Source organism: Paenibacillus sp. V4I9 (genome assembly GCF_030817295.1).
Classification (GTDB): domain Bacteria; phylum Bacillota; class Bacilli; order Paenibacillales; family NBRC-103111; genus Paenibacillus_E.
The window spans coordinates 1-57,671 of record NZ_JAUSZE010000001.1 but is presented as its reverse complement, the minus strand read 5'-3'; the positions used below and the strand labels follow the sequence as shown (position 1 = coordinate 57,671).

The window sequence follows — 57,671 nt, the reverse complement described above, 5'->3', positions numbered from 1 at the left end:
TTCGCAAGCAGCTTCTCGCACATTGCTTTTACGCGCGCTTCCGCTTCTGCTTTATCCGTTGTATCCAGTTCTAACTCCAAGTATTTCCCGATTCGCACCTTGCCAACTTCGTCAAAACCCATGGAATGAAGCGCTCCTTGCACCGCAGTTCCTTGAACATCCAGTACGTTCTGCTTGATCGTTACATAGACCGTTGCTTTCATTTCTAATCTCTCCTTAGAGTTAATTTAATCCACCAAACGGTGTAAAATTTCTTTATAACGGTTCGAAGTTTCTTCCACAACGGAAGCTGGAAGCTCATCCGGCTCACTATTTTTATCCCAACCCGATCCCGCTAAATAAGTGCGAACGGGCTCTTTGTCCATCGAATCAATCTCGATATCCAGGGCGTATTTATCTTCGGACCAGTAACGCGAGGAATCCGGCGTGAAAATTTCATCAATAATAATAAGTTCACCCGCATAAAAGCCGAATTCAAACTTCGTATCTGCTAAAATAATGCCCTTTTGCTCACAAATCGCATGAGCCAATGTGTAAAGCATAATGCTTCGCTCTTGCAGCTCATAAGTCAGCTTCTCGCCGACTAATTCAATCATTTGTTCCACGGAAATGTCTTCGTCATGACCGACATCATTTTTAGCCGCAGGTGTGAAAATAGGATCTTGCAAGCGCTCGTTTTTGCGCAGGCCTTCAGGCAGCTTACGACCGTTAATCTCGCCTGTTTTCTCGTACTGTCTCCAACCGTTGCCTGTGATATACCCGCGAACTACGCATTCAATGGAGATGCGCTCCGCTTTTTTCGCTACAATAATACGTTCCTTTAGAAGCTCTCTATCTTCCGCACTCGGAATAATCGCGTGGAGCTTTTCTACGTCCGTATGCACAATGTGATTGCTCATATAACCGCTCGTCACGCCGAACCAGTATTTACTTAGCGCGTTCAGAACGTACCCCTTATCAGGAATACCAGGCTTCAACATGTAATCAAAAGCCGAAATCCGATCCGTCACCACGATAAGAAAATGTTCGCCTAGATCATAAAGTTCACGTACTTTACCCTTATGAACCAGGGGAGCGTTAATCATTTCAGTGGCTGAATCCACGATAATGCTTGCCACGAACCACACATCCTTTCCTGCTAAAAATGTTGTTTTCTATTTCAAACCTAAGCGGTTAAAGATCGTATCAACATGTTTCAAATGCCAGCTTGGATCGAAGCAATCTGCAATTTCTTCTGGGCTTAATACTTCTGTAATCACGGAAGCATTCTCCACGATTTCGCGGAACGAACGCTGCTCTTCCCATGCCTGCATCGCTCTAGGCTGGACTGTATCGTAAGCTTGCTCACGAGCAAAGCCTTTATCGATCAGCTTCGTCATCACGCGGCCAGAGAAAGGAACGTCATAGGTGCTGCGCATGTTGCGTTTCATATTTTCAGGGAACACAGTCAAGTTCTTGATGATATTGCCTAGACGGTTCAGCATGTAGTTCAGCAATTGCGTCGCATCCGGCAGGATAATACGCTCTACGGAGGAGTGCGAGATGTCGCGCTCATGCCAAAGCGTTACGTTCTCATAAGCGGAAACCATGTGCCCGCGAATCACACGGGACAGACCGGAAATGCTCTCGCAACCAATCGGGTTACGCTTATGCGGCATTGCGGAGGAACCTTTTTGACCTTTAGCAAACGGCTCTTCAACCTCGCGGAACTCACTCTTCTGAAGGGCGCGAATTTCAGTCGCGAATTTATCAAGGGATGTTGCAACCAGCGCCAACGTCGCCATGTATTCAGCGTGACGATCACGCTGTAAGGTTTGTGTGGAGATCGGAGCCGCTTTCGTGCCCAGCTTGCCGCACACATACTCTTCAACAAAAGGATCGATGTTTGCGTAAGTACCTACTGCACCTGAGATTTTACCGAATTGTACGCCATCAGCGGCAAAGCGGAAACGCTCCAGGTTACGCTTCATTTCCTCGTACCAAAGCGCCATTTTCAAACCAAATGTCGTCGGCTCTGCATGCACACCATGCGTTCTGCCCATCATGGCTGTATCTTTATGTTCGATCGCTTTATTGCGAAGGATTTCAATGAAATTCTGAATGTCTTTGTCCAAAATCTCGTTTGCTTGTCTCAGCAAGTAACCAAGTGCCGTATCGACAACGTCTGTCGAAGTCAAACCGTAGTGAACCCATTTGCGCTCAGGTCCCAGCGTTTCGGATACTGCTCTAGTGAAGGCGATCACGTCATGACGCGTCTCCTGCTCGATTTCATAAATGCGGTCAATGTTGAAGCTTGCGTTCTCGCGCAGTACTTTCACATCTTCCTTAGGAATAACTCCGAGCTCTGACCATGCCTCGCAAGAAAGAATCTCGACTTCAAGCCAAGCTTGGAATTTATTTCCCTCTGTCCAAATGCGTGCCATCTCTGGGCGTGTATAACGTTCAATCATCTCAGCCGCTCCTCCAATAAGTTCATTTACTTACTTTCCCCAAATGCTTGTCTGTTCTATCCAAGTCAGTGCTTTCGCTACATCGCTTGTAAGAAGATTGATGTGTCCCATCTTGCGTTTTTCTTTCGCTTCTTTCTTGCCATATAGATGAACCTTTGCGGAAACGCCTAATTCACTGTGTTCCAGGAAATCGGGTCGGTCGATCAGCTCTTGCAGCGGTTTGATATGCTCACCAAGCAAATTGACCATTACAACAGGTGATAGCAGCTCAGTAGAACCTAGCGGCAGATTGCAAATCGCCCGAACATGCTGCTCGAACTGTGAAGTCCGGCAGGCTTCCATCGTATAATGACCTGAATTATGCGGGCGTGGCGCAAGTTCATTAACATATAGCTGGCCATCCTTCGTCAGGAATAACTCCACTGCGATCAAACCAATCACACCAAGCGATTCTGCGATGCGTACAGCAAGCTCTTCAGCTTCCTTTTGCACCTCTACAGGAATTCGCGCTGGGACGATCGATTGATGCAGGATGTTATGTACATGTATATTTTCAGCAGCGGGAAAAGCCTTTACCTCGCCGCGTGGACTTCTTGCCGCAATCACGGATAATTCTTTGTCAAAATGAATGAATTGTTCGAGAACCAGCTCTGTTTTGGCACGGCTGAGCGTTTCGTAAGCTTCCTCCACCTCGTCCAGCGAGCGAAGAACCCGTTGCCCTTTGCCATCGTAGCCGCCAGTTGCTGTTTTGAGCACGCACGGCGTCCCGAAGCGTTCAGCCGCTTCACGCAAATCAGCTGTGCTGGTGATTTCAGCATATGGAGCCACAGGTACACCCGCTGCTTCAATCGCTCTCTTTTCACGCAGACGATGCTGGGTCGTGTATAAAAGCTCACTTCCTTGAGGAACATAGGATTCATTCATTAATATGCTAGTCACATGTGCATCGACATTCTCGAATTCATAGGTGATGACGTCCGACCGGGCTGCGAGCTTTCTTGCCGCTTCAACATCGTCAAAGTCCGCCTGAATTTGCTCATCTGCAACTTGACCGCAAGGCGCGTCATCCGCGGGGTCGAGCGTCACGAAGCGATACCCCATGTTGCGTCCGGCCAAGGCCAGCATTCGGCCTAGCTGCCCACCGCCCAAGATGCCGATGGTGCCGCCTGGCTTGATGACCTTGCCGCTTGAGTTTGAAGCTTCGCTCATAACAGGTCACTGCTTTCAATTACGGTCTGTGCGATTCGCTCGCGGCGTGCTCTGACCTTCGCTTGCAGTTCTGGCTCGAATGCGCCGAGAATTTGCGCTGCCAAGAGGCCTGCATTCGTTGCACCTGCATGTCCGATTGCCACCGTTGCGACGGGAATGCCGCCTGGCATTTGTACGATCGAAAGCAAGGAATCAAGTCCGTTCAGCGTGGATGTTTTGACTGGAACACCAATAACCGGAAGCTCCGTTTTGGCTGCTACCATCCCTGGTAGGTGCGCCGCTCCTCCTGCTCCGGCAATAATTACTTGAATGCCGCGGCCTGCCGCCGAAGCTGCATATTCGAACATAAGGTCCGGCGTTCTATGCGCAGAAACCACCTTTTTCTCATAAGGCACTCCCAGCTCTTCCAACATGTCGCATGCGTGCTTCATCGTTTCCCAATCCGACTGGCTTCCCATAATGACACCTACACGTACAGTCATCATAAACCTACTCTCATATTGTAATTTTAAAAATCAACTTTGATAACGAAGATTATGCGATGATGTATCTCGACATCGAATCTTGAACGAAACCTGGGAAGTCCGGTACTCACGTAGCCAGTACCACAGCGAATGCTTCCGAAGCCAGTTTTCCTACGGAAAACTCTTAGCTCCGTTCCTCCTTCTCCACCTTTCGTCCAACCTTCTCGGTTCTGAAAGCTAACTTTTAAAACTTTCATTTTAAATAATTACTATCCTATCATGCCCTTAAACCCAAAAAACGCCCAGAGCTAGAATACATGATTCTATCCGCTGGACAGCAAAAGAACCGAATGCAAAAAGACCATCGTCTTCCTATGGTTTCCCTCATTCGCTTCCTCGTAGTCCAAAAATTCATGGTTTTTGGGTAGAAACTTTCAGGCCTTATCCCTGATTTTATACGAGTTGATTCGACATTTTCAATTAGTGCGGCTTCATTTCCCGCTTCCCTAGTTTACTACCAACTAACGTGCGATGTCAATTTCAAAAAACGAACAATTTTCGGACAATTCTTTTGAATAGTTCGCTTTTTGGCGCATTTTCTATCTTTTAAACGGTTTGCGACCTCAGATGAGATTCTCATCTTCCCTGAGACCCGATATGTCTGTCCTACAGCTGTTCTTTAGTGGCTTGCCTAACCCTAATATTTTTCGACAATTCCTTTATATATGATATAGCTGCATAAAATAAACATTATCCGTCGATTCATTCATCCAATCTTTCTCTAGAATCCATATTAGCGGTTGAATGGTGTTGTAAAAAGTGCAACAATTGGGTCCTATACAGGCCAATTCGCAACAAATGGACTCGAAATGTTGTACAAACTACAACTTCAAGTTGCAAAATAGCCTTTTGGCGTGTGAATTGTTGCAGTAAATACAACATTGATAACCACTATAGCCCATCTGCCCTCACGAAAGCTGAATGATACCGGGAACATATAGTCATTTCTGCATGAAAAAAAGGGCATTCCACTGAATGGAATAGCCCTCTATGCCCCATTATTTTTTAAGCAGCTTTATCAGCCATCCTCAAAAATTCACTCTACAAAGCTGGTACTTCTTGTGCAGAAGAAGATTGAAGAGACTCATCTTGATCTTTAACTTCAGGATTTGGATTAAACTGATTTTCACTCTTCGCAATGACAATGGTTGCTACGCTATTACCAATAATATTCGTAATTGCTCTCGCTTCCGACATGAATCGGTCCACCCCAATAAGAAGCGCCATGCCTTCAATGGGAATGACATTGTTCGGGATTGCGGCTATGGTAGCCGCCAGTGTGACGAAGCCTGATCCGGTAATGCCAGCAGCACCTTTCGAAGTTAGCATCAGTACGCCCATGAAGGTCAGTACCTGAATCCAGCTTAGTTCTACACCATAGGCTTGTGCAATGAATAACCCTGCCATAGATAGGTAGATTGATGTACCGTCAAGGTTGAACGAATAACCAGTGGGAACGACGAGACCTACGACCGGCTTCGATGCGCCGAACTTCTCCAGCTTTTCCATAACACGCGGCAATGCGGATTCGGATGATGATGTTCCTAATACAAGCAGCAGCTCTTCTTTAATGAATCGTAAGAGCTTAATTAAGCTAAACCCATACATTCTACAAATGGATCCGAGCACAATAAAGATGAACAGTGCCATGGTTATATAGACGGACCCCATCATTTTACCGAGAGAAAACAATGAATGAACGCCGAATTTACCGATCGTATAAGACATTGCACCAAAAGCAGCAATTGGAGAGAATTTCATGATGATTCCTACAATGCGGAAGAAAATTTCATTCATTTTCTCCAGGAAATTCGTAACGGGTTTCGCGCTGTCCCCAAGACCAGCCATCGCCAAGCCAAACAAGATAGAGAAGAATAGAACCGGCAGCATATCACCTTTGGCAAAGGCAGCCATCACGTTATCCGGAACGATACTTGTAAGGAAATCGACAAAGCCGTGACTGCTTGCTGCCGCGTCTTTCGTATACTTCGCAACATCTGCGGCCTTCACACCAGCCGTGCTCATTCCTGCGCCAGGGCGAATGATGTACATGACAGCTACCCCGATAACCATTGCAAACGTAGTAATAATTTCAAAGTACAGAAGCGCCTTGCCGCCGATTCGACCTACTTTTTTCATATCCCCCATACCAGAGATCCCGATTACAATCGTAAAGAACACAATTGGAGCAATAACCATCTTGATCATTTTCACGAACACATCGGAAAGTACTTTTAAGCTTTCCCCTTGGTGAGGGAAAAACTGACCGACCGCAATCCCGAGCACAATCGCTAACAGTACCTGCAGTGTTAAGTTTTTTCTTAGTTTCATCATCATCATATATCCTCCTTCTTCTCTACCTAATCTAGGCTTGGACTTTCTCTTTGCGTCTTCTCGCGACCCCATCTTCATAAGCCGCTTCTATAACCGCATCTCTCACTCGTTCCGCGACTGATTGATTAAATACACTTGGAATAATGTAAGACTCATTCAACTCATCCTCTTGAACAACCGATGCAATCGCCTTGGCTGCGGCAAGCTTCATATTCTCTGTCACTCTGGTAGCCCTGCAATCCAGCAGTCCACGGAACAAGCCCGGGAAGCAAAGGACATTGTTGATTTGGTTCGGGTAGTCCGAACGCCCTGTAGCCATAACCCGCACATAAGGCTCTGCCTCTTCGGGGAGAATTTCCGGTGTTGGGTTTGCCATCGCAAAGACAATAGGATCTTTCGCCATTTTGGCAACGTCTTCCCTTTTAAGTACACCAGGTCCCGATACACCGATAAATATATCTGCTCCTCCAATAACTTCTGACAGCGATCCTTGAAACTGCTTCGGATTCGTATGTTCCGCATACCACTGCCAAAAAGGATTATCGTAAACCCCTTCACGCGTGATGGCACCCTGTCGATCGACACCGATAATGTTTCGAACACCTGCAGCCATCAGCATTTTCGTGCAAGCCGTTCCTGCCGCGCCAATGCCGCAAAGCACGACTTTACAATCCTCAAGCTTCTTGCCTACGAGTTTAACGGCATTAAGTAACCCCGCCAAAAGCACCACAGCTGTACCATGCTGATCATCATGAAATACGGGAATATCCAATTCCTCGATTAGCCGCTGTTCAATCTCAAAGCATCTAGGTGCAGATATATCCTCTAGATTGATTCCACCAAAAGTTGGGGATAGCGCTTTCACAATATTTACAATTTCATCTGTATCCTGTGTAGCCAGACATATTGGGAATGCATCGACGCCTGCCAGCTGCTTAAACAACATCGCCTTTCCTTCCATGACAGGCATTGCCGCTTCAGGTCCAATATTACCTAGACCAAGTACGGCAGTTCCATCGGATATGACCGCAACCGTGTTGCGTTTGATGGTGAGCGTATGGGCAAGCGACGGCTTTTCGTGGATCGCCATGCACACCTTGGCAACACCCGGTGTATACACCCTGGAGAGGTCATCTCGATTCTTAATGGGATACTTGGGACTCATTTCAATTTTCCCGCCCAAATGAAGCAGAAACGTTTGATCCGAAACATGAACGATTTTCACTCCCGCTAATGTGCGGATGGCCGCGGCAATCAGTTCAGTATGCTTGTTATCGTATACATTGATCGTGATATCCCGAACCGTGATGTTTTTGTCCGTTCTAACGACGTCAATGGCTATAATATCTCCACCTGCATCACTAATGGCCGTGGCCACACTGCCGAACGACGCGGTATCCTTATCCAATTCTAGTCTTAAAATAATACTTGTATTAACTCCCGACGGGATTGACACGTTCTTCACCTCAAGCGATATCAGACTTTGTTTTCATCTATTTCTGTTTTCATGATATCGCTTTCAAAAGAAGGCGTGAAGAATTTGACCATATTGGTACTTATGGTCTTTTTGGTCTTCACTTTATTTATGATCTTTTGTTCTCTTTCATCCACACATACCTATTGATCGGACGCCCAATCCCGCCATACTCTAGGTCTAACTTCACCTGCTTATTCTTCTCGAGAAAATCCAGATACCTGCGTGCCGTAACCCTTGCCAATCCTACGCCTTCAGCTACTTCTTCCGCGGATAAAGATTTGTGCTGCTGCATCAGAAATAGCATAACTTGTTTCATCGTCAGTGCTTGCAGACCTTTGGGCAAATCCATTTGCACACTGAACTCAGGTGATTCAGGAATCGGTTCTCCCCCGTTGTTACCGTGTAATAATTGATCCAGTTCAACTTGTGATAATGTCGATTCTTTACCTAATCTTCTCTTCATCATCCGATAATTTTCCAGTGCCTCTTGCACCCGTTCAAACTTAAAAGGCTTCATGATATAGTCCACTGCGCCATGATGAAGCATCCGCTGGATCGTTGGAATATCGTTAGCGGCTGTAATCACAATGGCATCCGTATTTAGCTGTTCATTACGAATCTGCTGCAGCACATCTGTTCCGTTTTGACCTGGCATATAAATATCAAGAATCACGAGGTCAGGCTTCAAATGACGAATTTTCTCGATACCCTCTATGCCATTGGAAGATGTCCCTACAATTTCAAAGCCGGGAACCCTCTCAACAAATTGCCTGTTCACTTCAAGAACCATCGGATCGTCCTCAATCAGTACAACTCTATGCATGAGTATCATCCTTTCCTATAAGCATGGGGAAAGTGAGAATAAAGCTAGTCCCTACGCCAACCGTGGACTCGACTTCTAGATGAGCCCCGCATTTATTCACAATATTATGAATTAAATACAAACCAATGCCTCTGCTTTCGCCTACATTCGTGGAGAAGCCTCGCTCAAACATGCGTTGTTTGGTTTCCTCACTCATACCCTTCCCATTATCCTCGACCAAAATCGATAATACTTCATCGTCCTGCTCGATACTGATAAAGACCTCTTTTTTGCCATCCTTCTCCTTCAGAGCATCAAACGCATTCTCAATCAGATTCCCCAAGATGACCACCATGTCATGCTGATCTAAATTTTTCCGGAAATCGCACCAACCTGCTTGCCCGGTCCAAACGAACGTCGACGCCCAACTCTCTGCCGCGGCTAATTTTCCCCAAGATTAAACCGGCCGCGCTCTCATTCGCTATCTTGCTCGAGACAAAACTGCTGAGCTCGGATTGCGCTTCCATCGTTTCGAACAAATAGTCCAGCGCCTTCTGCTTATGATCAAGCTGGATCAAACCGCCGATCGTATGCAGCTTGTTCATATATTCATGATTCTGCACTCGAAGTGCGTCAACAAAAGCTCTTACACCGGTCAACTCTTCAGCGATTTTCGTTACCTCTGAGCGATCTTGAAAAATAGCTACGGCGCCAACCGTATGATGCCCTACTTTAATAGGAACCCGATTACTCAAAATATGAGCAGGACCAACATGCAGCTCTTGGTTATAAATAGCATGATTCAGCTGCAAAATTTCCGGAAGTCTCGTATCCGGAAGCACTTCCCGAATATGGCGTCCCAGTACTTCTCCTTCGATTTGCAGCATTTTTTTGGCTTTATCGTTAAAAACCGTGATGTATTCCTGGCTGTCTATGGCAATAACGCCTTCATGCATCGCATTGAAGGTAGCCGTCCGCTCAACGAGAAGCTGTGCGATCTCAGCAGGCTCTAAACGAAACATTTGCTCCTTAATATGCCTGGAGAGCATCCACGAACCCCATATCCCAAACACCAACGATAAGAAAACCGTCGCATAAATTTGTCCCCGCATATCGAGAATGATCCCGGATAGTCCCGGCACCAGCTTCCCCACTAATACGACACCAATTTGTTCGTGCTCCTCATTCATGACAGGAACGAAGGCTCTAAGCACCGCCCCTTGTTCTCCTTTTGCCCTGGAAAGATACGTATGCTCCGCAAATGCCGCATGCTCATCCTCCCCCTGCGAATGCTCCCCGATCCGGGAGGATGAAGGATGAGACCACCGAATACCGTTCATATCCAAGACAACAATATAATCAACGTCATTAATAATTCGTAGACGTTCAGTGATCGGATTAATTTCCTGTCTTTTGCTCTGTTCGGTTAACCCGCTGATGATAGAAGGCAATTGGGTAACCGTGCGCGCAGTTACAAGCAGTCTCTGTCCAAGCTCTTGTTCCTGTAAATGAATCACACGGCCTATTAAAATGATACCGCCGATACATATCGCAAATAATACGATACCAAACGACAGGATCGTAATTTTCCAATTCATGCGAAGACCCTTGATCTTCAAAGCCGATCACTCACTTTCTAGCTTGCCGTTTATTTCTAAGATCCCCCTACATTATGTTACACTGAATTTACGATATAAAACAGCTGGGGGTCCGTATGAAAACGTTTTTCGGTATCATGATGTTTATTGTAATCGGTCTCCTGACAGCGGTGGGATTCGGTTTTTCCTGGCAATTGGGTAACGGTCCGCTTGTCAATGATGATGAACAGATCGGACTCAACCAACAAACGATCATTCGATTCAGTTTTGTCGTGGCGGAGAATACACCAAAAGGATTAGCGGCTCAGAAATTCGCCCAATTAGTCAAAGCAAAGACCAACGACACCATTAAAGTAGAATTATTCCCCAATGGTACTCTATACAATGAAACCGATGAAGTCGGAGCTTTACAGACGGGCAGCATTCAAATGATCGCGCCAAGTTTCTCTAATATATCCGAAGTTGTTCCCGAATGGATGGCCATGGATCTTCCTTTCGTTTTCCAAAACGACGAAGATGTAGCCAAAGCTTTCCAAGGCAAGATCGGAAACATTTTGCTGCGCAAATTAGAACCAAAGGGCATTGTTGGTCTCGGTTTTTGGGCCAATGGTTTTCAGCAAATGACGTCAAATCGCGGCGTTCTTGCTCATCCCGAAGATTTTCGAGATTTGAAATTTCGGATTCTTCCAAGCAAGATCATCGAATCCCAATTTCGGCATCTGAATGCGAAGACGGTCCCCATTCCTTTTAATCAAGTATACCGCAGTATGGAATCCGGTCAGGTAGACGGTGGAGAGAACACGATTTCGAACATTTACTCTAAAAAGCTGTATCAGGTCCAAAAATATTTGACCATCAGCAATCATGCCTATCTTGGTTATGGCGTGCTAGTGAATAAGGTATTTTGGGAGAAATTATCCGCCGATCAGCAAAAGACGATTAATGAAGCCATGCAAGAAGCGACGGTTTGGGCTAATCAAAATGCGATCGAGATCAACCGTAAACAATGGAACGAGTTACAGAGAATTGGGCAGATGAACGTTCACCTTCTAACCAATGAGGAACGGGATGAATGGCAGCAGGTGCTTGAGCCAGTCTATGAAGAAGCTCAATCCTATCTTAGTAAAGAGCTCATGGATGCCGTGAACGAGCTTAGACAGGAATACTGAATATTACGAACCAGATCGGACATAATACCTTTCGACGGTGAAACAGCGAGGTGTAGTGTCAAAGATAATTCAATGATAAAACACCAGGGAAGTTGTTTTTGAATCGATATTGAAGCGAGGGGATGTGCCGTGGGCTCATTAATGTAGTCAAGTACTGCAATAATGTGATGAGGTAATGACCGAGCCAAGTAAGGTTCAAGGCAAAAGTACCATCAATCTATTCTCCGTCGAAGAGGACTCCGAAAGGGGTCCTTTTTTTAGTTTTGATGTAAACGTCAAAAACCCTTACCTTAGGAAAAATCAGTGATTTCGTGGCTTTAACGGGGACAATTTCATATCCGGATGCTATCCTTGATTATCGCGCTGCTGTTCTTCGATACGCTAGGCGTGCTCGGGAGAAATGTCATCTTTATTGGGCTTATAGAAGAAGCGGCGAAGGTATTGGCCATTTTGTTTTGCCTGCGTAATCGAAAATATCATTTTATCCTAAACGGGTTGTTAGTTGGAGCGGCTGTCGGCTCTGGGTTTGCCGCATTTGAGTAGGCCGGAAACGCACTGAATATCGGCATGCAGGGTATGACTTCTATGTTTGCAGCGTGTTTAAGAAGCGTTACTTGGTCGAACGCGACACTCAGATGAATCCCCCTGGGTTCCACATTACATAAATGTATAACGCAGCGAAGCACAAAAAGGGCACGACCGGGAAACGGGTTGTGTCCTTTTTGCTGTTTGAGCCGACGAAGGGAGTTCATGGGAGAGTAAGAAGCAAATCCATTTAACCGTCGTTGATATATACGATTTTTCGAACATAATTGGCGGGATTCATGCAAAAAGACAAATTATATACGATTTTTCACATAGATTTTTCACTTTAGCCAGCCCAGGGAATTTTCTATATGATTTTTCATATATAATTCCAAGCATCGAAACAGAAACAGTGCTCAAACCAAATCCGGACTTTGGATAGAGCCCACATATTCATAGTAGTTGACTCGCTGGGACACTCCTCTGGCCATCGCCCGAAATTTCCCTTTATCGACCAGTATGCGGCAGTACTTGATGACAGTCATAATATGCAGTTCCAACTCCCTTGCAGCCTCGGATGGGCGAATGGCACGATTATGGCGAATGGCCGCTCGCATCAAGTCTCGTTCGATTTTTGAATAGCGTTTCTCCACCATTCTTTTGGTTCCACTCTCAGCAGACAGATAAGGGAACAAGATGTTCCGCAATGTGGAGAGAATGAACGAGGGGTTCTCTTTTAACTCATCCAAAGAGATGTAGAAGACCGTACAGTCTTGAGCTTGAAGAAACAGTCCCCGGTTCAAATCCATCCGATACTTGGTTCGATCCGTGCCGTGTGAGCCAAAGTCCATGATCTCAAATACAATACGTATAGCACCAACAATCCACATGAAATCGACAAAGTAGGATCTCCCTCGCCAGTCCTTCACTTCATATTCAGGATGCAATCCATGGAAATGTCCGACAAGCTGCCACCAGATTTGCTTAACGAACAATCGATTTCCGAACCCATGGCCGCGTTTCAGAGCATCCAGACGTTCCCCTCTTCTTCGCCTAAGATGATCACCTATCCATTTATCGTGTTCGATCTCAAAACCCATTCCCTGATCACCCGCCTCTTCATATTCGTTTTAAAAAACACAAAACCCCGACTCCTTTCCGATTTAGAAAGGAAGCGGGGCATTCTTTGCCACTCGGTTAATGCGTGATATCCATAGTGTGCCACAATATTCTCAGAGAGCGCAACAGGAAAATGAATAACTACAAAATCCGGCTGAACGATCCGAAATCGGAAGGATTACGGCCGGCCATCCGGTTCAGCTTTAGGTAACTGTACGCGTATTTATAATAATGGCCGTGTCTGCTGTCCGCGAATGCCTGCTCCCAGAATGGCTGTTCCAACGGACTGCTCATGGTTGTTGTAAATGGTGGATCATATTCCGTCGGATTTTTTTCCAGCCCGTTTGCGTAGACCAGAATGTCCATTCTTGTGAATAAGGAAGTCTCCGACTGATCAAGCCCATGATCGTGAAATACTTGCTTCAGCTCTAAGATGGAGTGGCCATGAGTAAGGAGGTGTCCGAGCTGCATATCGCCTTTTTCCATTTGGTACGGCCTCTGAAAGTTATGAAAAAGATCAACAACAACAGCGGGAGTCAGTGGAACCCTTGTTGTCGTTACGGGGATGCCTTCAGGATCAATGACGATGTCGTTTCCGTTTATCGTTACATAACCCGGACCGGACGCCGCAAATCCCTCCAGCAATTTTGTCATGGCATTGTACAATTCGACCGTTGCCGGAACTTCGGAGCAAGAGAGCGTAGCCAGCATGTAATACACATAGATCACATCATGACCCAATGCATGACAAGATTGATCTTTTTTGACGAGCAAGCTCAAAATACCATTACGAAAGCCTGCGTATTCCTTGTGGGCCCGATATTGCTTATCGTTTGGGTGTTCCTCTACCGTTTTTTCGAGATTTTTGCGAATCGTGGCTTCCAGCGTTCCCGGTACCAGGTTTTCTTCCAAAACTCCAATCAAGGCTAAAACCGCGCACGCCCAATGGCCTTCCCAAATGTTCGTCTGCGACGACTCAATCATTTTTTGGCATGCCCATTTCTTGTGAAAATCGATGCCCAGAGCGGATCCCCTCCTTTTACCGTCAGCAGTCAAAGTGCAAAAAATCCTTTTATTTCTTATCATAGCATTAGGTAAATTAATCGCACGGGTTTATTATCGGTTCTATAGATAGTGCATCGTTATCTCACTTCTGACTAGAAATCTTACATTAATACCCGTCTGTCCAATTCCCTTAGATATGTAGTAAGTCCCAAATCGATTTTTATGGAGACCCTTATAAATCCCCATCCTAGGTAACTTACCCGCGTTTTTGATTCTAAAGAAAAATGGTACATTAAATTGTTTACCATGTAGATGCCCAGCCATTAAATAATCATATTGTTTATTTAAATGTAAGACTACGTTAGGATCGTGGGTAATAACGACTTTAGTTTTACTCTGATCAACATTTTGAAACGATCTTTCTATATTACTCTTACCTGAATCAAAATCATCAATTCCAATTAACTCAAATTGCTCTAAATGTACCGATTCATTAATTAATAAATGCAAACCGTATTTTCTTAGTAGATTGATTAAATCCTGTACATTTTCTTGCTGATAATCATGGTTTCCGAGAACACAATAAATGGGTACGTTACTTATAACCAAAGCTCTTAGATACTTTTCTAGTTTAGAGAGACTTGTTCGACGTTTGGTAAAATCACCTGTAACAAAAATATAATTTGGTTTCTCAAGATTAATAATCATTGTAATTTTAGATGGACTTATCCTTAATCGTTCTACATGCATATCACTAATTTGTAGGATTTTCAATTTTAAATCCAGAGGGTATTTAATTCGCTCAACTTTTAACCATTGTGTAGGTAAGATAAAATTTATATAAAATAAGAGTATTAGAATCAATATGGATAAATAAATCAATTTACTTCACCATCCTCCTCTTAGAAATTCATTTTGTAGAAGTTAACATATATTCTAGATATTTCGGATTATTCCTTTCAGTGAAAAAAATCTTAATTATTAAAAAAGGCGCTGCAGTGGCGCGAAGAAGCAAACTCTTCCCAACCTGCAGCGCCTTACTATGTTTTTTACGAGCAAATTGCCGCCTCATATCGCAAGGAGGCACCGATAACAGCCAATTCATTAACCAACCCTAGCTGCTTAAAGACATGCAAGCTGCTGTTAACCGTCATCGCATTGATATGAGGATACCTAACGCTCAACGCTTCACATATGTCTTTGACCGTCGTGAAACTCCCCTGCGCATAAAGAAATTCCAATAATGCATGCCGTTGTGGCGTTAATGTAATATTCTTGGCTCTCATCTTCTGCAGTGCTAAATTCAAATCATGTTGTACCATCATGGAAACCTCCTCTACGAATGACTTGAATTTTTACGAAGACCCTTAGCGATTTAAGTGTTGTAAATAACCTGAAATATCTACGTTCAAACCTGCCGCCAGACTTTCCCCCAGCTTCGCATCCGCTCTATAAAAATTACAGATCGCCATCAGTTTCGATTTCTCGTGAACAGACGAGAGGTCGCCTACCAGATTCGAAATAAAGTTCGCTTGCTCCTGCTCGCTGAAGCTGCGGAATGTGTCTCCGGCTTGTGCGAAATCATTGGTTTTATCGATTTTTTGTCTACCAACAGTTCCATTGATGAGTGCACTGCTGTCGCGAAATTCAGGCGCTTCTTTCGGTGCATCGGCATGACGAGTCGGCTCATAATTCACACTGCCAGGCTGCTGCTTCATTTGCATAGCGCCATCGCGCTGGTTATTTTGCACGGTTGCATAAGGGCAGTTCACCGGGATTTGCAGGTAGTTGGCGCCAAGACGGTGTCTTTGTGTATCTGGGTAGGAGAAAAGCCGGCCTTGCAGCAGCTTATCTTCCGAGGGCTCAATCCCTGACACCAACACACTTGGCGCAAAAGCTGCTTGCTCCACATCAGCAAAAAAGTTCTGAGCGTTGCGGTTTAACGTCATTGTCCCTACTTTTTGCAACGGAACAAGGTCTTCTGGCCACACTTTTGTTGGATCCAGTGGATCAAAATCGTATGCATCCAAATCCTCAGGCGGCAGCAGCTGCACGTGCAGGTCCCATTTCGGGAATTCGCCGCGATCGATGTGGTCGTACAAATCTCTTGTTGCATGACTGAAATCCTCGCCCTGAATGGCTGAAGCTTCGGCTTTGCTCAAATTACGAACGCCTTGGTGCGGTTTCCAGTGATATTTCACATACACATAATTCCCTACGGAATTGATCCATTTAAACGCATGAACACCGAAACCATTCATTTCACGGTAATTCGCTGGTGTGCCGTAGTCCGAGAATACCCAAGTCAGCATATGCGTCGACTCCGGTGTCAGTGACATGAAATCCCAATAGCGGTCAGGCGTCTGAACATTCGTGTCAGGCGCCGGCTTCAAGGAGTGAACCATATCAGGGAATTTCATCGCGTCGCGGATAAAGAAAACAGGAAGATTATTGCCGACTAGATCGTAATTGCCTTCTTCTGTATAAAATTTAACTGCGAATCCGCGCGGATCACGCGCTGTTTCAGGTGACCCTTGCCCATGGATAACCGTGGAAAAGCGTACGAATACCGGCGTTTCTCTGCCAGCTTCGCTTAGGAAGCCTGCTTTCGTGTAACGTTTCATCGAATTTTCAACGATAAAAGTTCCAAAAGCTCCCGCTCCACGCGCATGAACCACACGCTCCGGAATACGCTCCCGATCGAAATGCGCAATCTTCTCTAATAAATGGTAATCCTCCAATAGTGTCGGACCATTCTGGCCTGCTGTCCGTGAGTTCTGGTTATCGCCTACAGGCGCACCCTGGTTGGTTGTTAAGTGGTTATGGGACATCTGCATTCTCCTTCGCAGGTATAATTGTATTATTTAGAATAATTATTATATAATATCTATTTTATTTTAATTGAGAAGAGTTGTCAATAACCCTTTCTACGCTTGTTAAACCTGAATTGGCTGCAATTTCTAGCACATTTTCACAAAATAGCGGCCCGTCGTTCCTCATGACTTCATATTCCTCCAACTCCATTCGAGAAGTTGAAAAAAGGCCATCAAGTCCCACCGCACTTGCGCAGGAACTTAACAGCCTTCAAAATTATTTAAGCCAAGGTACCACTTGTCCACTCTACTCCCCATCTGTATATACATGAATGCTCACGTTTGCCCCACCTAGTCCGCATCCAGAAAATCCTCGTACGTCATTTCCTTAAACCTTTCTTTCCAAGGAGAGATAGCTTGCAAATTCTCATAAATCTCTTCCGCCTTTTGAATGCAAACAGTTTGGACAATTCGGGCATATTCCATACATCCGGAATCATGAATCATTTGCAAAAAATCCTCTTTCTCTTTCAAAAGGAATTCTACGGTAATTTCACCCTCATAATATGCTTTCAATTGACTGAATGCCGTATCTTCAATGGATAGTAAATACAACACAGGAAGCGTTCGTTTCTTTCCAATCAAATCGTTTTTCACATCAAACCGAATAAGATCTCTCATATCATTTTGAATTTGATGAATAAGGCCAATACAGTCAGCTAATTGATGAATCTGTTCAATGGTTTCCTCCGTGCATTCTAAAGAGGAATAACCCATGAAACAGGCAAGCCGGTATAAGGAACCTGATTTCTCTTGCGTCATCATCAGATAGTCATCTACAGTTGATATCATATTGGTTACATCTTTTTGTTGGCCATTAATCGATCTCGAAATGATTTTGCTTACCTCGACTAGCATCTTATCTTTGACCTGCAAGTGCCCCAATTCACCTAACAATCCCATGAACAGCGCCATAACAGCATTCAACGTAATGGCTTGTGGACATTGCATCCATGGCTTACTCCCTTGATCTTGATCCTGCAAATCATCCATAATATCCAAAGTGAGAATGACCAGTTCCGTCACCGCAGCAAGTCGATGAATGTGAGGCGAATCTCCTCCTAACATCTTGTGCGTACAAATCGTGATCTTAGACCATGTACAGTTTTCCTTTTCTTTGTCATCTATAAAAGATTTAAGCAGAGTATTTAAATCTTCTACATAAATATAGTCATCAATAACACGATGCATATGCTGCTGGATGTCCTGCATCATTTCCTCCTTTAAGCCTTCGTGTAATATTTGCTTTTAATAAACTTTTCTAGTGCTTCCGTTCTCGATTTGGCGCCCCATTTGTCGTAAATCTTGCGTAAATAATTATCGACAGTTCGCTTGCTCATAAAGATGCGTTCCGCAATTTGATCGTGAGTCGCTCCCTTGACCAACATGTTCATCATGAGTACTTCTTCATCTAGTAACACACAGTCATCCTTGGTATAATCTCCACTTAATTGCATCTGGTGAAAGTATGATAACGGCAGCATCGTATGACCATCCAACATACAATTCACCATATTTTTAATCGTTCTTTCGCTCGACTCCTTCGATAGAACGCCGCTTACTTTGATTTCGATTAATTTATTTAAGATGCCCGTCACATCGATTCCCGTAAAAATAACAATATGCATATTCGGATAAATGTCCTTTAACTGAGCAGCGACTTCTGTGCCGGATAGATCAGGAAGTTGATAATCTAGAAATACGAGACCAGGCTGATGCAGCTCTACTTGTTCCAAGCATTGTTTGGCATTAGAGACAACGCCGATAACTTCAATACCATCGATCTCTTCTAATAAAGATTTGGTCGCACGTGCAAACAAAGGATGATCGTCGACAACCAATGTCTTAACGACTTCAATCATGCAGAAATCACCTCCTCGATGGGTATCGTAATGATAAACTTCGTTCCGTTTCCTTTTTGTGTATTGAGCTCAAAGTGTCCACCCACGTGCAAGACTCTGCTTCTCATTTGTTCGATCCCCATGCCTGATGCGCCAATCTCCGGGTGAACTTCGTCTCTATCATGAAATCCAACTCCGTCATCCTCATAAATTAACCTGAAACAAAAATCTTTTTCCATGATATGGAACTTAACTTTAGAAGCCTGCGAATGTTTTTTTGCGTTATTAAGCAGCTCTTGGACGATTCGGAATATATACCGTTTCGTAAGCAAATCTTTAGTTTCGATGACAGCAGCATGTCCTGCTTGAAATTCAAGCTCAAATGACGTTGTATATGACTCCTTTTCCAAGTACATCTTCAGCGTTTGAATCAGACCTACCTCTTTTAACAAATGGGGATTTAACTCAAAGCAGCTTTGGCGCAGGCTGGCATTGATCATTTCCACAAAATTATTCATATTTTTCAATTGTACCTGATCTTCTTGATGCATCGTTGGCTTATCGGCAAGAGTGGATATTCTTCTTTTGAGAAAGAAAAGATCCTGCATCGTCGTATCATGAAGATCGCTAGCAATCCGAATTCGTTCCTCTTCCTGAAGTTCAAACATCACCTTACGAAACCATTGAATATCCTGCGCTGCGTTTTCATGAGGAAGCTGGGAAGCAAATTGATGCAACCTGGCTGTTAACTTGCGGATCAAGTGGACATTTTCCAAGCTAACTTCCAAATAGGTTGTAATCAGCTGCAGCCACTGCCTCTCTTCCTTCGCAAGCATCGTGTTCGTCTTTTTCCGTGTCATAATCAAATAACTCGAATACTCTTCATGGCTATTCATCTCCATGCATGTATAAAGCGGATGATCGAGCAAGGATGACGAGTTAACAAGCTGCTGAACTTCTGAAGTATCTATTTCCCCTTCGTAAATGATCTCGGTATCGTTCTTATACTGGAACACAATGGCTCCACCCATCACCTGAAGGGTACCAACAATATCCACGAGTATGATCTCTTTCAACTCACGGAAACTGGAAATGGTCCCAAGGTTTTTAGATATTTTCTTCAAAGCAAATTGCAGGGCGTATTTTCTTGGGAACAAAAACGGCTCAAGCCGCGTTGTCCAATATTCGGCAACATACAGAACCGACGAAACAAGAATAATGGAACCAATGAATAGGAATAAAATTTGTTTATCATCTACTTCTTGACCAAATAAGAAAACGTAGGCCCCTGTAAACAGGCTGACGGGAATGATCGCCATTAAACCAGCGAACATAAAACGCCGGATAACAAGCCCGATATCATACAACTGATTGGAGGCAATCAAATAGGCAAATGAAATGGGGAAAACCAATATAAGCCCGCTTGTATACCTTGCATTTAAAATTTGTTGTCCTGTAATTAATTGAGGAAGTAAGGAGAAGCAGATGACTGGTAAAAAAGAGATCAACAATGACAACCATACGCTCTTAATAATGCTCGACACGTAGGATTGTTGTTTTCGAACTTTAGCATACAGAAATGTCAAAACACTCATATTGAAAATAAAGCCAATAATGAAAAAGACTAAGGTTACGGAGCCATCATAACGATACACCTTGGCCATCGGAGGATAAAAGTATAGGCTTCTTATAGCGAATGCTATGATTACGATTGCATACAAATATTTTAAAATTCGAGTTGGCAATTCCATATTGCCTTTTTCCTTGAAAAAGATAACCAAGAAATGCAAAAAGATAATCGGCAAAGCCATCATAAAGCTGGCAATCAACAGCTTTCCAATAACATCTCCCCTTACGGAAGCACCCAGACTCATATAAATCATAGCCATGGTCAGAAAAACAGCAGCGAGCAGCTTGGCCGATGGAGAACGGCGCATTTTCATGAAAAGCAAAACAGCCATGAACAGACATACGCCTTCCTCTACTAACGGAACCATATCGTAGAAGGTAGTGCTATTCCTGTTTACCTTTATTTCATACTCATAACCGTCTCTTGAAATCAGTAACAAGTGAGCTTTCTCTATCGCTTTCCATTTTTGAATGGTCCGGGATTCATCAGGAAGCTTGCCATCCACCTGCTTGACGATATCCCCAACCTTGAGGTTTAGCTTTGCACTGGCGCTTTCCGGAGTCATCTCCTTGATCACCCATTGTTGTTGTGGAGTCAATTCAACATAAATCCCGATATAAGGGAAATGAAAGGTAATGAACGAGCACCAAATCTGCAATACAATGAAAATTGTCACACAAAACCCTATTGCATATTTATTTCTCATCCACCAACATCCTCCATTTATTTGCTATAATACATTTGTAGTCCAATCGTATAAGAAAGAAGTGATCCTATGCCGGTCATCCAGTTAACCCCGAAATTGCAGCATGCCGTTCACATGTTGAAACGTAACGAGTTGCGCGAAGATGCAAGCCCTTTCTTAACTGAGCTATCATTATCTAAAGTAGAATCTGCCGCAGCGGTTAGAACCTTTAATCGTCCTGCAATTGCTAGGCAGAAAGATCTAGTAAAACTCGCAGGTGATTGGTGGTAAACTCTAGTATTATTTTACCAAATTAAAAAAGGATTGTATAATTAGCCTCCCGCTAATCATGCAATCCTTTTTATCGTCTTCATGCAATTGTTTTTGCATGTTTTACACAAGTACGAAAAATAGGTTGAAATCAGTGAAATGATTTATGTGATGCCCTTGAAACAAGTTAACTTTATGATAATAAGTATATATATGGAAAAACACACTTGGTTCTTAATATGGATGAGAAGAAAGGAGTTCAAGGTATGAAAGATAAAACAATGAGCCGATGGAGTACCTATGACCCCTTCTATATCGAACTAGCTGATAAAAAGATCGCCGATATTGTCATCACCCATCATGCCCATAGTCGATGGATCACTCGTGTGGAAGGTGAACAAACAAAGCTTGAGGATATATGTACGTATTTGTGGGATAAGCTTAAGAGCGGCAAAATAGCGTCCTACTACCGCAACGAAGAAGAAGTATACGTTATCGATGATGATTTACTAATGGTTGTGCAATTTACTGAGGTTGAGAAAGAAACCGATCTAATCGGCAGGCCCTTACATAGAATGATTGTCATCACCTTCCTCGGATTTATGTCTAAAACCATGGAATTGCGTGACTTACGAGCCTACTATTCTTGGCTGCGCCATTCCAGGAGAATGACGCTGATTAAGAATAACAGGAAAAAAAGATAATCCAAAAAAACGCTGCGGCGCAGGGGAGAAGAACTACTCCCATGCGCCGCAGCGCTTTATTTCAACCCCCTAAGCCGTCCCGAAGGTGACGCCCAGTTCCCGAAGCAGCTTACGGTACGCGATGCTCAAGCGATCTGTATTCAGATGCAGCTCCGCTTGAAGATCGAGCGGAAGCAGCTCAGGCTTCTGGTTTTCAACCATTTCTCGATCCTGCTCAATGAGCAGATCCTGAAATTGAACGAAAACCTCGTCAGGTTCCTCATAAGCATAGTTCCTCTGCTTCAACATGAACGCTTTGCTCATTTGCTCCGTTTCCGGCAGCACCATCAAGAACAACCGGAAGATATGATCCGTATCGCGATCTCTTTTGGTAAAAGCGACACAGAGCGGACCGAACACTTCGTAGACGTATCGGCTATGTACGCCGCGCCCCGTTCCATCCGGATCAGGTTGATAGACGATAATTTCCTCTGAAGTAAGGACACCGTCCTCCTCGTAAACCTGATAATCCCCAATTTCAGCAAATTCACTATCACCTAGCAAACCCTCATGAACAAACATTAGATGGGATACGTCGAGGAAGTTCTCAATGATACGAGGTCCTGCAGCTTGCAGGGTGTAAGGTCCCATGATGACTTCTTTGAAGCCGTCAGGGATAAACGCACTCACTTTTGGCAGAGAATGAACCGGTGTACCTAAGCTCACCCAGATGAAACCGTGTGCCTCTACACATGCGTAGACGAACGCTTTCGCCTTGGAGGGAATCGCTCGATCAGCAGGCAGAGACGGAATTCGCGTACAAGTACCGCAGCCGTTGTATGACCAACCGTGGTAAGCACAGACGAGTTCATCCCCCTTCACTTTACCCAGTGATAATGGTACTCCCCGATGAATACATAAGTCCTTGAAGGCGTGGACGCCTTGCGAAGTACGGAATACAGCCACTTTTTCGCCTAACACGATGACAGGTATAGGCTTTTCTAGCAGATCTGACGACAACAACACCGGATGCCACTCGTCAATCAAAGCAATATCTTGTATCGTCATCGCCCTAACGTCCTCTCACACTTATTTCGGAATGACACCTTTAATGCCCTTAACAAACCAGGTTGTGCCCAATATCTCTTCGTCTGTCATCTTTTTACCCTGTTCAAAACGCGTCTTGCCATCTTGATCCACGATAGGTCCTTGGAATACTTCGAAGGTACCGTTCAAGATATCTTGCTTCTTCTTCTCAACAAGAGCTTTAACGTCGGCTGGCACATTTTTACCTAGAGGAGCTATATCTGTAATGCCTTCTTTCATGCTTCCGAAATACGCGCCGGATTTCCAAGTCCCATCCATGACACTTTTAACGGTCTGCACATAGTAAGGTCCCCAGTTCCATTTCGGGTTAGAAATATATGTCTCAGGCGCAAATCGGCCCATATCCGAGTCGTTTCCGATCCCCCACACTTTGCGTTCCGCTGCCGCTTGAATACTTGCAGGTGAATCTTGGTACGCAGCCAAAATGTCAACGCCTTTATCCAGTAAAGAAATCGCAGCTTGCTTCTCTGTCGCCGGATCGAACCAAGTATTGCTCCAAACCACAGACACATCAATATCCGGATTAACGCTTTGTGCGCCAAGGGTGAAAGCATTAATGGTATAAATAACTTCTGGGATTGGGAATGCACCGACATAACCCATGTGATTGTTCTTGGTTATTTTACCGGCCGCCATACCTACGAGATACGCACTTTGGTATTCGCGCCCCATGTATGTCCCTAGGTTAGGCAGTGTTTTATAGCCAGTTGCGTGTAGAAATGTGACCTTCGGGTGCTTTTGAGCTACATTGTACATCGGGTCCATATATCCAAAGGACGTTCCGAAAATAATATCGTTCTTCTGTGCCAACTCTTCAAAAACACGCTCTGCATCAGGACCTTCAGGAATATTTTCAACCGTTGTCGCTTTGATGCCTAGCTCTTTTTCCAACATTAAACGGCCTTGATCGTGCTCGTAAGTCCAGCCTCCATCACCTGGAACACCGATATAGACAAAGGCGACTCTAGGCAGCTTTTTCTCCGCCTGTGGCGCTGTACTGCTAGCTGGGGTTGAAGCAGGGGACGCATTAGGTGCGGTCGTGATGCTAGTCGTTGTTGATTGTCCAGAGCAAGCAGTTAGGATCATAAGTAAGATAGCTGTTAAGGAAAACATCCATTTTTTTGTCATAATGGCTTCTACCCCTCTCTTTTTATCGACAAACCACATCTTTCTACAGCTCTGAAAATGCCTTCATAGCCCGTGCATCGGCATAAATTGCCACACAGTGCCTCTTCGGCCTCCGCCCTAGTCGGGGTAGGATTCTTTTCCCATAAAGCCGTAAGCGTAACGACCATACCAGCGGTACAATAACCGCACTGGAGCCCTCCTTCCTCTAACATAGCTTGCTGAACGGGATGCAGCTCTCCCCCCGCCGATATCCCCTCAATGGTCGTCACTTCCTTACCTGCCGCTTGATAAGCCATAAGCAGGCAAGAATTAACGGGTTTACCATCAAGCAGTACCATGCAGGCCCCGCATCGTCCTATCTCACAAGAAACTTTGGTTCCTGTTAAAAGCAAGTCATCGCGCAGGATATCCGACATCCGTTTGGAAGCAGGGACCGGTACCGCGACAGCCTTACCGTTAATGGAACATTCAAGCACATAAGTTGTATTAATCAATGGCCTCCACCCCTTCTAACCAGTCGATGGACTGCACGATGTTTTCCGGTGAAATCGGAAGTCGATTTACCCAAATACCCGTTGCTTGCCGGACCGCTGCGGTAATGGCCGGGGCCAAACCGACGGAGCCGATTTCGCCAACCCCACGCGGGCCAAATGTATCATCCTCGGGCAAATCTTCAATCGCTTCTACCCGAATGGTATGAGGGCTGTCCTTGAAGGTTGGAACTAGGTACGTGTCCAAATTATGCCGGACGTAATTGCTTTCCTTCATGACGGCATCTTCAGTCAATGTGTATCCCAACGCCATTACGCTGCCGCCCTCAATCTGTCCGAGGAACCCCATCGGATTAATAACAGGACCTGCTGCAATGACGTGATCGGTTTGCAGCACCTTCACTCGCCCCGTCAGCATGTTCACTTCCACTTCCACGATGACGGATGCGTAGGAGTATAAATAATGAGCGCCGACCAGCCCTTCCGGCGTCGTCGGGTAGTCGAACTCCGTATGCGCGATGATCGGCTGGGCTGCTGCCTCAGCAGCCTCCGCCAACTCCGCATACGTCACAACCGGCTTGCCCGATTCATCGCCCTTGCGATGAATCCCGCCTGCGCCGGTTGCCAGTTCTTCGGCTGCGAGGCCGGCGAGTGCAGACGCCTGCTGAAGCAGCGCCTGCACGAACGGCGGCTTCAGACGCTGCAGTGCGCGCCACATCATCGTGGTGGCGCGCGAAGCGGTGCTGGATCCGCTGCTCGGCACGCGATCCGTATCGCCGATGACGATGCGGATGTCTTCGGCGGTGCAGCCAAAGAAGTCTTGCAGCATCAGCGTGAGCGCTGCATAGAGCCCTTGCCCGAACTCCTCGAAGCCGAAGGAGGCTTGGATCTTGCCCTCCGGCGTAAGCTCGATGCGTCCGCCGGAGTGATCCGGGATGCCTAGGCCGAGCCCGGCGCCGTGCATCACCATCGCTGCGCCGACGCCCCGGCGGATCCACGGGGCTTCGCCCTTGTCATTCCGCTCGTCACCCTGCTGCCTCTCCGCTTGATCCCGCTGCTTCTCGCCCATGCCTTGCTGTACCTTTCCATCGCCTTCCCGCTTCAGCTTCCCGCGCTTCGCCCAGAGCGGCGACTCCATCACCTTACTCCACACTTGGCTCGCGCCCTCGGTTTGCACAATCTTCTGCCCCATTGGCCCCGGGTCGCCCGGAGCGCGCAAGTTCTGCTTACGCAGCTCCCAGGAGTCCATACCGAGCTTCTCTGCTAACCGCTCGATTTGGCTCTCAACGGCAAAAATCACCTGATTGCCGCCGAAGCCCCGAAACTCACCGGACACGCCGTTATTCGTATATACACCCGTCCCCTGAACATCTACATTCGGGATGTTATAAGGTCCTATCGCATGTTCCGTAGCAAAATTCAAGACCTCACAACCCAAGGTTGCATAGGCGCCTGTATCAGCAAGAATGCTGACTTGATGTGCGATGAGACGCCCCTCTTTATCCGCGCCGGTCTTCATCTTAATCCGCATCGGATGCCGTTTGATGCCAGATATGACGGATTCACGTCGCGAATTGTGCATTTTGATCGGTGATCCCGTCTTCAGTGCCATAAGGGCACCGAAGGGCTGCACATTGAGTTCATCCTTACCGCCGAACGACCCGCCGATCGGACTGGATACTACCCGAATCTGCTCCTCAGCCATCCCTAGAATCCTTGATAGCTGCATCCGATCCTTGTAACCATGCTGCGTCGGCGAGTAAACCGTCAATCGGCCATCATCCTCTGGGATAAACAAGCCGCCCTCCGTTTCCATATAGGTGTGCATTTGACGAGGCGTAAAATACGTCTCCTCAACAATATGTGCACATCCCTCGAACGCCGTTTCTGCCTCCCCATGCTTCAAGCTCGTTCGGTGCAGCAGATTGCCATCGGGATGCAGCCTAATCGCACCCGCGTCTAGCGCCGTTTCTGGATCATCTACAACAGGCAATGGCTCATAAACAACCTCAATCAGGCTAAGCGCATATTCAGCGATCTCTTCCGTATCCGCAGCTACCGCCGCCAAAGCGTCCCCAATGTAACGAACGCGATCATGACAGAACACAGGCTGATGCGGGAAAGCAATGCCGAATAAATTCATACCAGGCACATCCTCTGCCGTTACCACGACGCGCACACCCGGAGTCATTATCGCCTTGCTTGTATCGATGGAAAGAATCCATGCATGGGGGTAACGACTTCGAAGCACTTTCCCATGCAGCATGCCGGGTGCTGTTAAATCCGTGAGATATCGGAGCTTTCCGGTTACCTTTTCTTCACCGTCAGGTCGGATAATCCACTTATTCGCATACGTATCACGACTTAGGAGCATCCGCTCCGCCCCCTTTTTGCCACGCTTTATAGCACTCAGAAACGATGAGATTGGCCGCTGTCTGCTTGCGATAAGTAACACCGGCATAATCATCAGCCACAGCATCGAATTCCGTGAGCAAACCCTTATGCAGATACTTCAGAAGCTCCTTGGATAAAGGCTGACCCATGGCAGCGGCCTCCAGATCCTTAAACCTTGCTGGAACAGCGCTTCCTCCGCCCGCAGCTAATGCAATGCTTGTGAGGGCTCCATCCTTTCCTAGAGACAGCCTTCCAGCTACTGTTACAACCGATGGGGTGAACGCTTCTCTTCGTCCCACCTTAAGATAAAACTCATACTTATTCTCCTCTTCAACACCTAACGGAGCCGCCGTTGGCACCACGATCCCTGTCATTACCTCGTTCTGGGACGAAATCGGACTTTCCAGCCACTCCGTCAGCGCCAGTGAACGTTCATTCTGCCCATCCGAGCAAATGATTTGGGCATCCATTACAAGCAACACAGGAATGAGGTCCCCCGTTCGTGACATTACGTTGCCTCCGATAGTGGCTAAATTTCGTACAGAGGGCGCTGCGATCTCAGAGCAGGCTTGCACTAGGAGCCCGCATCGTTGCCTAACCAGCTCATTTTTCATCAAATCTGCTAAACAAAGAGCTGGCCCTATATGAATGTGTCCAAGAAAATCGACCGTTAATCCCGATAGCAATGAGATATTACCAAGGCTAATCAGATGCTGTGGGAGCGGTGAAAGACCGTTTTCCCAGCGCGTACGGAGCCAGGTGCCCCCAGCAATGAGTACCGAGTCATCTCCCCATTTATGCTTCATACGCATGGCTTCCGCTACGCTCGTAGGCTGCCATACTGAAGGCTGCTGCTCTGGCAGCTGATACAAAGGAACTGACATGAACAACCCTCCTTAAATCACAATAGATACGATTGGTTCGTTATTGTCTTGCTTCAAGCCACTTCTAATGGATAATCTCAATAGAAGTTGTAATCATTTAGCGGTGTCTTAAATCGGGATTCAATCGTCATATATGCTGGGTTGAGGTTGCCCGATGAATGAATCCCTATTCGCGATTAAATGATGTTGTAAAAAGTGCAACAATTACTGCAAATGGGCTCGAAATGTTGTACAAAAAAGTGCAACTTCAAGTTGCAAAATAACCTTTAGGCGTGTGAATTGTTGTATAAAATACAACATGGGTAACTCTATAGCCCCTCTACCCTCACGAAAGATGAATGTCTCTAAATTGAATTTTTTCCAATACTCCGTTTTTCAAAAGCCATCCGCATATAAATTAGATATACTATAAACAATATCCAAAAACTACGTCAACTTACTTAACACGTTTTTGTGTTTTTGTATAAAAAAATAGCGCATTATTAGTAATAATGCACTCGCTCCTTCTTTTATGTTATTTAAGTTCACATATATTGGTGCGAAAATATTTTTTTAGCCTGTTCATAACGATCCAATGTATCAACATCCATAAACTTCAACTGGTTTTCCTCTTCCACAATTTGACCGCGGTACGCTGGCAAGTGAAACAAGGATCGCGCTCCGGTATCCCCTTCCAAAGCAGCAGCAGCCGACCACATCCCTCGCCCCAAAATAACAGGAGGCTTCGGCATCCCCTTATCCCCGCTGGCGATATAATCGTAGCCCGCTTCCTTATTAAACGCATTCGTAAGGCGAAATAGCATCTGACCATCTACGAAAGGCTGATCCGCCAACAGGACTAAGATGCCATCTGCACTCATCTCTTCCGCCACCTGGATCCCCGTGCGCAGCGAGTGCGCCATCCCGCGTTCAGCATCCGCACATATCTCAATCAGGCACCTGCCCAATAATATGTGCATGTGAGCTTCTTCTGGCAACCAATCCAAGGAATCACCATCACGAACGACAACAACCACACTATGCAGTTCGGAATGAAGAGCTTGCAGCAAAGCAACCCCGCCAAGCCGTACGCCTTCAGCCATTTCTAACGACTGCTTCGCTGTCCCCATCCGTCTGCTGCTGCCTGCCGCCAAATATACACCAACGACCTTCCTCTTCACAGCGCTCACCAAGGGCGGCAGCTTTGGGTATCTCGCCCCATGGCTACAGAGGAGGTCCACTCTCCAGTCGTGCGAACACCACGCTTCATACGTATCAATTCAGCTACTATGCTGACTGCATTTTCAACAGGGCCTTCTGAGCCAATGTTTAAACCAACGGGATAATGCAGCCACTCCGGCCGCTCTAGTCCTTCAAGCATCTTCTCCGTTCGATCCCTCGAACCCATGATACCGAGGTAACGCAGACTTGATTCCATAACTCCTCGTACGAATGCTGTATCCTTCTCAAACTGGTGACTCATGACAATGACATAATCCTGCGCATTCAGCTTTAGTTGTTCCCCCAATTGTTCAGGAAAAGCCACGACCGTCTCCGACTCCGGAAAACGCTCCGCATTGCAGTAAGCTTCCCGCCAGTCTGCTACGACCACGCGAAACCCAACACTTACCGCCATTTGGGCTAGCGGAATCGCATCTGGATTCGCCCCAAACACAATAACCCTCGGCTTCGGCGTAAACAACGAGACGTACACAGAGTGTCGGTCTGAAGGTACTCCCCCATCGGGATCACACAACGTATAGGTTATATTCGAATACCCATTCGAGAATGTACGCAGCAGCTGCACGGCCTCCCCGCGATCCAAGCTAGCTTTCACCACCAGCAGGTTAACAAGCAGCTCCCCGGAAACAGGCTCCAGCAGGATACGAATCAACCCGCCGCAGCCAATCGTTTCACCCCAGCCGAAATCGTCTGCCGGTCTCATGTCGTACTCTACCATTTGCGGTTTTTGCGACTCCCATACAGCAGGTACGTATGCGGATAGATCAGCTTCCAAACATCCAGGAGAAATACTGCCTAGCGAGCTCTCGTCTGCCATCAGCAGCATAACTGCCCCTTGCTTGCGATAAGCATGACCTTCCACATGAATAACCGTCGCTAATACACGCGCATGCGCATTACTCTCCACCGCTTGCAAAATGTCATAAGCCTCCATCACTCATCGCACCTCGCTTTATGGATTTATCGTCCTACCAACCGATCGCTAAACCGTCACCTCGAGGATCCGCAGCACCGCTCATGAAACCTTTCTCATCAATAACAATGCCCTGCGCTTGCCCCATAATCCCATCCCAAGGGTTCACGGGTTCAACACGATGTCCCCATTTTTTCAAACGCGCATACACATCGCCGTCCAGACGGTGCTCGAGCTTCAGCGCATCGCCATCTTCCCCCCATGTACGGCCGTAAACCCAACGCGGTAGCGATATGGCTTCTTGAATGGATAAACCATAATCCAGCACGCCTGTCAGAATGGAAAGCTGTGTTTGCGGCTGACCTTCTCCACCTTGTGTACCGAAAAGCATATAAGGTTTCCCCTCTTTGCTCACCATCGCAGGCATTAACGTATGAAATGACCTTTTGTTAGGCTCTAGAACGTTTGCGCATGCGGGATCCAGCGAGAAATAAGAACCTCGATTTTGCATAATAATGCCTGTATCTCCAGGTACATAAGCAGCGCCGAAGTCGAAATATAAGCTTTGTATAAACGAAACCGAATTCCCTTCATCATCAACAACAGCCGCATAGGCCGTATCCTGCCCGATCGCTGGTGACAGGTGCTCACTCACCTTGAGCGGCTCCGCTTGAATCTCATTCCAGAGCTCCGCCGCATAGGCTTTAGAAAGCAGACGCTCCAGCGGAATTTCCCGAAAACGGGGATCCGTCAAGTAAAGATCACGGTCTTTGAACGCCTTTTTGATCACTTCGGACATTATATGATAAAAATTCGCGGAGGCCCGCGGAACCGCACTAACTTCTATATTTTCCAGCATATTCATCATCATTAGCGCTGTGAATCCTTGTGAATTCGGCGGCATTTGATAAATGTCATACCCACGGTAGGTTGTCGAAAGCAATTCCACCCATTCACCCGAATAAATACGGAAATCATCTTCCTGCAGCAATCCACCATCCCGCTGAATGCTGTCAACAACCGTTTGCATCAAAGAACCCTTATAAAAGGCTTCTCTGCCTTCACGTTGCACCTGACGTAACGTATGGGCCATGTCTTTCTGGACAAGACGATCCCCTTCTTTCAAAAGCTCGCCGTTCGCCATATACAAAGCACTCAACTGCTCAGAAGCCCGAATGAAAGCCTCGTCCTTACGCATCCAAAAAAGCAAATTTCGCGAGATAGGAAAACCATTTTCCGCATAAGCAATAGCTGGATCGAGCAGCTTCTCCCACGACAGCTTCCCGTACTTCTCCCATACTTGCCACCAGGCATCCACCATTCCCGGAACGGTTATCGCGCTTAGAATTCCTCTTTGGGGAATCGCATGTAACCCTTTATCCTTGTAAAAATCAGGCGTCGCCTGCGCAGCTGACTTCCCGCTTCCATTAAATCCTGTAAATGTACCCGTCGCAGCATCGTGCATGAGGAAAAAGGCATCCCCGCCAAGCCCAGTCATATGCGGGTAGACGACTCCAAGTGTCGCACTGATCGCAATCGCGCTATCAAACGCATTGCCTCCCTGCTGTAAAATAGCACTCCCCACACTGCTAGCCAAATAATGAGGCGTAGCAATCATAGCTCGCTCAGCTCGCGGCATGATGTTTAACATGGCAGCTCCTCCTCTTTACGAGCATATAACGTTAACGCTGCTTGCAAAGCCTTGCCGATTGTAATATCGGCGCCGTGCCAGAGGAGAACTGCTTCCAGTGCTCCAAGCACGTGGAGCACATTCTTTTGATTACAGCTAAAGCCCATCGTGCCGATTCGCCAAATTTGACCCTTCAGAGGTCCGAAAGAACTGGCGATTTCAATACCGAAACTGTTTAACAGCATCGAACGTACAGATTCACCAGCGATTCCATCTGGAATACGGATGCAGGTCACAACCGTCAGCTTACAGTCCGGATTCCCATATAGCGATAAGCCCATTGCTTGAAGGCCTGCAACTAACGCAGCCTCATGACGCTGATGACGACGGTATCGCTCCTCTAGGCCTTCCTGCAGGACAAGACGCAAGCCCTCGCGCAAAGCGTACAGCATCGAGGTTGCCTCCGTATGATGATTGAGCCGTTTCGGACTCCAATAGTCCTGGAGCTGGCCGAGGTCGAAATAATTGCTTGCGACTGGCTTCCCAGCTGACACCGCCGAACCTTTCTCACGCAGTCCCCGCTCAATCGTTTTGCGTCGCATTACCTTGGCTTCAACACGTTCGTTATACGTGATTGGCGACATGCCGGAAGGGACGGATAAACACTTTTGCGTTCCGCCGATAACAGCATCCAGCTGCCATTCGTCTGTCTTAACTGGGACTCCGCCAATCGTAGCGACTGCATCCACAACAAGCAGGGCATCCACTTCACGGCAGGCTGCTCCGATGCCATCAAACGGTTGGATACAACCCGTGGAAGTTTCGCCATGAACGATCGCTACAATGCTCGGCTTTTCCCGGTGTATGGCTTCGATGATTTCCTCAGGCTCGAACACCGTGCCCCACTCTCTCTCTAGCAGGACAACCTCTGCACCGCAGCGCTCCGAGATTTCGACAAGCAGATTGCCGAAGCGGCCATAGATAGGAACAAGCACCTTGTCCCCCGGTTCAATCACACTCACTAGAACAGCCTCAATACCCGAACGCGAGGTGCCATCTATTGGAAAAGCCCATTGATTTTTTGTTTGAAATACATCGCGAAGCATTTCCATCGTCTCATTCATCAGTTCAGTGAATTCAGGATCGAACTGTCCCAGAATCGGATATGACATCGCCCGCAGTACCCGCGGGTCGACCTCCACAGGTCCAGGGGTCATTATCGTTCGCAGCGAGGGCGACAAGTCTTTATAAGATTTCATCTATTTTCCCCCCATAGCCATATTGGTATAACACATGCACCAGTGCTTGGAACCCAGCGACCAGTTCGGCCGGTTCCGTAAACTCTTCAGGACTGTGGCTAATGCCAGCGCGACTTGGAACAAAGATCATCGCTGTCGGACATATCGGTCCAAACAACTGAGCATCATGCCCTGCCCCGCTAGGCAGCCGCATACTCTCGAACCCTTGGGTATCACAGACAGCTTCAATTTCTGCTGAAATCCCTTCATGCATAGCCACAGGCGAAGCATGTAAATTAAAGGTCGTATCTATTTGAAGATCTCTTCGCTTCGCGATTACTTCAAACTCAGCTAGCAATCTCACACGAAAAGCATCCATCTTCCACTCGTCAGTATGCCGAATATCCAGCGTAAATTCAACTTCCCCCGGTACCACGTTCGAGGTTCCCCGCTTTACTTCCAAACGACCAACGGTAGCTACAAGCGGTTCCCACTCCTCCAGCGCCATCCGCTCGGTCAGAGCCACCATTTCCGCAGCTCCTGCAAGAGCATCTTTTCGCATCGTCATCGGTGTTGTTCCGGCATGATTCGAGGTGCCCGTTACTACTACTGTCAACCTTATTTGACCTACGATCGCTGTAACAACGCCAATTTGCTTCTGATTATACTCCAGGACTGAGCCTTGTTCGATATGAATCTCAATATATGCTCCTATATCTTCGCGCTTCGCAGGGTTTTCACCTACACTTGCAGTGTCGAATCCAGCTTGCTTCATCGCCCCAAGCAGCGTCACACCTTCAAGATCAGCAATTCCCGAGACTCCAGTCAGCGACCTCACACCAGTTACATGTCCAGAGCCCCAATAAGCCAACGGGAAGCGACTTCCCTCTTCCTCACAGAACGAAACGACTTCTAGTGTCCTCTTGGGCGTCCCATAAACCGCCTGCAAATAACCAAGTGCCATCATGGAGGCAACTACGCCGTATGCCCCATCGTATTTACCGCCGTTTTTCACCGTGTCTACATGTGAACCTGTGAGTATTGGCTTCAAAGCAAGGTTATTCCCTTGCAGTTTTCCGAAAACATTACCAACGGCATCGAAGCCTGCTTCCAGCCCCAACTCGTGCATCTTCTGGGTAAGAGCCTGCTGCGCCAACAGCCATGGCTTCGTATATAGCAAACGGGTGACTCCCCCATCTGGGTCGGCGCCATACGAGGAAAGCCACTCCAGTACTTCGAGCATCTGCTCGGCGTATTGTGACAGCAAATCCAGCGAGTTCGGTGTCATTTTAGCCACCATCCTCACCTCCGTTCACTGCCGAGTGGCGCATCCAAATCCCGTCTGCTTTCTCCACTACCCCTTCACCAAGCTCATACACTTTACTACCTCGTAAGAAGGTCGCCTTCACCCGACATCCGAACTCTTTCCCTACATAAGGGCTATGTTTATGGCGGTAAAGCAGATCACTCTCTTGAAGCGAATAACTTAGCTTCATATCCACTAGAGCTAGATCAGCGTCCGCACCTAAAGCGATTTCACCTTTGCGGGGATGCAGCCCAAAACGCTTAGCCGGCTCAAGGGACAGCATCCGCGACAACATAGGAAGCGGCACCTCTCTGCGTAGGTAGCCTTCATCCAGCATAAGCTCCAGCGAGCTTTGCGCGCCGGATATACCGCCCCACGCCTCGAAGAAATCCCCTTCCTTCATATGAGTTGGGCAAGGCGAATGATCCGAGGCGAGGATGTCTAGCCGTCCATCTACTAGCGCTGCCCACAGATGAGCTTGATCCTCCGATGTGCGCAGCGGAGGCGCACATTTGGCAACCGATCCTAGCCGCTCCAAATCGGCGCTAGTAAGCACTAAATAATGCGGACACGTTTCCACTGTGACGTCCAGCCCTTTGGCCTTCGCCTCCGTGATGGTCTGCACAGCTTCCGCGCTGCTGATATGCACGAAGTGCAGCTTGCAGCCCGTCTCCTCGGCGAAGAGCAGTGCGCGGTTCACCGCTTCCAGCTCCGCTGCAATTGGTCTCGTCGCGACGAAGTCCAGCGCCCCGAGTCTGCCTTCCGCAAGTGCCTGCGCAGCCAGCTTGGATACGATCTCCTCGCTCTCGGCATGAAGTGCGAGCACTAGTCCCAAACGGGCAATTTCTTTCATCCCTTCATAGAGGGTCAGGTCGTCCACCTCAGCGAAGATATCTTCCCCTTCTCCGCCAGGACAGGACATGAACGCCTTAAATCCAATAACACCAGCTTCAGCCAGCTCTTGTAGATTGCCCACATTGCCAGGAACAAGTCCACCCCAGAGGGCATAATCAACAACAGATTTACCTTCAGCTGCTGCAAGCTTCCGTTCAAGTGCACTTAGCCGAACAGTAGGAGGCACGCCATTCAGCGGCATGTCGATATAGGTCGTGCATCCGCCAGCCGCTAACGCTGATGATCCGGTAGCAAACCCTTCCCAGTGACCGAGTGCTGGTTCATTGAAATGAACATGCACATCAACCATCCCCGGCATAATGTGCAAATGCTCCGCATCATAGACAGGTGTATCCTCCGAGTATACGAGGTTTTCGCCTAGCGCAGCAATTTTGCCACCTTGAATACCGATGTCTAACTGGCATACTTCATCTCTCAGGACTACAGTACCCTTCCGAATTACGAGGTCAAATTGGTTAGTCATACGAATCCCTCCCTCGGAGTCTTTCATGCCGCAGCCATCCTGCCAGCGTTAACTTCCTCGATATGTGTTATAACCCCATGGCGCGATGAGAAGCGGCACATGATAATGAGCATCTTTGGCCGATATGCCAAACCGAACCGGTACTTGATCCAGGAATGCAGGCTCTGCAAGCTCAGTGCCAATTCCTCTGAAATAATCTCCTATATGAAAGACTAGCTCGTAAATTCCTGTTGTAAAATCATCCCCGCAAAGCATCGGCCCCTGAAGGCGGCCATCCGCATTCGTCACTTCCGAGTGAAGAATGTATGAGCGCCCGTCTTGAAGACGAAACAAATCAATCCGCACTCCACTAGCCGGTCGTCCACTGCTAATATCCAGTACGTGCGATGTTAAACCAGCGCTCATAGGCCCTCCAGATCACTCTTTGTCATGGAAAAACCTTGGAAACCATACGGCGGTCTAGGCTCTGTAAACACCTTACCCTCACCAACGGAAGCTTGCTCCAAAATCGTTTCCCACGTGCGATTGTTAGATTCAAAACGAATTTCTTTTAATTGAGGAAAACGAGTGAGCGAGCGCTGCCCGATTCGATAAATAAGATTTTGAATCGACGGTGAATGCTGCTCATGGAATACGGTATGCGCAATATCACGAATTTGCTCAGCAGCCACATAGCGTCCAAGGTCAGAGTCTAGTGCATCCGCCACTTCTTCATAACTCCAAGCCATATCTAAGAAAATAAATAAAGGACGGTCAAAAGATTCCGGAAGCGTCGTATACTCATCTCGAACGAAGCCCGCAAAGGAACTTCCTTTTACTTTAATCAGCTTCAAGTCGGCGATGCCGCCTGCATGTTCCACGACAGCAATCCCCTCATCCGTGCGCACGACTTCAACCAGCGCAGTCGGATGTTCATTTTGCGAATAACGATATACCAGATCACTACCGTCAAATCCTTTTGCACCAGGAACTGGCAGCACTTCAAAAGATACTTGATCAGCTGTCATTTTCACACCTGTCATCTGTGGGTACGTCTCTAGAAAGTGGCGGCCGGCGAACTCCAGAAACCCTTCGGCAGTAGCACCTTCATACTCTCCTGCTTTGCGCAGGATGAAATTTTTCATCGAGTCCGTGGCAACAACCACCCGGTTGTCCCCCTCCGTGAAAGAAGTGAAAAACTTCTCTCCGCTAACCGCCACCTTGATATTCATCCCAAACAGCACATTGTCACGTCCGGTAAAGCCCGATTCCGGTATTAACGTCAGATTCGTCAGAGGCTTCGCATATGAACGATACACCCATACATCACCTTTGCCATAATACATGATTCTCTCTGATCCGTTCGCTTGCTTCATCGCTTTCGCCTCCGCTTCATTGACTAACACAGCCTCTAGGCGAAACCGCCCGATTTTACAAACCTCCTGCAAAGCTTTCCCCAGCTCTTCTTCCTTATCTCGATGTATCCGAGTGCGAATTGCATCTCGAATCGTCTCTTTGGTCTGGCCTTTGACGGCCATTATAAAAGGAAACTGAAAGGTATCCGTATACTTCTTGTTGTAGGCTAGAAATTGTTCATATTCTTCAGCTGTTAATTGGTTCAAACCGGCCCCGGACTGCTCCTGCACAGAATGATCCGTCATCCGCACTCGCGTCCCTAAGTCTGGATGCGCTCTAAGCAGCGCAAGCTGCTCCACCCGACCAGCAAGCCAAACCTCACGTTCAAAAGCACTTATCAATTCCTTCTCCGTCGCAAAAGGCTGCGAGCTCCATGCCCGCTCTGCCACCCCAAGGTGAGTGCTCAAATAGAGGGCCGAACATATCGATGAAATCTTCCTGATTCAATTCATTCACTTTATGCAGTGTTAGCTTCACTACCCGTCACCTCTATTTCTATGAAAATCCAACCATTCTTTATCAAGATTTGTTTCATTGTAAATGCGCTGTGTATCATGGTCAATTTATATGAATGAAGTTTGTAAACTTTCATAACATCAGTAACTTTTTTTGTGAGCTTGCACCTTTTCGCATCATCATGCAAAAAAATACACCTCGGCTCTTTGGTTCATAGGACAGCTTGACGCTTCCATATGACCATTTTCAGCTAAGGTGTATGTTTGTTATCTTTGCTTGGCAATTATGACTGCATGGTTCCTTCTTTGCGGTACTGATTTGGCGCTATGCCTACTACTTTTTTAAAGGCTGTACTGAAATAATGTTGAGAGTCATAGCCCACTTTTTCAGAAATCTCAATAATCGTCATATCCGTTGTACTCAAGTAATGAATCGCGTGTTTAATACGTGTATGAGTAAGCATATTCACAAAAGGTATACCTAATTCTTGTTTAAATATTCTTCCCAAATAAACAGGGGATACCTTCATTTCATTGGCGATCATTTCCAACGTTATCTCAGGGTCGCTATATCTCTGTGCAATGAAATCCTTTGCCAGACGTACAAAAGGAGACAGATGGACTTCTTTATATAAGGAAGTTCTTGCTTGCTGATACACGTTAGAAACACCCGTTACGCCTTCAATGCCCGTCATGAATTGAGAAGCTATGGATATTTTCAAATAGGTTTGCACAGCTGCATCAATTTTCGCGATATGATCTGCTGGCATCGGTTCCCATACGAGTACAACCAGCATCCCCAAATGGTCTCGAAATTTGACCATCGTGTAGGGAGATAACAGCTCTTCAACGATATTTTCAATGGCAAACAAGTATAGTTGACGGTCTCTTTCCGATAAAAGTTCCTTACCTCTTGAATTCCCAGACCATTGAATAACGCCTAGCGTGCTCGGCGCTCGATCGGGCATTTTGAGAAACGCAAGCTGCTCTCTGATCTCAACCTCACTAAGTACCCCATCCATCCATTCCAAGCAGAATCGTTCTCTTAATAGCGAGAAGTTCCTTTCAATCTGTTTGGAAGCCATTTGCAAATGCTCTTCTTTCTCTAAGGAAGAAGCCATCAGCTTCGTTATTTTCGTTAAAACATCAGCAAGCTGCGCAGGATTTACCGGTTTGAGGATATAATCATCCACATTCAGGCGAATGGCTGCTTGTGCATAGGTAAACTCGTCATGTCCGGTTATGATGATAATCTTGCAATCCGGCAGCTCCTCACGAATATGCTTGATCAAGGACATACCGTTCATTATGGGCATATTGAGATCAACAAGCAGGATATGAACATTATGCTTACGTGCAAGCTCTAGGGCCTCTTCACCGTCTTCAGCCTCTGCCACAACCTCCAAGCCAAGCTGCTGCCAATTCAATGAACCTAGTATACCTTCACGAATGATCGATTCATCATCTGCAATCAATACTCTCCAGGGTGGACTTACGATCATACGGACACCTCTCTTTTTAACACAGGATGTGTAATCGTTACGGTTGTACCCTCTCCCCTTTTGCTTTCAATAGATACCCCATAAGCTTCTCCGAAGCTGATCACAATTCGTTCATGTACATTCGTTAATCCATACCCCTCACCAGATTGAGGATTTGTTACTATAAATGACGATTCCTGCAAGCTTACTGGCGGCGAATCCTGCTTATATTCACTTACAGCCGGATTCGATTTAGAAGCAGCTGCTTCCAAGGTTCGTCTTAAACGTTCCAGCTTTTCCTCGGACATTCCAGCTCCGTTATCGCTAATCGTGATGACCACCTTTTCATTCTCATTCCGAGCGTGTATGTCGATATTACCAGGTCCACGGCGCTCTTTAATCCCATGATAGATGGCATTCTCAACAATCGGTTGAAGAATCAACTTGAGCACATATAGCTGATGGAGCGAAGGGTCAATGACAATGGAATAATTCAATTTTTCCTTATACCTTGTTTTTTGAATGATGAGATAACTCTTCACGTGCTCGAATTCTTCCATAAGCGAAATGACTTCGTTTCCCTTGCTAAGTCCTATACGAAAAAGCCTTGAAAGCGAATCGACCACTTCCGTCACTTCATGCGCCCCGCTTTTACGAGCTAACCATAGAATTGTATCGAGTGTGTTGTATAAAAAATGCGGTTTAATTTGCGCTTGCAGACTTCGCAGTTCCGCTTCCCTCTTTTGCCGCTGCTCCTTTTCGACCAAACCGATCAGCTTCGTAATTTGCATCAGCATATTGTTAAAGCTTCGCCCCAGCATGCCGACTTCATCCGTTCTTGCATCCTTGAAGCGTATAGACAGATTACCATCCTCTGCTCTCCTCATGAATGACGTTAGCTGCCAAATAGGGAAAGAGATGGTATAAGATAAATAATAAGAAGCCGCAATACCGAGCAAGCATACAACGAAAACAAACATGATCAAATAAAGGCGGATTTCTCGGACCTCACGGACCGTCTCTTGCGTTGAAAATACACCCACCGTCGTCCAATTCGTAAAGGCCGATTTCCGATAAATGAACTGCATGTAGGTGCCATCAATTGTTTTAGAAAAAGTACCCGCGGGATTCTCGTCAATCCAACTTCGCTGAAACTTGCTCACAAGGGGATGCTCCGGTGTGTAGATACTTTCGCCTTTATCATCGATGACCATTAAGTAGCCCGATTTTCCCAAACTTACGTCCTGCACGGTTTCTGCGATGACTCTAAGCTTTAAATCAATTAAGATGACACCTTTAACCGCTTGGGTTTCGGGATCCAGAATCGCTCTGACCACAGAGACAATATCCTCATCCTTGTAGTCAACATGCGTGGTGACATTTCTTCCCGAGGGATGACCTACGATACTGAAGATCCCCTTTTGATCAACAGCTTCCTTATACCAACCTTCTTCGGTTAGGCTCCGAGTTGTTCGGGCATACATTTCGTTACTGATATAATCCCCTTTCGCATTTACCACCAAGATACCCGCCACTTCCGAGTAAAGGGTTGTAAATCCTTGAAGAAATATCCGCATATCGTAGGCTTCCGCTGCCTGGATGGTTGGCTCTCCGCTTAGAAACCGCCTCACTTGTGGGTTAAAGGAAGTGAAATAGGTAATATTCTGCAAATTCCCCGCGTACGCTTCAAGCGATTTATTCACATTTCCGATTAATTGAGACGTATGCTCATTAACCTGTTTTTCGATAATGCGATCGGTCGCTAGCGCAATCAGAATACCCAGACAAATCGCAGGCAAAATGCTAATTAGTAAGAAGTGCATGATTAACTTATAACGGATTGGCCAGTTATTCAGTGTAATCCATTTGAACATCTTCATGCGCTTCACCTCATCATTCGCCTCTACGCTGTCATTTGGCATAATAGATATCGACATTTTCTTTCGTCACGATTGTAATTCCTGTATCCACGTAAGTAGGAACAAGCGGCTCCTTGGCATTCTGCAGCGGTAAATGCGATTTCTGGGCTTCCTTTTGAAGATGGAGTAAATGCATAAGCGACCAATACCCCATATTCCAGGTACCTTGCGCAAGCGTTGCCGAAATCGTTTCGTTCTTCACCATATCGAGCGTCCCTTTATCGGTATCAAAACCAATAATTTTCACTTGAGAAAGCCGATTCAAGCTTTTCACTGCATTACCTACGCCCACACCGCCATTGGCCTCCGTAGCAAATATACCGTTCAAATCCGGATGATCCTTGAGAACTTTAACCGCAATCCGTTCGGATGCCAATTGATCCCCCTTACCATCTTCTATCGCTATAATTTGTAGATTTGGGTAGCTGCTTCGGATCGTATCCTGAAATCCGGCCATCCGATCCTGATGATTCAGTTGATTCGGCAGCGTAATAATCGCAAGCTTACCATTGGTCCCGGTCAACTCAGCCATTTTGTGAGCTGCGCTTACGCCAGCATTATAATTATTCGTTCCCAGAAAAGAGTAGGCTTTACTCTTAGGTGCGCCAGAATCGAATAATACGACAGGTATACCCGCTTCTACAGCTTTATTAATGGTCACAACGAGTGCGTTCGGATTGATCGCCGAGACCGCAATTCCTGCCGGCTTCTTGGCGATTACTTGTTCCAAAACCGTTATCTCTTCGTACACATCGTACTGTGTAGCACCACGGTACTCCACGGAAACATTCAATGTCTTCGCGGCATCCTCGAAGCCCTTTAGACAACTTTTCCAATAATCGATGCCGGACTGAAAGTTGACCATCACATACTTCTCTTCGATTTTACCTTGGAGACCGCGATTCATTTGCTTAAGCGATTGATCCGTAGGCTCGTTGTATTGATAAAAATAAAGGAAAAGCAAAAAAGTTGCGATCAGTATCGCATACACCATCAACAGCTTTTTCATACTTGTTCCTCCTATGACCCTTTGAACGCAGATGAGCTCTATATGTCATTCGATCTTAATTGAAATTTACCGATTAATTCATCTAGTTCTTCCGCCATCCCGCTTAAAACGTTGGCAGAAGACACGATTTCTTCCATGCTCGCGAATTGCTCTTCCATGTTTATGGACACATCTCTCGTTCCCGAAGCCGTATGCTTGGCCACTCCTTCTATTGAACGAAGAACTTCTAGAGCTGTTTGCGATTTCTTAGAAATGTCTGAGGATTGCAGGGATACCTGACTTATTTGCGCGCTAACCTCTTCGATTTCTATTTTTATTCGTTCAAACGCCACGTTCGCTTCATTTACAACTGAAATCCCTGTGCTCACTTCTTGTGAACCTGCCTCACAGGAATGTACGACTTCGCTCATTTCTTCTTGAATCGCACTCACCAATCTCGTCACTTCATCTGCAGCCTCTGTGGTTTGCTTAGATAAATGACGAACTTCTTGAGCAACAACCGCGAAGCCCTTGCCAGCTTCACCTGCTCTAGCTGCTTCAATCGAAGCGTTAAGCGCAAGCAAATTAGTTTGTCTGGAAATATTGGCAATTAGACCGTTTGCTGCTAGGACATGCGTGACGTGCGTTCCTAAGCGCTCGACGGACTCCGAAAGCACTTTCATTTTATAATAAATGGCGTTCATTTGGCTAATGGATAATTCGATAGAATCCGTCCCCCTACTAACAGCTGCCAATGCGTTAGACGACGTTTCATTCGTTAATTCCGTAATCCTGGCAATTTGCTGTACGGAATGATCCATTTGAGCAAGGAAAGTAACTCCCGTCATCATATGCTGTACCTGAGATTCGGAACCTGCGGAAATCTCTTGCACAACTGTCGTAATTTGCTCCGACGCTTGGCTCAAATGCTCGGTGTTGCCGCTGAGCTCTTCTGCCGCTGCAGATACATGCTTCGCATGATCGTCAACCTGGCTAATGATTTTAAACAAATTGCCCTTCATTTGATTGAAAGCCTCCGCCAAGTCATGAAGCTCATCGCGGCTGCGGACTCTAATATCTCGGCCCGTTAAATCACAAGAAGCTATATCTCTCGCCGCTTTAACAATCGTCCTGAGAGGGGCGATAATCATTCTGGATACCATCCATCCTATGGCTAACGCGATCACTAAAGCCGTGATGCTTACCCATATGAGCTTTTGAATGGTTTGATCCGTCATATTTCCATTTTCCACTTTCTTCAATTCCATGATGTTCTTTTGCTTTTTCTGAATCTTCTCAGCAAGCTTGGTTAAATTTTGAGTGAGGGGTACGGTCCTTTGAAAACTGGATTTCGTCTTCTCAAGATCATGTACCAATCCGGCAATCGTCTCGATAGACTCACCCATTACCTTATAGTAAGTTTGATCTTCCGCATTCTCGTCGATCCCCTTGATGTCTTGCACCAAAGCAGAAAGCTTCTGATTGCTTTCGAGAATAGCTTGAACTTTCTCCGGAGAAGGTTCAATGACATAGCTGGACATAAGGCTATACTGCAATTGTGTTTGGTATTGGATATCCGAAGCAAGCTGCAGAATCATGGCATTATGATTTAACAAATTCACATAGGATAAATTGATTTTTTTCAGAAAATAGTAGGATAATCCGCTCGTCACTACGACCAATAAAGCGATAACCACAAAGGCAATCATCAGTTTTGAACGCAAAGAAAGAGAGAGTACCTTGAAGGGATTACTTCTTAGCCATGTCATACGTTTACTCATCATTTATCCCCCACTCCGTAGGTTTAAGCCGCAAATAAGACCCTCCTCTTCAGGAAAAGTCTTATTTGATCCCCTATTGCCTAGATATCATCTGACTAAGCAGTTTTGGATTTGTTGTAAATATCAAAACCTACCGCAAATAACAGCACCAATCCCTTGATACCCTGCTGCCAGTCAATACCTAGACCAACTAAGGACATCCCATTGTTCATGACACCCATTACAAGTCCGCCGATGATTGCACCGATAACCGTACCAATTCCACCAGTCGCGGAAGCACCGCCAATGAAGCACGCAGCGATGGCATCCAGCTCAAAGTTTACACCTGCTTTAGGTGTAGCCGCATTTAATCTTGCCGCAAATACGAGACCGGATAGCGCTGCCATTACCCCCATATTTACGAACACCCAGAAGGTCACATGCTTCGTTTTGATTCCTGATAATTTAGCCGCTTTTTCACTTCCTCCAAGCGCATAAATATGGCGTCCCATGACCGTTTTATTCATAACGAAGGAGTAAATAACTACGAGCACAAACAAAAGAACCAGAATGTTGGGAATACCCTCATAGGTAGCCAGCACATACGTGAATACGTTAATGATCAGGACCATGACGGCAATTTTGGCAATCAACAATCCCATTGGCATCACATCGAATTTATACTTGACTTGATTCTTTCTTTTTCTAAGTTCACTCCACACCAAAATAAGGGATAACACAACTCCGATGATCAGTGTAGTGTTATGCATTGTGCTTCCATTTAATACATCAGGGATAAAGCCAGAGCTGATTTTCTGAAAAGTCTTCGGAAATGGCGCAATTGACATCCCGTTCAGAACGATCATCGTTAGCCCCCGGAAGAGGAGCATCCCCGCCAGCGTAACGATAAAAGATGGTATTCTCACATAAGCGACCCAAAAACCCTGCCACGCCCCTACCAATGCTCCAATGACCAAAGAAATGATAACGGCTAAAACAAAAGGAATTTTCATATCGACCATCAGAACGGCTGACACAGCCCCTACAAAAGCGGCAACAGATCCTACAGATAGATCGATATTTCCGGTGATAATGACCAATAACATACCTATAGCCAGCACCAAAATGTAACTATTTTGCAAAATCAAATTCGTTACATTCAGAGATTTTAACAGAACCCCATCCGTCATGATTTGAAAAAATACCGTAATTAAGACTAGTGCAATAATCATGCCGTATTGACGGATGTTGCTTTTAAACATTTTAGTCAGTGTTTCCATGCATGTGTCCCCCTGCTCTCGTAATGCACTTCATGATTTCTTCCTGTGAAGCTTCCTCTTTACTTAATTCACCAACCATTTTCCCCTCATTCATCACGTAAACACGGTCACACATACCCAGAATTTCGGGAAGCTCCGAGGAAATAAGCAAGATTCCTTTGCCCTCCATCGCTAATTGATTGATGATCGTATAAATCTCATATTTTGCCCCTACATCGATACCCCGTGTTGGCTCATCAAGAATGAGAATATCCGGCTCTGAAAAAATCCATTTGCTTAAAACGACCTTCTGTTGATTACCGCCGCTTAAATTCCCTGTTTTCTGTAAAATGCTCGGTGTTTTAATATTCATCTTTTGGCGAAAGCTCTCCGCATGGACAATTTCTTCATTCTCATTGACGACCTTATTTTTCGAAATCTTATCCAGTCTGGCCATCGTTATGTTTCTTTTAATATCGTCAATCAAGATTAATCCATAGTTCTTGCGATCTTCCGTCACATAAGCAACACCATGATGAATGGCCTTATCAATCGTTGGCAGGTGAATTTCCTTGCCATCTTTATATAAATGACCGCTGATTTTCTTCCCATAGGATTTGCCGAAAATACTCATCGCCAGTTCCGTTCTACCTGCTCCCATTAACCCGGCAATGCCGACAATTTCACCTTTACGAATGTTCAAATTAACTTGATCGATGACTTTACGATTGTCTTGCAGTGGGTGATAGACATTCCAGTCCTTTACTTCAAACAACGTCTCGCCGATTTGCGGCTCCCTGATTGGATACCGATGTGTTAAATCCCGGCCTACCATGCCTTTAATAATGCGGTCTTCGGTAATTTGGTCTTTTCTCATATCCAACGTTTCTATGGTTTGACCATCCCTAAGAATGGTAATGGAATCCGCCACCTTAGAAATTTCATTTAATTTGTGGGAAATCAGAATAGAAGAGATTCCTTGTTTCTTAAATTCCAGTAATAAATTCAGCAGATTATCGCTATCCTCTTCGTTCAGGGCAGCTGTAGGTTCATCCAAGATCAGCAGTTTCACCTTTTTAGATAGTGCTTTTGCGATTTCCACCAATTGCTGCTTGCCAACACCAATATTGATTGTCAGGGTCGTAGGCTGCTCACTTAATCCAACCTTTTGCAGTAGTTCCCTTGTCTTCACAATGGTATCGTTCCAATTGATAATCCCTCGTGAAGCTTGTTCATTTCCCAAAAAGATATTCTCTGCAATTGATAAATAGGGAATAAGCGCTAATTCTTGATGAATAATGACGATCCCCAGATTTTCACTTTGTTTGATATCCTTGAACTCACATACTTGACCCTTGAACAGAATGTCGCCATCATAGGATCCGTGTGGATATACGCCGCTTAAAACTTTCATAAGCGTGGACTTGCCTGCACCATTCTCACCAAGCAGGGCGTGAATCTCGCCTTCTTGAACACGTAAATTCACATTACTGAGCGCTTTCACACCCGGAAATGTTTTCGTAATATTTTTCATTTCCAATATGGCATCCGACATGCGATCACCAAGCCTTCCATGTAATAAATGATCTAGCGATAGTCATACTCGGCTATCACTAGATCATTTAGGTAGTTCCTAGGTTGAAAACTTATTTTTTACCTAATTTATCTTTTGTGTAATAACCGCTTGTTACCAAGATGGATTCATAGTTGGATGCATCTACGGATACAGGCTCAAGCAGGTAGGCAGGAACAACTTTAACACCATTGTTATACGTTTTCGTATCGTTCACTTCGGGTTTGGTTCCTTTTAGGACACTGTCTGCAATCGCAACCGCTTTTTTAGCTAACTCACGAGTATCCTTAAATACCGTTTGTGTTTGTTCCCCAGAAATGATCGATTTAACGGACGCCAGCTCTGCATCTTGCCCCGTAATAACCGGCAGCGCCTTGCTTGCTGTCCCATAGCCAACACCTTTTAAGGAAGATAGGATTCCGATACTGATGCCATCATAAGGAGACAACACAGCATCCACTTTCTCAGATGCATAGTTTTTGCTTAGCAGGTTATCCATTCTGGATTGGGCAACCGAGCCGTCCCATCTTAGTGTAGCCACTTGTTCAAACGCTGTTTGCTTGCTCTTCACCACTAATTTACCGGAATCCAGGTAAGGCTTCAGTACGGAAATGGCTCCATCAAAGAAGAAATGTGCATTGTTATCATCAGGTGATCCAGCGAAAAGCTCAACATTGAATGGACCTTTACCCTCTTTCAAGCCTAGCTTTTTCTCGATATAGGAGGCTTGCAGTACGCCTACCTTGAAATTATCGAAAGTAGCGTAGTAGCTGACAAACTCACTCTTTTTGATTAAACGATCGTATGCGATAACCTCAACTTTGGCATCATGCGCTTTCTTCAGAACGTCTGTCAAAGATTCTCCGTCAATCGGTGCGATAACGAGGATATTAACGCCTTTGGTAATCATATTTTCAATTTGAGCTACTTGGTTCTCAATAACGTCTTCCGCATATTGCAGGTCAGTTTTATAACCAAGCTTTTCGAATTCCTTCACCATGTTAGCTCCGTCGCTCACCCATCTTTCAGATGATTTCGTCGGCATCGAGATACCTACTTTACCTCCGGCTTTCGCATCCGTTTTGGCTGCTGCTGTTGGCGCCGCTGTGCTTGCCGCATCTTTCTGTTCTGTCGTTGCGGTTTTAGCCCCGCAAGCTGAAATCACTAAAATCAAAGATAATAAAGCAAATACGGAAAACATTTTTTTCATCTGAACTACCCCTCTCGTTTATCTCAGGTTCTTGTTTCATAACCTAAGTATAGGGCTGAAGGCATTCAGCGTCTTTTCAAAAAAACAACTCGTTTTTATAAATATTAAACTTATTAAAACGCTTTCATGTGTGCACATGGTGCCCCAAACCAGATGTGGGGTTAAAGTACCTTCTTGGCTAGAAGGTCTACACATTGAATTTTCCCACTTCGAATTAGCCATCCTTGCCCCTCACAGCGCATTACGAAATAATGAAATTCGTATAGTGTTTGGCTACTTTCAGGGTGTACTTACGCAGCAAGCTGCGCGGGGAATTGGCCTCAATGTAATTAAAGTGAAAATATCCTGCTAATTGCTCCGCTTGTCCCTTTACAACAAAAATAACTGGATAACCTCCCGTTAATTCAATCAGATTCGGTCAATTTTTCAACCAATCGCCGATTTAGATGGAGGTTTTCCAGTTAGTTGCATTTCTCAGGATGCCGGAGTCTAATTAGCTGGAGGATTCACCTCTAATTGTGGCTCAACGGCGGGAGGTGGAGTGCGGGACAGCGCGCGAGGTGGCGGTCCGTGGGAATGGAGTGGTGCAGTGACAGGTGGGGGAAGCAGGGTCTCGTTGAAGCTGGAACAATCCTTCCCCATATGACTCAGGTGTCGCAGAGATGATCTATCCTGATTGAATGCGATAAAAAGAAGAGGCTATCCCTAAATCTGTTAAGATTTTTGGGACAGCCCTTTCTACTACACGTTTAAGACCAATATCCAGCATGCGCTGCTACAGCTTCCTCTTCTACCTCAGGGAAAGGACCGAGCACTTGAATAGCCTTATTCCCCCTGGCAAATACCTCACGACACGGTAAATCGAGCGTAGGATTCTGCTCATCATCACCCGTCAATGAAGCTAGCCTTTTTTCCGATATTCCGAAGACTACACGCCCAACGTTCCCCCAATAAATCGATCCAGCACACATCGCGCATGGTTCTGCAGACGTATATAAGGTGCACTCCCACAATTCTTTCTTGCTATACCGATTAGAGGCCGCCTCCATCAAGGTTGTCTCCGCATGTCCGGTGCAGTTCAACTCCGTGATCTCGATATTCCCCTGCTCCAGCAATATTTCTCCATTCGGTCCAACCAATAGCGCACCAAACGGGGTATTCCCCGATTCTCTGGCTAGAACAGACAGCTCTACACATCTTTTCAAAAATAGAATATGCCTATCATGGTCCATTACCATGTACCCCCACCCCTTCCGCTCAACATTAAAATCTTTGCTCCCGAATAAAGGGAACACCTAGTGCTTCCGGTGCACCTGAAGGCTTATTGCGATTACGCCAACCGAGGAACATCAGAACCAGAATGGTCACGATGTACGGAATCATTTTCAAAAAATAAGAAGGGATATGACTGCCAATAAGCTGTACACGGAACCCCAGCGTATCCAACACACCGAAGAAATAAGCGCATACCAAAGCACGAACCGGATTCCATCTCGCGAAAATAATGAGTGCCACCGCAATCCAACCGCGTCCTGAGGTCATTCCTTCATTCCATGTCGGCGTGTATACGAGCAGCAAATCAGCACCCCCAATACCGATCAACATGGAACCAATAATGATACAGCCGTAGCGAATGGCAATCACAGGAATACCCATAACGTCAGCTGTTGCCGGATTATCCCCCACCGCTCTAAGATGCAGCCCCCATGATGTACGATGGATGAAAAGATGCATGACAATAACCAGCACAAAGCTAAACCAGGTAAAAAGATCCAAGTGCGCAAAAATCTTCCCCATAAACGGGACATTCTCCAGCCATGGCAAATCTAGCCTTGGTACCGCTCCGGGTAATGGAATGCCGCTAACACGCTTTCCAAGATAAGCGCTAAGACCTGCGCCGAATATCGTCATGGCCAGACCACTAACGACCTGATTAGCGTGCAGGGTTACACAAAGAAATCCATGAAGTATACCCAGAACACCGCCCACTGCAAGTACACAGAGAAGAGTCAGCGCTAAGCTCCCAGTTTGAATGAAGACAAGACAAGAAGTTACTGCCCCCATCAACATAAGTCCTTCCGCACCCAATTGTGTAATGCCTGATCTTTCGATAAGAATTCCACCCAATACAGCTAACAGCAGCGGCGTACCGGAAGAGATCGCGGAAACAATTAATTGTGTGACGATATCCATGACATTTCCTCCCCTTTCAGCATGATTTCAATCCAAGCTCACCCATCAGCTCACCTATCACAGATTGCGGCGAATGCGGATTTTCCCAGACATACCGCCCGCAATGAGGAAAAATAGGATAGCCCCTTGAATCATAGAAGAAGTCGATGAAGGAAGACCGATCGTCTGCACACTGTATCCTCCTACAATGAGCCCTCCGAACAGCACCGATGATATCACCAGCCCTACCGGATTCAGTTTCGCAAGCCAAGCCACAATAATGGCTGTGTACCCATATCCCGGCGAAATACCATACATGAGTCGGTGCGCCACACCGGAAACTTCGCTCATTCCCGCTAACCCAGCCACCCCGCCGCTAATGATCATAACTACAAGAACATGTCTGGAAATTCGAATTCCTGCGTTCCGCGCAGCTTCCGCATTCGCACCAATGAGACGCAGCTCATAACCCCAACGCGTATATCGGATCATAAACGCATAGAGCAGCACGGCAACAATAGCAAAAACGATCCCGAAATGGAGTCGGGTAGCTCCAAAAGTAGGTAATGACTGCGCCGCGGTGAACATCGGGGATCCTGGGAAGTTAAAGCCTTTCGGATCTTTCCATGGACCGAATACCGCATAATTTAAGGCAAGAAGAGCTACATAATTCAACATTAAAGATGTAATTAGTTCGTTAACTTGAAAATATGTCCTTGGAATTGCCGTCAGCAATCCCCAGACCCCACCGGCTACTATGCTCGCCACCACCATAGCTGGAATCGAAATGTATATTGGCAGCTGTGGAAAATAAACCGTGACCGCGGTAGCCGCCATCGCCCCAGCCAAAAACTGCCCCTCGGCACCAATATTCCATACCGAAATCCGGTACGCGATCGAGACACCAAGACCGCAAAGCAGCAGCGGAATTGCCTTCACAAGGGTTTCTGTAATGCCAAAGGAAGAACCAAAGGCGCCTTTCAGCATTTTGGCATAGACCATAATCGGATTCATGCCATTCAAGGCTATAAAAATACCACAGGCCACAAGCGCCAAGACGATAGATATAATCGTCACCCACCACGGACTGGCTGGACCTGCAGGATCCATCTCAAAACGGTAAGGCATACGAAAACTAGCTTCTCGCTTAGGCACCTTTTTTTCTAATGGAATGGTTCCCGCCGTTTGTTGTTCGCTCACCCTGCATCCTCCTCAGACCCCGCCATCAACATACCGATATATTCACGGCTCGCTTCCTCTCGCGGAATATTGCCCACGATGCGTCCATCGTACATGACAAGTATTCGGTCAGCTAGCTGCAGCACCTCATCCAAATCCTCTGATATTAGGAGAACAGAACTCCCCTTGCTGCGCAATTCCTCTAGTAATTGGTGCACACCCCCAGTGGCACCTACATCAAGCCCCTGCGTTGGATGCACGGCTACCATCAGCTTCGGACCTTGATCAATTTCCCGGGCAAAAAGCAGCTTCTGCTGATTACCCCCCGACATATACTGAACAGGTGCATCAATCCCCGATGTCCTCACATCGAATAGCTCAACAAGCTTCTGCGACCAACTTCGATTGCTCCCAGTACGAAGTAGACCGAATCGAGATCGTTCCGGAGAACGATACGTCTTGAAGAGCAGGTTATCTACGGAGCCCAAGCTGCCCGCTAGACCGCTCTTCATGCGGTTTTCCGGCACATGGGCAATGCCTAACTCAATGGCTGCGCGCACCGAACCGTTACGCAATGCCTTTCCGTCAAATTGGACATCACCTTGTTTCCATACGCGAAGTCCCGTTAACACCTCCGCAAGCTCCTTCTGCCCGTTTCCAGACACCCCGGCAACACCAACAATCTCGCCTTTACTCACTTGAAAATGAAGTCCATCCAGCACCTTACGTCCATGATCCGCATACACATTCAAACCATCGACCACAAGCATCGGCTCTCCTTGCGGTTTCTCTCTAACAATCGTGCGGCTTTCTAGGCTCTCCTTGCCGACCATCAGCTGCGCCAGATCCCTCTCGTTCGTTTCTGACTTCGCCATCGTTGCGATCATCTCGCCTTTACGCATAACCGATATGCGATCCGAAGCAAACATGACCTCCTTGAGTTTATGTGTCGTCATAATGACCGTCTTGCCTTCTTTTTTCATACGATTCAGTGTCTCAAACAACTGATCTACCTCACCTGGCGTCAACACCGAGGTAGGTTCATCCAAAATAATTAAATCCGCTCCCCGATAGAGCGTCTTCACAATTTCAACACGCTGCTGTTCCCCGACCGACAGCTGCCAAATGGGCCGGTCTACCGGAAACGGTAGACCAAAGTGCTTGGATATCGCCTCGATCTCCTCGGACTTTCTAGCGAGCCATCGTGGACCGCGCCAGAACGAAGATGACTCCCCAAGAACAATATTCTCCGCCGCAGTTAACGTTTGAACAAGTCGAAAATTCTGAAAGACCATGCCAACCCCTAGATTCATCGCATCCTTCGGCGATCGAATTCGCACCTTCTCACCGTGGATGAGAATCTCTCCGCTTGTTGGGCGATATACACCTGAGAGCATGCACATCACTGTGCTTTTACCGGCACCGTTCTCGCCTAACAACGCATGAATCTCTCCAGCTTTTGCCCGGAAATCAACATGATCATTAGCTACAACAGAACCAAACTGCTTGACGATCTGGTTCATCTCAACTGAATAACCCTCCGTTTTCATCAAGGGAGCCCCCTCCTTCTATATCCTTATTACTACATCCCTATATACTCAAAACAGCATCTCCCTATCCAGGATCTGCTGTTTCTGAAACAAGACTATTCGAATAAGAACACAGAATTATATCTATTTTCCTCACTATACTGTTCAGGTGAATTACACGTCAATTAACATCACATCATATTAGGGGATCTAACGAAAAATGACAAAACTTTTGTGCCTCACGCCAAAATTGATGTTAAATTAAGTCACGCATTAAATAAAAAGAGCACTCTTATTATAAAGAGCGCTCTAAAAGCTATTCTATGCCAATAAATTACGAAAGAAATATACCACCATAAACGAAACCAGCCACAATCACAAACGCAGGGTGAATCTTCCTCTTTTGAATGAGATAGAAAGCAACTGCGGCAATGCCAATAAACTGCAAGTATCCTATCGTTTTCGTAGATTCCACCATACTGCTCCACGTGACCAACACCATCATGATCGCAATAACAGGCTGAACAAGCAGCGTCATTCCTTTGATTACCAGAGATTGCTTATATTTCTGCAGGATATTCAGCAAAATGATGAGTGCAATAATGGAAGGAACAACCGTTGCAGCCACGGCAATTAGAACACCGACCCAACCACCGATTTGAAAGCCAACATAGGCGGCAATTTTCGTAGCAATCGGTCCAGGCAGCGCATTCCCAAGCGCTAACATGTTCGAGAATCCACTGCTGGTCATCCAAGCATGATTCGGAACAATCTCTTGATACATGAGCGGGATCGACGAGGGCCCGCCTCCGTATCCGAACACATTGGCTAAAAAGAAACTAACAAGTAAATGCCACCACTCACTCATACGCCCTCACCTTTGCCAAGCTGCTTCTTGTTCTTGTTCCACTTGTCCTTTAGCTTATGATGGAAAGCCCCATATAGTAAAAACATAAAAATAACGATAGCCGGGTGCACAGAGAAAATCTGCAGCAACAAGAATGAAATAACAAAAAATGTGAGACCTGCCGCCCAACCCAAGCCTTTAACCGCCTTCTCCCCGAACTCATACGCCATCACGCCTAACATCACCGCGACAATAGGCACTACCGCCGCTATCATTCCTTTAATCACTTGTGAAGTACTAAAGAAATTAATGAACGAATACAACCCCACCATTGCTGCACAGGTAGGAACAATGTGAGCTAAAACACCAATCGCTGCTCCCCATCCCCCTTTGAGCCGATATCCAAGATACCCTGCTAGTTTCGTTGCTATCGGTCCGGGAAGTGTATTAGCTATCGCCAGCACTTCCATGAATTCCTCATCCTTCATCCATTGAAATCGCGTAACCGCCTCGTACCGTATCAACGGCACAATCGACGGCCCGCCGCCATATCCCAATATCCCCGTCCGGAACATTGCCATACCTATCTGAACATAGGCATTCCCCACTATGTATCACTCCTGTCTCTGTAACACCATTAAGCTTTATTGTAATATAAGTTAAAAGGATTCACTCGATTCTTTTCTTATCTTTGTAAAAATGACAAAGATTCTTCAGATTCTTGGGACTTGGCTTGAAATTGAATAAAAGCCGCTCGGATAAATAAAAAAAACCTTACGAGGATTTCTCCTTGTAAGGTTTTTTCGTGTGCTTGGCAACGTTCTACTCTCCCAGAACCCTGCGGTTCAAGTACCATCGACGCTGGAGGGCTTAACGGTCGTGTTCGAGATGGGAACGCGTGGGTCCCCTCCGCCATCATCACCAAACAGTCAAAGCGTGGTTTGCGCCTTGAAAACTAGATACGAAACTTACGTAAAGTGAACATTTCAGGGTTTTGGTTAAGCCCTCGACCGATTAGTATTCGTCAGCTGCATGCATTACTGCACTTCCACCTCGAACCTATCAACCTCGTCGTCTACAAGGGGTCTTACATACTGGGAAATCTCATCTTGAGGGGGGCTTCGCGCTTAGATGCTTTCAGCGCTTATCCCCTCCGTACATAGCTACCCAGCGATGCCTCTGGCGAGACAACTGGTACACCAGCGGTACGTCCATCCCGGTCCTCTCGTACTAAGGACAGCTCCTCTCAAATTTCCTACGCCCGCGACAGATAGGGACCGAACTGTCTCACGACGTTCTGAACCCAGCTCGCGTACCGCTTTAATGGGCGAACAGCCCAACCCTTGGGACCTACTTCAGCCCCAGGATGCGATGAGCCGACATCGAGGTGCCAAACCTCCCCGTCGATGTGGACTCTTGGGGGAGATAAGCCTGTTATCCCCAGGGTAGCTTTTATCCGTTGAGCGATGGCCCTTCCATTCGGTACCACCGGATCACTAAGTCCGACTTTCGTCCCTGCTCGACTTGTAGGTCTCGCAGTCAAGCTCCCTTATGCCTTTGCACTCTGCGAATGATTTCCAACCATTCTGAGGGAACCTTTAAACGCCTCCGTTACATTTTAGGAGGCGACCGCCCCAGTCAAACTGCCCACCTGACACTGTCCCCATACCGGATCACGGTACTAGGTTAGAACTCCGATACGATCAGGGTGGTATCCCAACGATGCCTCCACCCAAGCTGGCGCTCAGGCTTCAAAGGCTCCCACCTATCCTGTACAGATCGTACCAAAGTCCAATATCAAGCTGCAGTAAAGCTCCATGGGGTCTTTCCGTCTTGTCGCGGGTAACCTGCATCTTCACAGGTATTAAAATTTCACCGGATCTCTCGTTGAGACAGCGCCCAAGTCGTTACGCCATTCGTGCGGGTCAGAATTTACCTGACAAGGAATTTCGCTACCTTAGGACCGTTATAGTTACGGCCGCCGTTTACTGGGGCTTCAATTCATAGCTTCGGAACCGAGGTCCCTAACCACTCCTCTTAACCTTCCAGCACCGGGCAGGCGTCAGCCCGTATACTTCGCCTTGCGGCTTCGCACAGACCTGTGTTTTTGCTAAACAGTCGCTTGGGCCTTTTCACTGCGGCCCCCTCGGGCTATTCACCCTACCGAGGCACCCCTTCTCCCGAAGTTACGGGGTCATTTTGCCGAGTTCCTTAACGAGAGTTCTTCCGCGCGCCTTAGAATTCTCTTCTCACCCACCTGTGTCGGTTTGCGGTACGGGCACCTTCGCCTGGCTAGAAGCTTTTCTTGGCAGTGTGAACTCATGACCTTCGGTACTTAAATTTCCCTCCCCATCACAGCCCAGCCTTACGATGTGCGGATTTGCCTACACATCAGCCTCACTGCTTGGACGAGCATCCATCAGCTCGCGTCACTATCCTTCTGCGTCACTCCATTGCTCATAACGGCTACGGTGGTACAGGAATTTCCACCTGTTGTCCATCGACTACGCCTTTCGGCCTCGCCTTAGGTCCCGACTTACCCTGAGCGGACGAGCCTTCCTCAGGAACCCTTAGGTTTTCGGCGGATCAGATTCTCACTGATCTTTTCGTTACTTATACCGGCATTCTCACTTGTATGCGCTCCACCTGTCCTTACGGTCAGAATTCTACGTACATACAACGCTCCCCTACCCATGCACAAATTCATGTGCAAGCCATAGCTTCGGTGGCGTGTTTAGCCCCGTTACATTTTCGGCGCAGAGTCACTCGACCAGTGAGCTATTACGCACTCTTTCAATGGTGGCTGCTTCTAAGCCAACATCCTGGTTGTCTGTGCAACTCCACATCCTTTCCCACTTAACACACACTTGGGGACCTTAGCTGATGGTCTGGGCTGTTTCCCTTTTGACAATGGATCTTAGCACTCACTGTCTGACTCCCGGATTTAAGTTTGTGGCATTCAGAGTTTGACTGGACTTGGTAACCCTTGGCGGGCCCCGCACCCAATCAGTGCTTTACCTCCACAACTCAACATCCGAGGCTAGCCCTAAAGCTATTTCGGGGAGAACCAGCTATCTCCGAGTTCGATTGGAATTTCTCCGCTACCCCCACCTCATCCCCGCATTTTTCAACATGCGTGGGTTCGGGCCTCCAGTGAGTGTTACCTCACCTTCACCCTGGACAGGGGTAGATCACACGGTTTCGGGTCTACGTCCACGTACTAAAGCGCCCTATTCAGACTCGCTTTCGCTGCGGCTCCGCCTTTTCAGCTTAACCTCGCACGGGAACGTAACTCGCCGGTTCATTCTACAAAAGGCACGCCATCACCCATATAGAGGGCTCTGACTTTTTGTAAGCACACGGTTTCAGGTTCTTTTTCACTCCGCTTCCGCGGTGCTTTTCACCTTTCCCTCACGGTACTGCTTCACTATCGGTCACTAGGGAGTATTTAGCCTTGGCAGATGGTCCTGCCGGATTCCGACGGGGTTTCACGTGACCCGCCGTACTCAGGATACCTCTAGGGGTTTCGTTCGATTTTGGCTACGGGGCTTTTACCCTCTATGCCGGACCTTTCCAGATCTCTTCGCCTACCGAACTAACCCCACAACGAGGTCCTACAACCCCAAGGAGCAAGCTCCTTGGTTTGGGCTATTCCGCTTTCGCTCGCCGCTACTGACGGAATCACTTTTGTTTTCTTTTCCTCCAGGTACTTAGATGTTTCAGTTCCCTGGGTATGCCTCTACTATTGCTATGTATTCACAATAGAGTAACTGCGCATTACCACAGCTGGGTTCCCCCATTCGGACATCCCCGGATCAAAGCCTGCTTACGGCTCCCCGAGGCATTTCGTCGTTCGCCACGTCCTTCTTCGGCTCCTAGTGCCTAGGCATCCTCCGTGTGCTCTTTCTAGCTTAACCTAGAAAAAACTTTAAAGATTTTTGCATGATCCAAAAGAATCACACAACCTAAGTTCTTACTTTACGTTTTGTTTCGTTATCTAGTTTTCAAGGAACAATGTTG

General features: G+C 46.5%; 46 protein-coding genes, 2 rRNA genes, 1 pseudogene and 1 riboswitch (1 of these 50 running past the window's edge). Of the genes and pseudogenes, 3 read left to right on the top strand and 46 right to left on the bottom strand.

Annotated elements, in window-relative coordinates:
• The 9 genes and pseudogenes from purS to QFZ81_RS00205 all read right to left on the bottom strand — a co-directional run.
• On the bottom strand, positions 1-203 hold the 5' portion of the coding sequence (purS, locus tag QFZ81_RS00245; protein ID WP_029198287.1) for a phosphoribosylformylglycinamidine synthase subunit PurS. The gene continues 37 nt to the left of window position 1, outside the view; only the first 203 of its 240 coding nucleotides appear in the window; the start codon lies at positions 201-203; its stop codon lies off the left edge, out of view.
• A gap of 24 nt (positions 204-227) precedes the next feature.
• Positions 228-1,085, bottom strand: a complete 858-nt coding sequence (locus tag QFZ81_RS00240) for a phosphoribosylaminoimidazolesuccinocarboxamide synthase (RefSeq protein ID WP_373462719.1) — start codon at positions 1,083-1,085, stop codon at positions 228-230.
• Positions 1,086-1,154: 69 nt separating this feature from the next.
• On the bottom strand, positions 1,155-2,450 hold the full coding sequence (purB, locus tag QFZ81_RS00235; protein WP_307600855.1) for an adenylosuccinate lyase: 1,296 nt from the start codon (positions 2,448-2,450) through the stop codon (positions 1,155-1,157).
• 30 nt (positions 2,451-2,480) lie between these two features.
• Positions 2,481-3,659 carry a 5-(carboxyamino)imidazole ribonucleotide synthase gene (purK, locus tag QFZ81_RS00230; RefSeq protein WP_307600853.1) on the bottom strand — a complete coding sequence of 393 codons (1,179 nt, stop codon included), beginning with the start codon at positions 3,657-3,659 and terminating at the stop codon, positions 2,481-2,483.
• The gene (gene purE / locus QFZ81_RS00225) at positions 3,656-4,141 is read right to left on the bottom strand and encodes a 5-(carboxyamino)imidazole ribonucleotide mutase (protein ID WP_029198283.1); all 486 of its coding nucleotides are present in this window, start codon (positions 4,139-4,141) and stop codon (positions 3,656-3,658) included. Before purE ends, purK begins: the two co-directional genes overlap by 4 nt.
• Positions 4,142-4,502: 361 nt before the next feature.
• Positions 4,503-4,604: riboswitch (purine riboswitch) on the bottom strand.
• Between the two features lie 620 nt (positions 4,605-5,224).
• Positions 5,225-6,517, bottom strand: a complete 1,293-nt coding sequence (locus QFZ81_RS00220) for a dicarboxylate/amino acid:cation symporter (RefSeq protein WP_307606789.1) — start codon at positions 6,515-6,517, stop codon at positions 5,225-5,227.
• Between the two features lie 31 nt (positions 6,518-6,548).
• A complete protein-coding gene (locus tag QFZ81_RS00215; RefSeq protein WP_307600851.1) occupies positions 6,549-7,973 on the bottom strand; it encodes an NAD-dependent malic enzyme in 1,425 nt (474 codons plus the stop codon).
• Between the two features lie 127 nt (positions 7,974-8,100).
• Entirely contained in the window at positions 8,101-8,817 is a 717-nt protein-coding gene (locus tag QFZ81_RS00210; RefSeq protein WP_307435197.1) for a response regulator, read from the bottom strand.
• Positions 8,810-10,409: pseudogene (locus QFZ81_RS00205) on the bottom strand (ATP-binding protein). The gene QFZ81_RS00210 and the pseudogene QFZ81_RS00205 overlap by 8 nt, the downstream one beginning before the upstream one ends.
• Before the next feature lie 101 nt (positions 10,410-10,510).
• Between QFZ81_RS00205 and QFZ81_RS00200 the strand changes: the two are divergent.
• Together QFZ81_RS00200 and QFZ81_RS00195 are read left to right on the top strand one after the other, a co-directional pair.
• Positions 10,511-11,563: a DctP family TRAP transporter solute-binding subunit gene (locus tag QFZ81_RS00200; RefSeq protein ID WP_307600848.1), complete on the top strand. Its 1,053-nt coding sequence runs from the start codon at positions 10,511-10,513 to the stop codon at positions 11,561-11,563.
• 351 nt (positions 11,564-11,914) lie between these two features.
• Positions 11,915-12,106 (top strand): PrsW family glutamic-type intramembrane protease, encoded by a 192-nt coding sequence (locus tag QFZ81_RS00195; protein ID WP_307435206.1) that lies wholly within the window; start codon positions 11,915-11,917, stop codon positions 12,104-12,106.
• A gap of 398 nt (positions 12,107-12,504) precedes the next feature.
• Here the strand turns inward: QFZ81_RS00195 and QFZ81_RS00190 are convergent, their stop codons facing one another.
• The 8 genes from QFZ81_RS00190 to QFZ81_RS00155 form a co-directional block, all read right to left on the bottom strand.
• Positions 12,505-13,188: a hypothetical protein gene (locus tag QFZ81_RS00190; RefSeq protein ID WP_307600846.1), complete on the bottom strand. Its 684-nt coding sequence runs from the start codon at positions 13,186-13,188 to the stop codon at positions 12,505-12,507.
• A 160-nt stretch (positions 13,189-13,348) separates the two neighbouring features.
• Positions 13,349-14,263 (bottom strand): hypothetical protein, encoded by a 915-nt coding sequence (locus QFZ81_RS00185; protein WP_307600844.1) that lies wholly within the window; start codon positions 14,261-14,263, stop codon positions 13,349-13,351.
• Positions 14,264-14,332: 69 nt separating this feature from the next.
• Complete coding sequence (locus tag QFZ81_RS00180; RefSeq protein WP_307435218.1) at positions 14,333-15,094, bottom strand: metallophosphoesterase; 762 nt, start codon at positions 15,092-15,094, stop codon at positions 14,333-14,335.
• Between the two features lie 167 nt (positions 15,095-15,261).
• Positions 15,262-15,537, bottom strand: a complete 276-nt coding sequence (locus tag QFZ81_RS00175; RefSeq protein WP_307435221.1) for a Fur family transcriptional regulator — start codon at positions 15,535-15,537, stop codon at positions 15,262-15,264.
• Between the two features lie 42 nt (positions 15,538-15,579).
• Positions 15,580-17,043, bottom strand: a complete 1,464-nt coding sequence (locus QFZ81_RS00170; protein WP_307600842.1) for a catalase — start codon at positions 17,041-17,043, stop codon at positions 15,580-15,582.
• Between the two features lie 333 nt (positions 17,044-17,376).
• Positions 17,377-18,300: a polyprenyl synthetase family protein gene (locus tag QFZ81_RS00165; RefSeq protein WP_307600840.1), complete on the bottom strand. Its 924-nt coding sequence runs from the start codon at positions 18,298-18,300 to the stop codon at positions 17,377-17,379.
• Between the two features lie 8 nt (positions 18,301-18,308).
• Positions 18,309-18,947 carry a response regulator transcription factor gene (locus tag QFZ81_RS00160; protein ID WP_307435231.1) on the bottom strand — a complete coding sequence of 213 codons (639 nt, stop codon included), beginning with the start codon at positions 18,945-18,947 and terminating at the stop codon, positions 18,309-18,311.
• Positions 18,944-21,262 carry an ATP-binding protein gene (locus QFZ81_RS00155; protein WP_307600838.1) on the bottom strand — a complete coding sequence of 773 codons (2,319 nt, stop codon included), beginning with the start codon at positions 21,260-21,262 and terminating at the stop codon, positions 18,944-18,946. Before QFZ81_RS00155 ends, QFZ81_RS00160 begins: the two co-directional genes overlap by 4 nt.
• A 515-nt stretch (positions 21,263-21,777) precedes the next feature.
• Between QFZ81_RS00155 and QFZ81_RS00150 the strand changes: the two genes are divergently transcribed.
• Entirely contained in the window at positions 21,778-22,215 is a 438-nt protein-coding gene (locus QFZ81_RS00150; RefSeq protein ID WP_307435242.1) for a hypothetical protein, read from the top strand.
• A gap of 69 nt (positions 22,216-22,284) precedes the next feature.
• On the opposite strand, the gene QFZ81_RS00145 is transcribed toward QFZ81_RS00150, so the two are convergent.
• The 29 genes from QFZ81_RS00145 to QFZ81_RS00005 form a co-directional block, all read right to left on the bottom strand.
• Entirely contained in the window at positions 22,285-23,262 is a 978-nt protein-coding gene (locus QFZ81_RS00145) for an aromatic ring-hydroxylating dioxygenase subunit alpha (RefSeq protein WP_307435245.1), read from the bottom strand.
• Between the two features lie 21 nt (positions 23,263-23,283).
• Complete coding sequence (locus QFZ81_RS00140; protein ID WP_307600836.1) at positions 23,284-24,429, bottom strand: BMP family ABC transporter substrate-binding protein; 1,146 nt, start codon at positions 24,427-24,429, stop codon at positions 23,284-23,286.
• 8 nt (positions 24,430-24,437) lie between these two features.
• Positions 24,438-24,923 carry a (2Fe-2S)-binding protein gene (locus QFZ81_RS00135; protein WP_307435251.1) on the bottom strand — a complete coding sequence of 162 codons (486 nt, stop codon included), beginning with the start codon at positions 24,921-24,923 and terminating at the stop codon, positions 24,438-24,440.
• Positions 24,916-27,294 carry a xanthine dehydrogenase subunit D gene (pucD, locus tag QFZ81_RS00130; RefSeq protein WP_307600834.1) on the bottom strand — a complete coding sequence of 793 codons (2,379 nt, stop codon included), beginning with the start codon at positions 27,292-27,294 and terminating at the stop codon, positions 24,916-24,918. The genes QFZ81_RS00135 and pucD overlap by 8 nt, the downstream gene beginning before the upstream one ends.
• Complete coding sequence (locus QFZ81_RS00125) at positions 27,278-28,198, bottom strand: FAD binding domain-containing protein (protein ID WP_307600832.1); 921 nt, start codon at positions 28,196-28,198, stop codon at positions 27,278-27,280. Before QFZ81_RS00125 ends, pucD begins: the two co-directional genes overlap by 17 nt.
• A gap of 524 nt (positions 28,199-28,722) precedes the next feature.
• Positions 28,723-29,358 carry a nucleotidyltransferase family protein gene (locus tag QFZ81_RS00120; protein WP_307600830.1) on the bottom strand — a complete coding sequence of 212 codons (636 nt, stop codon included), beginning with the start codon at positions 29,356-29,358 and terminating at the stop codon, positions 28,723-28,725.
• 5 nt (positions 29,359-29,363) lie between these two features.
• Positions 29,364-30,353 (bottom strand): XdhC family protein, encoded by a 990-nt coding sequence (locus QFZ81_RS00115; protein WP_307600828.1) that lies wholly within the window; start codon positions 30,351-30,353, stop codon positions 29,364-29,366.
• Between the two features lie 34 nt (positions 30,354-30,387).
• Entirely contained in the window at positions 30,388-31,983 is a 1,596-nt protein-coding gene (gene ggt / locus QFZ81_RS00110) for a gamma-glutamyltransferase (RefSeq protein ID WP_307435266.1), read from the bottom strand.
• Entirely contained in the window at positions 31,977-33,221 is a 1,245-nt protein-coding gene (locus tag QFZ81_RS00105) for a pyridoxal-phosphate-dependent aminotransferase family protein (protein WP_307435270.1), read from the bottom strand. The genes ggt and QFZ81_RS00105 overlap by 7 nt, the downstream gene beginning before the upstream one ends.
• A complete protein-coding gene (locus QFZ81_RS00100) occupies positions 33,208-34,488 on the bottom strand; it encodes a Zn-dependent hydrolase (protein WP_307600826.1) in 1,281 nt (426 codons plus the stop codon). The genes QFZ81_RS00105 and QFZ81_RS00100 overlap by 14 nt, the downstream gene beginning before the upstream one ends.
• 1 nt (position 34,489) lies before the next feature.
• Positions 34,490-35,884 (bottom strand): allantoinase, encoded by a 1,395-nt coding sequence (locus QFZ81_RS00095; RefSeq protein WP_307600824.1) that lies wholly within the window; start codon positions 35,882-35,884, stop codon positions 34,490-34,492.
• Between the two features lie 48 nt (positions 35,885-35,932).
• The gene (gene uraH / locus QFZ81_RS00090; protein WP_307600821.1) at positions 35,933-36,289 is read right to left on the bottom strand and encodes a hydroxyisourate hydrolase; all 357 of its coding nucleotides are present in this window, start codon (positions 36,287-36,289) and stop codon (positions 35,933-35,935) included.
• Complete coding sequence (pucL, locus tag QFZ81_RS00085; RefSeq protein WP_307600819.1) at positions 36,286-37,620, bottom strand: factor-independent urate hydroxylase; 1,335 nt, start codon at positions 37,618-37,620, stop codon at positions 36,286-36,288. The genes uraH and pucL overlap by 4 nt, the downstream gene beginning before the upstream one ends.
• Positions 37,604-37,756 (bottom strand): hypothetical protein, encoded by a 153-nt coding sequence (locus QFZ81_RS00080; RefSeq protein WP_307600817.1) that lies wholly within the window; start codon positions 37,754-37,756, stop codon positions 37,604-37,606. The genes pucL and QFZ81_RS00080 overlap by 17 nt, the downstream gene beginning before the upstream one ends.
• Positions 37,757-38,018: 262 nt before the next feature.
• Positions 38,019-39,236: a response regulator transcription factor gene (locus QFZ81_RS00075; RefSeq protein ID WP_307600815.1), complete on the bottom strand. Its 1,218-nt coding sequence runs from the start codon at positions 39,234-39,236 to the stop codon at positions 38,019-38,021.
• The gene (locus QFZ81_RS00070; protein ID WP_307600813.1) at positions 39,233-41,095 is read right to left on the bottom strand and encodes a cache domain-containing sensor histidine kinase; all 1,863 of its coding nucleotides are present in this window, start codon (positions 41,093-41,095) and stop codon (positions 39,233-39,235) included. The genes QFZ81_RS00075 and QFZ81_RS00070 overlap by 4 nt, the downstream gene beginning before the upstream one ends.
• 31 nt (positions 41,096-41,126) lie before the next feature.
• Positions 41,127-42,143 carry a substrate-binding domain-containing protein gene (locus QFZ81_RS00065; protein WP_307435291.1) on the bottom strand — a complete coding sequence of 339 codons (1,017 nt, stop codon included), beginning with the start codon at positions 42,141-42,143 and terminating at the stop codon, positions 41,127-41,129.
• Positions 42,144-42,181: 38 nt separating this feature from the next.
• Entirely contained in the window at positions 42,182-43,906 is a 1,725-nt protein-coding gene (locus QFZ81_RS00060; RefSeq protein ID WP_307435296.1) for a methyl-accepting chemotaxis protein, read from the bottom strand.
• Positions 43,907-43,998: 92 nt separating this feature from the next.
• The gene (gene mmsB, locus QFZ81_RS00055; RefSeq protein ID WP_307435299.1) at positions 43,999-45,162 is read right to left on the bottom strand and encodes a multiple monosaccharide ABC transporter permease; all 1,164 of its coding nucleotides are present in this window, start codon (positions 45,160-45,162) and stop codon (positions 43,999-44,001) included.
• Positions 45,146-46,696 carry a multiple monosaccharide ABC transporter ATP-binding protein gene (mmsA, locus tag QFZ81_RS00050; protein WP_307600811.1) on the bottom strand — a complete coding sequence of 517 codons (1,551 nt, stop codon included), beginning with the start codon at positions 46,694-46,696 and terminating at the stop codon, positions 45,146-45,148. The genes mmsB and mmsA overlap by 17 nt, the downstream gene beginning before the upstream one ends.
• Before the next feature lie 91 nt (positions 46,697-46,787).
• A complete protein-coding gene (chvE, locus tag QFZ81_RS00045; RefSeq protein WP_307600809.1) occupies positions 46,788-47,924 on the bottom strand; it encodes a multiple monosaccharide ABC transporter substrate-binding protein in 1,137 nt (378 codons plus the stop codon).
• A gap of 749 nt (positions 47,925-48,673) precedes the next feature.
• Positions 48,674-49,156 carry a nucleoside deaminase gene (locus QFZ81_RS00040; RefSeq protein ID WP_307600807.1) on the bottom strand — a complete coding sequence of 161 codons (483 nt, stop codon included), beginning with the start codon at positions 49,154-49,156 and terminating at the stop codon, positions 48,674-48,676.
• Positions 49,157-49,187: 31 nt separating this feature from the next.
• Positions 49,188-50,117, bottom strand: a complete 930-nt coding sequence (locus QFZ81_RS00035) for an ABC transporter permease (RefSeq protein ID WP_307600805.1) — start codon at positions 50,115-50,117, stop codon at positions 49,188-49,190.
• 57 nt (positions 50,118-50,174) lie between these two features.
• A complete protein-coding gene (locus tag QFZ81_RS00030; protein WP_373463760.1) occupies positions 50,175-51,224 on the bottom strand; it encodes an ABC transporter permease in 1,050 nt (349 codons plus the stop codon).
• Between the two features lie 68 nt (positions 51,225-51,292).
• On the bottom strand, positions 51,293-52,825 hold the full coding sequence (locus tag QFZ81_RS00025; RefSeq protein WP_307606787.1) for an ABC transporter ATP-binding protein: 1,533 nt from the start codon (positions 52,823-52,825) through the stop codon (positions 51,293-51,295).
• A 313-nt stretch (positions 52,826-53,138) separates the two neighbouring features.
• Positions 53,139-53,672 (bottom strand): chromate efflux transporter ChrA, encoded by a 534-nt coding sequence (gene chrA, locus QFZ81_RS00020; protein ID WP_307435314.1) that lies wholly within the window; start codon positions 53,670-53,672, stop codon positions 53,139-53,141.
• On the bottom strand, positions 53,669-54,262 hold the full coding sequence (chrB, locus tag QFZ81_RS00015) for a chromate efflux transporter ChrB (protein WP_483874674.1): 594 nt from the start codon (positions 54,260-54,262) through the stop codon (positions 53,669-53,671). The genes chrA and chrB overlap by 4 nt, the downstream gene beginning before the upstream one ends.
• Before the next feature lie 198 nt (positions 54,263-54,460).
• Positions 54,461-54,577 (bottom strand): 5S ribosomal RNA (gene rrf / locus QFZ81_RS00010).
• 68 nt (positions 54,578-54,645) lie between these two features.
• A 23S ribosomal RNA gene (locus QFZ81_RS00005) occupies positions 54,646-57,568 on the bottom strand.
• Positions 57,569-57,671 lie beyond the last annotated feature (103 nt).

Bases quoted from the DNA above. Each gene is read 5' to 3' on its own strand.
- QFZ81_RS00240 (WP_373462719.1), bottom strand. From the start codon at position 1,085: ATGATTAACGCTCCCCTGGTTCATAAGGGTAAAGTACGTGAACTTTAT.
- purB (WP_307600855.1), bottom strand. From the start codon at position 2,450: ATGATTGAACGTTATACACGCCCAGAGATGGCACGCATTTGGACAGAG.
- purK (WP_307600853.1), bottom strand. From the start codon at position 3,659: ATGAGCGAAGCTTCAAACTCAAGCGGCAAGGTCATCAAGCCAGGCGGC.
- purE (WP_029198283.1), bottom strand. From the start codon at position 4,141: ATGACTGTACGTGTAGGTGTCATTATGGGAAGCCAGTCGGATTGGGAA.
- QFZ81_RS00220 (WP_307606789.1), bottom strand. From the start codon at position 6,517: ATGATGAAACTAAGAAAAAACTTAACACTGCAGGTACTGTTAGCGATT.
- QFZ81_RS00210 (WP_307435197.1), bottom strand. From the start codon at position 8,817: ATGCATAGAGTTGTACTGATTGAGGACGATCCGATGGTTCTTGAAGTG.
- QFZ81_RS00200 (WP_307600848.1), top strand. From the start codon at position 10,511: ATGAAAACGTTTTTCGGTATCATGATGTTTATTGTAATCGGTCTCCTG.
- QFZ81_RS00190 (WP_307600846.1), bottom strand. From the start codon at position 13,188: ATGGGTTTTGAGATCGAACACGATAAATGGATAGGTGATCATCTTAGG.
- QFZ81_RS00175 (WP_307435221.1), bottom strand. From the start codon at position 15,537: ATGATGGTACAACATGATTTGAATTTAGCACTGCAGAAGATGAGAGCC.
- QFZ81_RS00170 (WP_307600842.1), bottom strand. From the start codon at position 17,043: ATGTCCCATAACCACTTAACAACCAACCAGGGTGCGCCTGTAGGCGAT.
- QFZ81_RS00165 (WP_307600840.1), bottom strand. From the start codon at position 18,300: ATGATGCAGGACATCCAGCAGCATATGCATCGTGTTATTGATGACTAT.
- QFZ81_RS00160 (WP_307435231.1), bottom strand. From the start codon at position 18,947: ATGATTGAAGTCGTTAAGACATTGGTTGTCGACGATCATCCTTTGTTT.
- QFZ81_RS00155 (WP_307600838.1), bottom strand. From the start codon at position 21,262: ATGAGAAATAAATATGCAATAGGGTTTTGTGTGACAATTTTCATTGTA.
- QFZ81_RS00150 (WP_307435242.1), top strand. From the start codon at position 21,778: ATGAAAGATAAAACAATGAGCCGATGGAGTACCTATGACCCCTTCTAT.
- QFZ81_RS00145 (WP_307435245.1), bottom strand. From the start codon at position 23,262: ATGACGATACAAGATATTGCTTTGATTGACGAGTGGCATCCGGTGTTG.
- QFZ81_RS00140 (WP_307600836.1), bottom strand. From the start codon at position 24,429: ATGACAAAAAAATGGATGTTTTCCTTAACAGCTATCTTACTTATGATC.
- pucD (WP_307600834.1), bottom strand. From the start codon at position 27,294: ATGCTCCTAAGTCGTGATACGTATGCGAATAAGTGGATTATCCGACCT.
- QFZ81_RS00125 (WP_307600832.1), bottom strand. From the start codon at position 28,198: ATGTCAGTTCCTTTGTATCAGCTGCCAGAGCAGCAGCCTTCAGTATGG.
- QFZ81_RS00115 (WP_307600828.1), bottom strand. From the start codon at position 30,353: ATGGAGGCTTATGACATTTTGCAAGCGGTGGAGAGTAATGCGCATGCG.
- ggt (WP_307435266.1), bottom strand. From the start codon at position 31,983: ATGTTAAACATCATGCCGCGAGCTGAGCGAGCTATGATTGCTACGCCT.
- QFZ81_RS00105 (WP_307435270.1), bottom strand. From the start codon at position 33,221: ATGAAATCTTATAAAGACTTGTCGCCCTCGCTGCGAACGATAATGACC.
- QFZ81_RS00100 (WP_307600826.1), bottom strand. From the start codon at position 34,488: ATGACACCGAACTCGCTGGATTTGCTGTCACAATACGCCGAGCAGATG.
- QFZ81_RS00095 (WP_307600824.1), bottom strand. From the start codon at position 35,884: ATGACTAACCAATTTGACCTCGTAATTCGGAAGGGTACTGTAGTCCTG.
- uraH (WP_307600821.1), bottom strand. From the start codon at position 36,289: ATGAGCGCTGGTTTAACATCGCACGTACTGGATATTAGCAGTGGACGA.
- QFZ81_RS00075 (WP_307600815.1), bottom strand. From the start codon at position 39,236: ATGATCGTAAGTCCACCCTGGAGAGTATTGATTGCAGATGATGAATCG.
- QFZ81_RS00070 (WP_307600813.1), bottom strand. From the start codon at position 41,095: ATGAAGATGTTCAAATGGATTACACTGAATAACTGGCCAATCCGTTAT.
- QFZ81_RS00065 (WP_307435291.1), bottom strand. From the start codon at position 42,143: ATGAAAAAGCTGTTGATGGTGTATGCGATACTGATCGCAACTTTTTTG.
- QFZ81_RS00060 (WP_307435296.1), bottom strand. From the start codon at position 43,906: ATGATGAGTAAACGTATGACATGGCTAAGAAGTAATCCCTTCAAGGTA.
- mmsB (WP_307435299.1), bottom strand. From the start codon at position 45,162: ATGGAAACACTGACTAAAATGTTTAAAAGCAACATCCGTCAATACGGC.
- mmsA (WP_307600811.1), bottom strand. From the start codon at position 46,696: ATGTCGGATGCCATATTGGAAATGAAAAATATTACGAAAACATTTCCG.
- chvE (WP_307600809.1), bottom strand. From the start codon at position 47,924: ATGAAAAAAATGTTTTCCGTATTTGCTTTATTATCTTTGATTTTAGTG.
- QFZ81_RS00040 (WP_307600807.1), bottom strand. From the start codon at position 49,156: ATGGACCATGATAGGCATATTCTATTTTTGAAAAGATGTGTAGAGCTG.
- QFZ81_RS00035 (WP_307600805.1), bottom strand. From the start codon at position 50,117: ATGGATATCGTCACACAATTAATTGTTTCCGCGATCTCTTCCGGTACG.
- QFZ81_RS00030 (WP_373463760.1), bottom strand. From the start codon at position 51,224: ATGCCTTACCGTTTTGAGATGGATCCTGCAGGTCCAGCCAGTCCGTGG.
- QFZ81_RS00025 (WP_307606787.1), bottom strand. From the start codon at position 52,825: ATGAAAACGGAGGGTTATTCAGTTGAGATGAACCAGATCGTCAAGCAG.
- chrA (WP_307435314.1), bottom strand. From the start codon at position 53,672: ATGAGTGAGTGGTGGCATTTACTTGTTAGTTTCTTTTTAGCCAATGTG.